51 protein-coding genes (2 of these 51 only partly in view) are annotated in these 56,508 nt (G+C 61.0%); 26 read left to right on the top strand and 25 right to left on the bottom strand.

Annotated features, from left to right (window positions below; all coding sequences use genetic code 11):
• A protein-coding gene (iolE, locus tag FW800_RS16415) for a myo-inosose-2 dehydratase (protein ID WP_148853672.1) crosses the window boundary here: on the bottom strand, positions 1-678 show its 5' portion. Its footprint begins 210 nt before the window's first position; 678 of the gene's 888 nt are visible here — the first part of the coding sequence; it begins with the start codon at positions 676-678; its stop codon lies beyond the left edge, outside the window.
• A 107-nt stretch (positions 679-785) separates the two neighbouring features.
• Positions 786-2,723 (bottom strand): bifunctional 5-dehydro-2-deoxygluconokinase/5-dehydro-2-deoxyphosphogluconate aldolase, encoded by a 1,938-nt coding sequence (locus FW800_RS16410; protein ID WP_446437995.1) that lies wholly within the window; start codon positions 2,721-2,723, stop codon positions 786-788.
• Between the two features lie 284 nt (positions 2,724-3,007).
• On the opposite strand from FW800_RS16410, the gene FW800_RS16405 reads away from it, so the two are divergent.
• Positions 3,008-3,916 (top strand): MurR/RpiR family transcriptional regulator, encoded by a 909-nt coding sequence (locus FW800_RS16405; RefSeq protein ID WP_446437994.1) that lies wholly within the window; start codon positions 3,008-3,010, stop codon positions 3,914-3,916.
• Positions 3,917-3,923: 7 nt separating this feature from the next.
• On the opposite strand, the gene pdxR is transcribed toward FW800_RS16405, so the two are convergent.
• On the bottom strand, positions 3,924-5,336 hold the full coding sequence (pdxR, locus tag FW800_RS16400) for a MocR-like pyridoxine biosynthesis transcription factor PdxR (protein ID WP_446437993.1): 1,413 nt from the start codon (positions 5,334-5,336) through the stop codon (positions 3,924-3,926).
• Between the two features lie 92 nt (positions 5,337-5,428).
• On the opposite strand from pdxR, the gene FW800_RS16395 reads away from it, so the two are divergent.
• Entirely contained in the window at positions 5,429-6,664 is a 1,236-nt protein-coding gene (locus tag FW800_RS16395) for a multidrug effflux MFS transporter (RefSeq protein ID WP_446437992.1), read from the top strand.
• Between the two features lie 101 nt (positions 6,665-6,765).
• Here the strand turns inward: FW800_RS16395 and FW800_RS16390 are convergent, their stop codons facing one another.
• Positions 6,766-7,671, bottom strand: a complete 906-nt coding sequence (locus tag FW800_RS16390; RefSeq protein WP_446437991.1) for a hypothetical protein — start codon at positions 7,669-7,671, stop codon at positions 6,766-6,768.
• Positions 7,672-8,063: 392 nt separating this feature from the next.
• Between FW800_RS16390 and FW800_RS16385 the strand changes: the two genes are divergently transcribed.
• Together FW800_RS16385 and FW800_RS16380 are read left to right on the top strand one after the other, a co-directional pair.
• Positions 8,064-8,747, top strand: a complete 684-nt coding sequence (locus FW800_RS16385) for a response regulator transcription factor (RefSeq protein ID WP_005787712.1) — start codon at positions 8,064-8,066, stop codon at positions 8,745-8,747.
• Complete coding sequence (locus FW800_RS16380) at positions 8,725-10,116, top strand: sensor histidine kinase (protein WP_446437990.1); 1,392 nt, start codon at positions 8,725-8,727, stop codon at positions 10,114-10,116. The genes FW800_RS16385 and FW800_RS16380 overlap by 23 nt, the downstream gene beginning before the upstream one ends.
• 37 nt (positions 10,117-10,153) lie before the next feature.
• Here the strand turns inward: FW800_RS16380 and FW800_RS16375 are convergent, their stop codons facing one another.
• Positions 10,154-11,749 (bottom strand): L,D-transpeptidase family protein, encoded by a 1,596-nt coding sequence (locus FW800_RS16375; protein ID WP_446437989.1) that lies wholly within the window; start codon positions 11,747-11,749, stop codon positions 10,154-10,156.
• A gap of 40 nt (positions 11,750-11,789) precedes the next feature.
• Between FW800_RS16375 and FW800_RS16370 the strand changes: the two genes are divergently transcribed.
• Positions 11,790-12,503: a murein L,D-transpeptidase catalytic domain family protein gene (locus FW800_RS16370; protein ID WP_446437988.1), complete on the top strand. Its 714-nt coding sequence runs from the start codon at positions 11,790-11,792 to the stop codon at positions 12,501-12,503.
• Between the two features lie 30 nt (positions 12,504-12,533).
• On the top strand, positions 12,534-13,280 hold the full coding sequence (locus FW800_RS16365) for a creatininase family protein (RefSeq protein ID WP_032876212.1): 747 nt from the start codon (positions 12,534-12,536) through the stop codon (positions 13,278-13,280).
• Between the two features lie 137 nt (positions 13,281-13,417).
• Here the strand turns inward: FW800_RS16365 and FW800_RS16360 are convergent, their stop codons facing one another.
• A complete protein-coding gene (locus FW800_RS16360; RefSeq protein WP_032876214.1) occupies positions 13,418-13,759 on the bottom strand; it encodes a hypothetical protein in 342 nt (113 codons plus the stop codon).
• A gap of 45 nt (positions 13,760-13,804) precedes the next feature.
• Positions 13,805-14,449: an ATPase gene (locus FW800_RS16355; protein ID WP_446437987.1), complete on the bottom strand. Its 645-nt coding sequence runs from the start codon at positions 14,447-14,449 to the stop codon at positions 13,805-13,807.
• Positions 14,450-14,586: 137 nt separating this feature from the next.
• Between FW800_RS16355 and FW800_RS16350 the strand changes: the two genes are divergently transcribed.
• Positions 14,587-14,871, top strand: a complete 285-nt coding sequence (locus FW800_RS16350) for a hypothetical protein (RefSeq protein WP_032876218.1) — start codon at positions 14,587-14,589, stop codon at positions 14,869-14,871.
• Here FW800_RS16350 and yfcF read toward each other — a convergent pair.
• Positions 14,830-15,462, bottom strand: a complete 633-nt coding sequence (gene yfcF, locus FW800_RS16345) for a glutathione transferase (RefSeq protein ID WP_446437986.1) — start codon at positions 15,460-15,462, stop codon at positions 14,830-14,832. The genes FW800_RS16350 and yfcF overlap by 42 nt on opposite strands.
• Before the next feature lie 94 nt (positions 15,463-15,556).
• The gene (locus FW800_RS16340; protein ID WP_446437985.1) at positions 15,557-16,099 is read right to left on the bottom strand and encodes a DUF924 family protein; all 543 of its coding nucleotides are present in this window, start codon (positions 16,097-16,099) and stop codon (positions 15,557-15,559) included.
• A gap of 71 nt (positions 16,100-16,170) precedes the next feature.
• Here FW800_RS16340 and FW800_RS16335 point away from each other — a divergent pair, with 71 nt between their 5' ends.
• Complete coding sequence (locus tag FW800_RS16335; protein WP_446437984.1) at positions 16,171-17,325, top strand: DUF1624 domain-containing protein; 1,155 nt, start codon at positions 16,171-16,173, stop codon at positions 17,323-17,325.
• A gap of 471 nt (positions 17,326-17,796) precedes the next feature.
• Here the strand turns inward: FW800_RS16335 and metE are convergent, their stop codons facing one another.
• Positions 17,797-20,085 carry a 5-methyltetrahydropteroyltriglutamate--homocysteine S-methyltransferase gene (gene metE, locus FW800_RS16330; protein WP_446437983.1) on the bottom strand — a complete coding sequence of 763 codons (2,289 nt, stop codon included), beginning with the start codon at positions 20,083-20,085 and terminating at the stop codon, positions 17,797-17,799.
• Positions 20,086-20,373: 288 nt separating this feature from the next.
• Between metE and FW800_RS16325 the strand changes: the two genes are divergently transcribed.
• The 4 genes from FW800_RS16325 (at position 20,374) to FW800_RS16310 (ending at position 24,369) form a co-directional block, all read left to right on the top strand.
• Entirely contained in the window at positions 20,374-21,471 is a 1,098-nt protein-coding gene (locus FW800_RS16325) for a carboxynorspermidine decarboxylase (RefSeq protein WP_103734394.1), read from the top strand.
• Between the two features lie 28 nt (positions 21,472-21,499).
• Positions 21,500-22,744, top strand: a complete 1,245-nt coding sequence (locus FW800_RS16320; protein WP_032876231.1) for a saccharopine dehydrogenase family protein — start codon at positions 21,500-21,502, stop codon at positions 22,742-22,744.
• 189 nt (positions 22,745-22,933) lie between these two features.
• Positions 22,934-23,701 (top strand): methanethiol S-methyltransferase, encoded by a 768-nt coding sequence (gene mddA / locus FW800_RS16315; RefSeq protein WP_446437982.1) that lies wholly within the window; start codon positions 22,934-22,936, stop codon positions 23,699-23,701.
• A 428-nt stretch (positions 23,702-24,129) separates the two neighbouring features.
• The gene (locus FW800_RS16310; protein WP_446437981.1) at positions 24,130-24,369 is read left to right on the top strand and encodes a DUF6124 family protein; all 240 of its coding nucleotides are present in this window, start codon (positions 24,130-24,132) and stop codon (positions 24,367-24,369) included.
• A gap of 173 nt (positions 24,370-24,542) precedes the next feature.
• Here FW800_RS16310 and glsB read toward each other — a convergent pair whose 3' ends face one another.
• Both glsB and FW800_RS16300 read right to left on the bottom strand, forming a co-directional pair.
• The gene (gene glsB / locus FW800_RS16305; RefSeq protein WP_446437980.1) at positions 24,543-25,451 is read right to left on the bottom strand and encodes a glutaminase B; all 909 of its coding nucleotides are present in this window, start codon (positions 25,449-25,451) and stop codon (positions 24,543-24,545) included.
• A 55-nt stretch (positions 25,452-25,506) separates the two neighbouring features.
• Positions 25,507-25,851: a hypothetical protein gene (locus FW800_RS16300; protein ID WP_078821121.1), complete on the bottom strand. Its 345-nt coding sequence runs from the start codon at positions 25,849-25,851 to the stop codon at positions 25,507-25,509.
• 314 nt (positions 25,852-26,165) lie between these two features.
• On the opposite strand from FW800_RS16300, the gene FW800_RS16295 reads away from it, so the two are divergent.
• Positions 26,166-27,248, top strand: a complete 1,083-nt coding sequence (locus FW800_RS16295; RefSeq protein WP_446438001.1) for an LLM class flavin-dependent oxidoreductase — start codon at positions 26,166-26,168, stop codon at positions 27,246-27,248.
• A 57-nt stretch (positions 27,249-27,305) separates the two neighbouring features.
• On the opposite strand, the gene FW800_RS16290 is transcribed toward FW800_RS16295, so the two are convergent.
• Positions 27,306-28,100 carry a class II aldolase/adducin family protein gene (locus FW800_RS16290; RefSeq protein WP_005787679.1) on the bottom strand — a complete coding sequence of 265 codons (795 nt, stop codon included), beginning with the start codon at positions 28,098-28,100 and terminating at the stop codon, positions 27,306-27,308.
• A 91-nt stretch (positions 28,101-28,191) separates the two neighbouring features.
• Entirely contained in the window at positions 28,192-29,112 is a 921-nt protein-coding gene (locus FW800_RS16285) for a LysR family transcriptional regulator (RefSeq protein ID WP_446437979.1), read from the bottom strand.
• Positions 29,113-29,325: 213 nt separating this feature from the next.
• Here FW800_RS16285 and FW800_RS16280 point away from each other — a divergent pair, with 213 nt between their 5' ends.
• The 5 genes from FW800_RS16280 (at position 29,326) to FW800_RS16260 (ending at position 34,751) form a co-directional block, all read left to right on the top strand.
• Positions 29,326-29,937, top strand: a complete 612-nt coding sequence (locus FW800_RS16280; RefSeq protein ID WP_446437978.1) for a cysteine dioxygenase — start codon at positions 29,326-29,328, stop codon at positions 29,935-29,937.
• The gene (locus tag FW800_RS16275; RefSeq protein WP_446437977.1) at positions 29,934-31,517 is read left to right on the top strand and encodes a rhodanese-related sulfurtransferase; all 1,584 of its coding nucleotides are present in this window, start codon (positions 29,934-29,936) and stop codon (positions 31,515-31,517) included. The genes FW800_RS16280 and FW800_RS16275 overlap by 4 nt, the downstream gene beginning before the upstream one ends.
• 82 nt (positions 31,518-31,599) lie before the next feature.
• Positions 31,600-32,574: an ABC transporter substrate-binding protein gene (locus FW800_RS16270; RefSeq protein ID WP_248131519.1), complete on the top strand. Its 975-nt coding sequence runs from the start codon at positions 31,600-31,602 to the stop codon at positions 32,572-32,574.
• Positions 32,575-32,640: 66 nt separating this feature from the next.
• Positions 32,641-33,810, top strand: a complete 1,170-nt coding sequence (locus tag FW800_RS16265; protein WP_446437976.1) for an acyl-CoA dehydrogenase family protein — start codon at positions 32,641-32,643, stop codon at positions 33,808-33,810.
• On the top strand, positions 33,807-34,751 hold the full coding sequence (locus FW800_RS16260) for a D-isomer specific 2-hydroxyacid dehydrogenase family protein (protein ID WP_032876254.1): 945 nt from the start codon (positions 33,807-33,809) through the stop codon (positions 34,749-34,751). Before FW800_RS16265 ends, FW800_RS16260 begins: the two co-directional genes overlap by 4 nt.
• Positions 34,752-34,795: 44 nt before the next feature.
• Here FW800_RS16260 and FW800_RS16255 read toward each other — a convergent pair whose 3' ends face one another.
• The 5 genes from FW800_RS16255 to FW800_RS16235 all read right to left on the bottom strand — a co-directional run bounded on the left by FW800_RS16255 (position 34,796) and on the right by FW800_RS16235 (position 39,974).
• Positions 34,796-35,677, bottom strand: coding sequence for a LysR family transcriptional regulator (locus FW800_RS16255; RefSeq protein ID WP_446437975.1), 882 nt, complete (start codon positions 35,675-35,677; stop codon positions 34,796-34,798).
• 199 nt (positions 35,678-35,876) lie between these two features.
• The gene (gene ycaC / locus FW800_RS16250) at positions 35,877-36,494 is read right to left on the bottom strand and encodes an isochorismate family cysteine hydrolase YcaC (RefSeq protein ID WP_005787666.1); all 618 of its coding nucleotides are present in this window, start codon (positions 36,492-36,494) and stop codon (positions 35,877-35,879) included.
• Between the two features lie 24 nt (positions 36,495-36,518).
• A complete protein-coding gene (locus FW800_RS16245) occupies positions 36,519-38,357 on the bottom strand; it encodes an amidohydrolase (RefSeq protein WP_005787664.1) in 1,839 nt (612 codons plus the stop codon).
• Positions 38,354-38,944: an antibiotic biosynthesis monooxygenase gene (locus FW800_RS16240; RefSeq protein ID WP_078821115.1), complete on the bottom strand. Its 591-nt coding sequence runs from the start codon at positions 38,942-38,944 to the stop codon at positions 38,354-38,356. The genes FW800_RS16245 and FW800_RS16240 overlap by 4 nt, the downstream gene beginning before the upstream one ends.
• 124 nt (positions 38,945-39,068) lie before the next feature.
• Positions 39,069-39,974, bottom strand: a complete 906-nt coding sequence (locus FW800_RS16235) for a LysR family transcriptional regulator (protein ID WP_005787661.1) — start codon at positions 39,972-39,974, stop codon at positions 39,069-39,071.
• A gap of 203 nt (positions 39,975-40,177) precedes the next feature.
• Between FW800_RS16235 and FW800_RS16230 the strand changes: the two genes are divergently transcribed.
• Both FW800_RS16230 and FW800_RS16225 read left to right on the top strand, forming a co-directional pair.
• A complete protein-coding gene (locus FW800_RS16230; protein WP_103734404.1) occupies positions 40,178-40,576 on the top strand; it encodes a helix-turn-helix domain-containing protein in 399 nt (132 codons plus the stop codon).
• A gap of 58 nt (positions 40,577-40,634) precedes the next feature.
• Positions 40,635-43,406: an ATP-binding protein gene (locus FW800_RS16225; RefSeq protein ID WP_446437974.1), complete on the top strand. Its 2,772-nt coding sequence runs from the start codon at positions 40,635-40,637 to the stop codon at positions 43,404-43,406.
• On the opposite strand, the gene FW800_RS16220 is transcribed toward FW800_RS16225, so the two are convergent.
• Positions 43,353-44,858: a winged helix-turn-helix domain-containing protein gene (locus FW800_RS16220; RefSeq protein ID WP_446437973.1), complete on the bottom strand. Its 1,506-nt coding sequence runs from the start codon at positions 44,856-44,858 to the stop codon at positions 43,353-43,355. The two genes, FW800_RS16225 and FW800_RS16220, sit on opposite strands and share 54 nt — an antisense overlap.
• A 95-nt stretch (positions 44,859-44,953) precedes the next feature.
• Positions 44,954-45,904 (bottom strand): GlxA family transcriptional regulator, encoded by a 951-nt coding sequence (locus tag FW800_RS16215; protein ID WP_446437972.1) that lies wholly within the window; start codon positions 45,902-45,904, stop codon positions 44,954-44,956.
• Between the two features lie 181 nt (positions 45,905-46,085).
• Here FW800_RS16215 and FW800_RS16210 point away from each other — a divergent pair, with 181 nt between their 5' ends.
• Together FW800_RS16210 and FW800_RS16205 are read left to right on the top strand one after the other, a co-directional pair.
• Complete coding sequence (locus FW800_RS16210) at positions 46,086-46,808, top strand: pirin family protein (protein WP_446437971.1); 723 nt, start codon at positions 46,086-46,088, stop codon at positions 46,806-46,808.
• A gap of 145 nt (positions 46,809-46,953) precedes the next feature.
• Complete coding sequence (locus tag FW800_RS16205) at positions 46,954-47,301, top strand: hypothetical protein (RefSeq protein ID WP_446437970.1); 348 nt, start codon at positions 46,954-46,956, stop codon at positions 47,299-47,301.
• Between the two features lie 128 nt (positions 47,302-47,429).
• On the opposite strand, the gene FW800_RS16200 is transcribed toward FW800_RS16205, so the two are convergent.
• Positions 47,430-48,389, bottom strand: coding sequence for a GlxA family transcriptional regulator (locus FW800_RS16200; protein ID WP_223018671.1), 960 nt, complete (start codon positions 48,387-48,389; stop codon positions 47,430-47,432).
• A gap of 109 nt (positions 48,390-48,498) precedes the next feature.
• Between FW800_RS16200 and FW800_RS16195 the strand changes: the two genes are divergently transcribed.
• A complete protein-coding gene (locus FW800_RS16195; RefSeq protein ID WP_223018670.1) occupies positions 48,499-49,041 on the top strand; it encodes an acyl-CoA thioesterase in 543 nt (180 codons plus the stop codon).
• A gap of 6 nt (positions 49,042-49,047) precedes the next feature.
• Here FW800_RS16195 and FW800_RS16190 read toward each other — a convergent pair whose 3' ends face one another.
• Positions 49,048-50,400 (bottom strand): Fic family protein, encoded by a 1,353-nt coding sequence (locus FW800_RS16190; RefSeq protein ID WP_446437969.1) that lies wholly within the window; start codon positions 50,398-50,400, stop codon positions 49,048-49,050.
• Positions 50,401-50,474: 74 nt separating this feature from the next.
• Positions 50,475-52,103 (bottom strand): pyoverdine maturation tyrosinase PvdP, encoded by a 1,629-nt coding sequence (gene pvdP, locus FW800_RS16185; protein WP_446437968.1) that lies wholly within the window; start codon positions 52,101-52,103, stop codon positions 50,475-50,477.
• A 142-nt stretch (positions 52,104-52,245) separates the two neighbouring features.
• On the opposite strand from pvdP, the gene pvdM reads away from it, so the two are divergent.
• Genes pvdM through pvdO form a run of 3 tightly spaced genes read left to right on the top strand, consistent with a single transcriptional unit; the run spans position 52,246 to position 55,783 of the window.
• Positions 52,246-53,595, top strand: coding sequence for a pyoverdine-tailoring dipeptidase-like protein PvdM (gene pvdM, locus FW800_RS16180; protein WP_122733535.1), 1,350 nt, complete (start codon positions 52,246-52,248; stop codon positions 53,593-53,595).
• An 18-nt stretch (positions 53,596-53,613) separates the two neighbouring features.
• Complete coding sequence (gene pvdN / locus FW800_RS16175) at positions 53,614-54,882, top strand: pyoverdine-tailoring periplasmic protein PvdN (RefSeq protein WP_446437967.1); 1,269 nt, start codon at positions 53,614-53,616, stop codon at positions 54,880-54,882.
• A gap of 28 nt (positions 54,883-54,910) precedes the next feature.
• A complete protein-coding gene (gene pvdO, locus FW800_RS16170) occupies positions 54,911-55,783 on the top strand; it encodes a dihydropyoverdine dehydrogenase (protein ID WP_248089686.1) in 873 nt (290 codons plus the stop codon).
• 121 nt (positions 55,784-55,904) lie between these two features.
• Here the strand turns inward: pvdO and FW800_RS16165 are convergent, their stop codons facing one another.
• Positions 55,905-56,508, bottom strand: the 3' portion of a protein-coding gene (locus tag FW800_RS16165; RefSeq protein ID WP_446437966.1) for a N(5)-hydroxyornithine transformylase PvdF. It continues 224 nt past the right edge of the window; the window shows 604 of its 828 coding nt (coding positions 225-828); its start codon lies beyond the right edge, outside the window; its stop codon occupies positions 55,905-55,907.

Below are 56,508 nucleotides of genomic sequence, written 5' to 3'. Positions count from 1 at the left end.
CCACATCTGATTGCGCGCCAATTGCACCACGGGTTTGCGCACGTCCTTGAAATGCACATGGCAAACGCGGTCGATGTGCTTGCGCAACACCTCGATGGGTTCGCCGCCGCCCATGTAGCAGTGGCCCGAATCGAACAACAGGCCGACTTCCGGGCCCGTGCGCTTCATCAACTGGTCAATGTCTTCGGGAGACTCGACGTAGGCACCCATATGGTGGTGATAGGCCAGGCGCACGCCTTGAGACAAGGTGAAACGCGCCAGCTCGGTGAGCTTGTCGGCGTACGCCTGCCAGGCCTGTTCGCTATGAAAACGCGGACGTTCTATCAGGCGAATGCGTGAACCCTGGATCGAATCGGCGACTTCGCCGTACACCAGGACGTTGGCACCGTTTTGTTTGAGCAGTTCGACATGGCCGGCAATGGCCTCGATCTCCTCGGCCACCGAACGACGGGCCAGGCGGCTGGAGTACCAGCCCGAGACCAGCGCCAGGTCATAGGGACGCAGCACGTCGCCGACGCCCTTGGCATCCTTGGGAAACTTGCCATTGAGTTCAAAACCTTCGTAGCCGATGTCCTTGCCTTCACTCAGGGCCGTGCTCAGCGGGGTTTCACCGCCAAGGGCCGGGAGGTCGTCGTTGCTCCAGGAGATCGGGTTGATGCCAATTCGGATTGCGGGCATGGCTGCACCTTTTATTGTTTTCTCTAGAGATCACTGAGATCTGCTTTATGTGGGAGGGGGCTTGCTCCCTCCCACATTGGATTGCATTGCACATTTGGAATGTGTGACTAAGTTCGAGCACTGCGCCAGGCGTTGATGAGTTGTTCGAAGGTAGCCTGTACCTGCTGGATCAAGGTCTCATCATCGATCTCCCCCGCCATCCACGCCCGGCTCGGCTCCTGGAAGATCGTGCGGCCGACGGCAAATCCGCGGCAGGTGGTGCTCAGGCGGGCTTGTTGAAAACCGTCGGCAAGACATTCAGCCGACGCGTTCAGGCCAAGCAACACCACGCCACGGCAGTACGGGTCACGCTCCTGGATCAGTTCGTCGAGCTTTTTCCAGTCGGCGGCCGACTGCGCTTCGATCTTCCACCAGGCCGGGTAGATGCCCAGGTTGTACAGGCGCTTGAGGCTGCGATACAAAACGTCGGGATAAGTGGAGGGGTGATCCTTGGGCGGGATGACTTCCAGCAGCAGTTCATGGCCGCTGACGATGGACGCCTCATACACCGCCTTGAGTTGCGCTTCCTGTTCCAGGCGCAGCATCGGCTCGTCATCGGGGTGAAATTGCACCAGGCATTTGATGATCTGTTCCTGGGGCCAGGCAATCAGGTTGCTGCCCACCGAGCGACCGTGTTCGAACGCCAGGGGCCGTGAGTTCTGCACTTCGACCGGGCGGGCAATCCACCAGCCTCGGCCACTGGCGGCATTGAGGGCATCCTGGCCAAAACGCTGATCGGCAAGCAGGCCCACGTCGGCCTCGATGCCCTGCTCGGCGAGCTTGGTCTCCACACGTTCGATGGCCTGGATAAACAGCTGCTTGATGGCGCTGATTCGCGTCAAGTCCTGGCCGCCTTTTTGCGCCAGGTCCACCAGCTGCCAGCGGTGGTCGAAGGCAAACACGAACAGTTGCTTCCAAGCCTTGCGCGGCACCGTGACGCGGTGCAGGCGCTGCAGGGTCGCATCCTGGTCGGGACGGGTGATCGGCGCCGGGCTGTTGAACAGGTAATCGAGTTCGGCGGGCGTGGGCATGGCCGGCGCACAGGCGTGCCGCGAGACCACCAGGCCGCCACAGGCATTGGCCAACTGGCTGCAACGCTCGTCGCTGGCGTCGTTGAGCCAGCCACTGAGAAAGCCTGACATGAAGGCATCGCCAGCACCCAGCACATTAAGCACTTCAACGCGCACACCGGGATAGATCGCCCCGTCCTCCAACCGCGCAGGGATCTCGCCGTGGATTACCGTGCAGCCTTGCGGGCCGAGCTTGACCACCAGGGTGGCGGCCGTCAGTTCGCGCACCGTGCGCAGGGCGGTGAGCAGGTCTTCACTACCACCGGCGATGAGGAATTCTTCTTCAGTGCCGACGATCAGGTCGAAACGCGCCAGGATTTTCTGCACATGCTGGCTGACATTCTGGTCGGCAACAAAACGGGTTTCGCCATCGGCCTTGCCCGCCAGGCCCCACAGCACCGGGCGGTAGTCGATATCCAGCACCCGTTTGACGTTGTGTTTGGCTGCGTAATCCAGCGCCTGAATGCTGGCCTTGTACACACCGCCGGTGGAGAAATGCGTGCCGGTGATCAGCAGCGCCTTGCTCGATGCAACAAAGGCTTCGCTGATGTCTTCGGCGCGCAGGGCCATGTCGGCGCAGTTTTCGCGGTAGAACACCAGGGGAAAGGTTTCACGGTCTTTGAGACCCAGCAGCACCAGAGCGGTGAGGCGTTCGGGGTCGACCTTGATGCCGCTGACATCGCAACCTTCGCGGGCCAGGGATTCGATCAGAAAACGGCCCATATGGTCGTCGCCCACCCGGCTCAGCATCGCCGACTTGAGCCCCAGCCGGGCAGTGCCGAAGGCGATGTTGGCGGAGGAACCGCCGAGGTATTTGGCAAAGCTGGACACATCCTCAAGCCGCGCACCCACTTGCTGCGCGTAGAGGTCGACGCCCAGGCGCCCCAGGCAAATCAGATCCAATTGACGCCCACTGGCAAAACGAGTCTGGCCCATGCTGGCTCCTGTTATTTTTATCAGCCTGCGTTGTGCCGCCGTAGTGGCGGCAAACGCTCTTGGTGGGAGCAGACTAGAACGTCCGACGGCGGCAATCAATATTTATTCCATAATTATTTTTAGTGGAATATATTTTCCAATACGTCAGAATAGCGGCACGCCAGCGCCCGTGCATCGTTTCAGCAGGCCACGCGGGCCGTGATGCCGAGGTATTTTTTTGCGCCTACCCTGTAGACTTGCGCCACCCATCAGCGCATCAGACGAACACGCCAGAAGGATTGCCCATGTCCCGCACCGATCCCGAGACCACCCTGGAAGCAACTGTCGCCAGCCCTCCGATCAATGCCGAACGCCTGTTGCAGCTGATCACCGACGAATACGAAAGCCTGCCGCGCCAGCTCAAGCGCATCGCCAGTTACATGAGCCAGCAGAGCGACCGGATCATGGTCGATCGCATCAGTGACATCGCCCGTGAATGCGAAGTGCACCCCTCGGCCATCGTGCGGTTTTCCCAGCGTTTCGGCTTCAGCGGTTTCAGCGAAATGCAGGCGCTGTTTCGCGAGGCCTATACCCACAAGACCACGCCGGTCCAGAACTACCAGCAGCGCATTCGCAGCATGATCGCCAACAAATCGCAGAAAGCCAGCGGCGGCGACCTGGCGCGTGAGTGTGTCAACGCCACCCTGTCCGGGATCGAGCGCCTGGGCCTGGAGCTGGACGATACCGCCTTCGAAAAAGCCGTGGACCTGGTGGTCAATGCCGACAACATCTACGTGGTCGGTGTGCGCCGTTCCTTTGCCGTGGCCGACTACCTGGTCTACAACCTGCAGCACACCAACAAGCGCATCCACCTGATCTCGGGGCTAGGCGGCAGTTATCGCGAGCAGATGCGCAGCGTGCGCGCCAATGACCTGGTGATCGCCATCAGTTTTACGCCCTACGGCAAAGAGACCCAGCACTGCCTGCGCATTGCCCAGCATCACCAGGCCAAGACCTTGATCATCACCGACAGCAACCTGTCGCCGCTGGCAAAGCGCGCGAATGCGGTGCTGTTGGTCAATGAAGGCTCATCGTTTGCCTTTCGCTCGCTGAGCGCCACCTTGTGCCTGTGCCAGGCGTTGTTTATTGCGGTGGCCTATCGGTTGGAATTGAAGGTGGATGAAATTCATGAGCAGGTCGGGTTCGACGACTGACGCGCTCCTACAGCAATTGCGCCAGAGCCCGGCCGTGGAAGCGGATCTGCGCGAGGGTCAATGCGGTGTAGCCGACAATCACGGCGGGCGGCAACGTTACATCGACACAAAACTTGCCCAGTGGCTGCAAACTCAGCCCGGCGTCGGCGGCGCGGGCGCAGAAATCCGCCTCTGGCCCCCCTGCCGGTAACCACAGCACAAAATGCAGCCCGGCCTGCTCGCCAGTGACCGTGACGTCCGTCGGGAGGCAGGCAAGCAAGGCATCACGCCGCGCCTGATAGGCCTGACGCGAAGCGCGCAAATGCCGCACAAACGCACCGCTGCCAAGAAAGTCCACCAGGCCCGACTGATCGCTGGCGCCCACCGAATGCCCGGTCAGTTGCAAGGTGCGCAGCAGTGACGGACGCAGGGTTTTGGGCACCACCATGAAACCGACTCGCAACCCTGGAAACAGGTTCTTGTTGAAGCTGCCGCAGTAGAGCACGCGGTCGTTCGCATCCAGGGACTTGAGCGCGGCCAAAGGTGCGCTGTTGTAGTTGTACTCGCTGTCGTAGTCGTCTTCGACCACCCAGGCATCGGCTCGACTTGCCCAGTCCAGCAGCGCCAGACGGTGCGACACCGACAGGGTCACGCCCAGCGGGGCCTGGTGCGCGGGGGTGACATACACCAGTCGTGCGTGGGCAGGCAACTGAGCGGTATCGAGCCCTTCGGCGGTGACCGGGATCGACTGCACCTGTGCGCCGGCCAGCTTGAACAGACGCCGCGCCGGGGTGTAGCCGGGGTCCTCGACGCAGGCCAGGTCACCCGGTTGGAGCAGCGTGCGGGCGATCAGGTCAAGGCCATGACGAATACCCGTGGTGACAATCACTTCATCCGCCTCGCAGTGCATGCCGCGATAACTGCGCAAGTAATCCGCAATGTGCTCACGCAGGGCCGGCAGCCCACCAGGATGCGCGGCCTCCAGTACACCAGGGCCTGCGGCCAACAACCCACGGGCGACGCAACGCGCCCAGGCTTTCAGGTCGAACAGGCCGGCATCCGGGCGCCGTGCGACAAAGGGCACATGGCTCTGTACCCCGGCGTGGGGTGGGTCGGGGTCAACCGGGCGGCGCAGCATTTGTTTTGACGCCGGGGCCGCAATGAACTGCTCGGGAATCACCGCGCGCACCCGCGTGCCAGAGCCCGCCACGCGCTGCACATAGCCTTCGCTGTGCAAGCGGTCGAACACGGCCTCAAGGGTGCCGCGCGAAACCTGCCAGCGCTCGGCCAGGCTACGGGTCGATGGCAAACGGCTGTCGGCCGGCAACTGCCGAGTCAGGATCGCCCCCCGCAAAGCCTCATAGGCGCCCTGCTGTTTACCCTCGCCCAAGTTGTCCGGGCGCGGCAAGTCAAGGTTGGAGGCGGCTTTTCCTCGGCTCATAGTGGTCCAGTCCTTCCATGCACAAGTGGTTCTGCGGATTAAACCACAACGCCGCTAGAGTCCGGGCTCTACCCCTCGCGAAGTAACCACCCATGACGCAACGCATTCTCGCTCCCTGGTTCTGGCTAACGCTGCTGACGGTCCTGGTGGGCTTGCCGCGCCTCACCCTGGACCTGCACTTGCCCGCCCTGCCCGCTATGGCCGACTACTTCCAGACCTCCGATAGCCAACTGCAGCTGGTACTGACGCTCTACACCCTCGGATCGGCGATTTCCTTGCTGGTCAGCGGCCCGCTTACCGACCGCTTCGGCCGGCGTCCGGTGTTGCTGGCCGGGTTGACGATGTATGTACTGGCAACCCTCACCTGCGCACTGGCCGACAGCCTGAGGGTATTGATCATTGCGCGGCTGTTCCAGGCCCTCGGCGGGTGTTGCACCACGGTAATAGGCCGGGTGATCGTGCGCGACTATTTTGCCCCACAGGAGCAGGCGCGCTTGCTGGGGTTGATCTCCATGGCAATGGCGGTCTCGCCCATGGCCGCGCCGGTGCTTGGCAGCGTGCTGTTGCCCCTCTTGGGTTGGCGGGGTTTGTTTGTTTTGCTGGCGGTGATTGGCAGCCTGTTGTGCCTGGTGGTCCAGCGCCGCCTGCCGGAAACCCGTCCGCCACAAGTGGCCGCCGCGCCACCCACCCACTTGCTGAGCATCTACGGCCAGCTGCTGCGCGACCGCTATTTCCTGCGTTATGCCTTGGCGATCGGCTGCGTGTACAGCACCTATTTTCCGTTTATCAGCGAGTCTTCGGCGTTGCTGCAACGCGGCTTTGATTTATCGCCGAGCGCCTACGCCCTGGTATTTGCCGCAACGATCAGTGGCTATATGTTCGGCGCCAACCTGTTCCGCCGCCTGGTAGCGCGGTTCGAGGCAGACCGCTTGATCAGCTTCGCCATCGGCCTGAATGTGCTGGGCAGCGTACTGCTTGCGACGGCCACGACACTGCTGGCGCAGGATTGGCTGGCGATTGTGTTGCCGATGGTGGTGATCATGGTGTCGGTGGGGCTGACGATGCCCGCCTGCCAGTTGTCGGTGTTGCAGCCCTACGGCGCGATTGCCGGTACGGCGTCGGGGTTGTTCTTTTTTATTCAGATGTTTGTGACGGCTGTGAGCAGTTGGGCCACCGGGCTGCTATCGGATGGCACTGCACAACCGTTGGTAATCATGACATCGCTGGCCAGCACCTTGCTGGTCATCAGTTGGCTGACGTTGCGCAAAGCGAAAAGTGGGAAGGAGCAAAGCCCTTCCCACCCTTTACCGAGCCAGGCCCGGGTTTAGTGCATGAAGATCGCGATCAGAATGATCACCGGAATCGGCACGCCGAGGAACCACAGCAGTAATGAGCGCATGATGCTTTCCTTAAATGAATGGGCCTTGAATTAACGAACGTAGTTTTCGGTTTCGACGTACACCACGGCATCCCGGCGGCGACCGCCGAAGGTGGCAGCGAAGCTGGCGAAGAATGCACCGATCAACAGCGCCACGAAGGTCCACAGCGAGGTATAGGCAGCCACTTTCGCGGCGGTCTCGGCGGCCTGCTTGGCTTTGAGCTTGGCGTCTTCGATGGCTTTACGGGCATCGCCGTACACTTTATCGATACGCGCTTCGGCATCCGCCTGGCTGAGGTTGGTACGCTGGGTGATCAACTGGGCCAGGTAGGCACGGTCTTCGGCGGCCAGTTGACCGTCATTGCTCAGGGTCCGGGCGAAGATACGGCCGACCACGGCATGGGCCGCATCGTCGCTGACCGCGGCTGGGCGGTCATCGCGGAACAGGCTGTCGACGTAGTAGCCGAAGTCGCCGCTGTCGGCACCTTTGGCTGCGCTGCCGGCTGCTTGGGTCAAGCCACTGGCGGCGCCCGACGCAACGCTGGCACCGGCTTTCACACCACCACTGACGACACTGCTGACCGAACCGACCACCAGCATTGCCGTGATCAATGTGGCCACGGCCCACGCCAGGAAACCATGGGCGGTATCGCGAAAGTACACTTCATCGCCATGCATGTTGGCCCACTTCACCCGCAAGCGGCCGGCGATGTAGCCACCCAGGCCCGAAGCGACGATCTGGGTAAAGGCCAGCCAGACAATCGTGGTAATGCCAAGGCCCTTGGCACTGATACCGCTATCGGCCCACGGCGACACCGCCGAAAAGCCCAGGCCGAAGCCCAGCAGCACCAGAATCAGTGACAGCGCAGCCGCCGCAGCGGCCCCGGCGAAGATCGCCCCCCAGGAAACCCCGGAGAGCGTGCTTGACTCTTGCAGCGCGGATGAGGATGTGATCATTGTTGTTTTGCTCCAGGCATGAAAAATAGTGTTACAAGTCTCAAAAGGGACAGTGCAGGCACCATGCCAGTCGGCAAATAATTTAAATTCCTTGTATTTCAATAAGTTAATTAAATTGAACTTACTAAAGTCATGCAAGTTGCAAGAAACGGCCGTTAAGGGCGGGCGATATGCATTCATGTGGGAGGGGGCTTGCTCCCGATAGCACTGTGTCAGTCAACAAACTCTTGCCTGAGACACCGCTATCGGGAGCAAGCCCCCTCCCACATCGATTCGTGCCAGTCATGAACAGGTGGCAGTTTTGCCAAGATGAAGTTTTATTTAGGAAACATTCAGCAACTTCTTGGCAAAATGACGTCCACTTCTAGTGTGAACGCTCACCAGGTAATCCTATGACCCGCATTTTGACCATCGAGGATGACGCCGTAACGGCCCGCGAGATCGTCGCCGAGCTGAGTAGCCATGGACTGGACGTAGACTGGGTAGACAACGGCCGCGAGGGCCTGGTCCGCGCCGTAAGCGGCGATTACGACCTGATCACCCTCGACCGCATGTTGCCCGAACTGGATGGCCTGGCCATCGTTACCACCTTGCGCACGATTGGCGTATCGACGCCGATCCTGATGATCAGCGCCCTCTCCGATGTCGACGAGCGTGTACGTGGCCTGCGTGCCGGCGGTGATGACTATCTGACCAAGCCGTTCGCCTCCGACGAAATGGCCGCCCGTGTCGAAGTGCTGCTGCGGCGCAAAAGCACGGTCAAGGAGTTCGAAACCGCCCTGCGCGTGGCAGACCTGGAATTGAACCTGATCAGCCGCGAAGCCAGCCGCGCCGAGCAGCCGCTGACCCTGTTGCCCACCGAATACAAACTGCTGGAATTCCTGATGCGCAACACCGGGCAGATCCTGTCGCGGATGATGATTTTCGAGGAAGTCTGGGGTTATCACTTTGACCCGGGCACCAACCTGATCGATGTGCACATCGGTCGCCTGCGCAAGAAAATCGATCCCCCGGGCCTCACGCCGCTGATCCGCACGGTACGAGGTTCCGGGTATGTCATTGCTGAACCCCTCTAAGGGCTGGCGCTCTTCCAGCAGCCGCCTGCTGGCGCTGTACAGCTCGTTGTTCGTGGCGTGGAGTTGCATCCTCATGGGGGTGCTGTATTACGAGGTGTCGGGCTACCTCAGCGACCTCTCGCGCCATTCTCTTCTGCAACGCCAGCACTTGTTCCAGCGCTTCGACGGCGAAGCCCTGGTGGAAGCGCTGACCACCAGCATGACCTTCGACATGAAGGGCGTCGATGCTTATGGCTTGTTCGATGAGCAGTTTCGGCCCTTGAGCGGGCCGATCCGCACGGTACCGGCGGACCTGCCCCTGGATGGCAAGATCCACACCCTGGCCAATTGCGTCGAATCCGATGACCCCAAGCTGCCCAAGGACAGCTGCGACGCCGTGGCCACCCACACCGACGACGGGCGCTGGCTGGTGCTGGTGCGCGCCAACGGTTCGTTGTTCGGTGTGACGCGGATCATCTGGCATGCCCTGCTGTGGGCGCTGTCGTTGACCATCATCCCCGGCGCTGCGGGCTGGCACCTGCTGCGCCGGCGTCCGTTGCGGCGCATCCGCGGGATCCAGGCCAGCGCCGAAGCCATCGTCGCCGGCGACCTGACGCACCGCTTGCCGCTGTCCAATCGGCGCGACGAACTGGACATGCTCGCAGCCATCGTCAACGCCATGCTCGAACGCATCGAGAAACTGATGAACGAGGTCAAGGGCGTGTGCGACGCCATCGCCCATGACCTGCGTACCCCCCTCACCCGCCTGCGCGCACAGCTTTACCGCATCAAGCAGCAAGCCGAGGAAGACTCCGCCCACGCAGTGAAACTCGATGACGCCATTGCCGAAACCGACACGCTGATGGCGCGCTTTCGCGGGCTGCTGCGCATTTCCGAACTGGAAGATCACCAGCGCAGGTCAGGCTTCCTGGTGCTGGACCCGCTGCCGTTGCTGCGCGAATTGCATGACTTTTATCTGCCCCTGGCGGAGGAAGGTGAAATGGAGTTGGTATTGCAGGCTCCCGAATCACTGCCGTGGGTAACGGGCGACCGCGCCCTGTTGTTTGAAGCCTTGGCCAACCTGTTGAGCAATTCGATCAAGTTCACTCCGCCCAATGGCAAGGTCATCCTGCGAGCGATCAATGATATGGGCAGTACGCGCATTGAAGTGCTCGACTCGGGGCCCGGAATTCCGGCGGCTGAACGCGCATCGGTGTTCCAGCGCTTTTATCGGGTGGATGAAAACGATCAGCAAGGTGGCTTTGGTCTGGGGCTGTCGATTGTGGCGGCGATCATCAACCTGCATGGCTTCAAGCTCGACGTCGGTACCAGTGAGCTGGGCGGCGCCCGACTGGTGCTGGAATGTCGCCAGCAGTTGATACCTGAATAGGTCAGATGGGGTCATGAAGACCCCTGCCACATTGTGCCTAGAGCACACTTCCCATGGCTTTGATCAACACCGGATCAAGCGCATAGATATCCGGCGCATAGACCAGGCTCCCCTGGCGATCCACTTCCACCGTCCAATACCCCAACAGCACCGGCACCGGGGTGGCCAGTCTGAATTCATGGGTCAAGCCGGTGGCCAACAGTTCATCGGTACGGGTGCGTTCGGCCGGGGTCACCAGCAGGTCACGCAGCAGCAGCGGTTGCTCGACCCTCACACACCCCGAACTGAACGCCCTTGGCCCCTTGGTAAACAGCGGCTGGCTGGGCGTGTCGTGCAGGTACACCGAGAACGGGTTGGGGAAGCGCATCACGATCTTGCCCAGCGGGTTGCGCGGGCCAGCCTGTTGGCGCAGCAGGATATTACCAGGGCGCGCCCAATCAACCTGCTCGGGGGTCAGCGGATGACCTTCGGCGTCGAGTACTTGCAGGTTTTGCTGGCGCAGGTACTCGGGGTTGAGGCGGATAGCCGGGAGTTTGTCCTCGCGCATGATGGTCGGCGGGATGGTCCAGGTGGGGTTGAGGGTCAGCCGCGTGATGCGCGACTTGAGCAGCGGTGTCTGGCGTTCGGCGCGGCCCACTTGCAGGCGGGTTTGCCACACCGGGATGCCGCTCTGGTACACGCTCAATTGCGCGGCGGCCACATTGACCACTACGCCTTCAGGCTCAAGGTCCTGGGCCAGCCAGCGGAAACGCTCCAGGTTGATGCGCAGTTGCTCGCGGCGTACCGCCGGGCTGATATTGAGTTCGGCCACGGTGCCGGCGCCGATCACGCCATCGGCTTGCAACGAGTGGCTGAGCTGGAACGCCTTCGCCGCCTTGACCAGGTCGCCCTGATATTGCTTGCCGTTGGGCAACTTGGCCAGATAGCCGCCACTGTGCAGGCGTCGCGCCAGCTCCGGCACGCGCGGGTCTTCCATGCCCGGGCGTAACAACGGGCCACTGCCCACCGCGTCCCAGTGCGGTAAAGGCTGCTGGCGCAGGCTGGAATAGACGTTGCGCAGGCTGCGGTACAAGTCTGCACTTGGGCGTGCCTGGTCAAACGCTTTGGCCATGTCCTGCAAGCCGGTGGCGGCAAATGCCAATACTACGGTGTTCGGGTCCGTCGCAGGCGGTTGCGAATGCCAGAGCGGCTCATAGCGCGATTGCAGCAGGCGCCCGTAATGCAAATCGTGCAGGGCTTGCAGGTATTGCTGGCTGGTCGCGATATCGCTGCACAGCACGTTGGCCGTGGCATCTACCGCAGGCAAGCTATAGTGGGTGGGGTCCAGGCCGTCGTCGGCCAGCATCAGTAACTGAGTTTGCAAGGCTTGCCGGGGCTCGTCGGCCGACCATAACGGTGCATTGCCTTGCTGCTGGTAAAAGGCTTGCAGGCGCACTTGGGCGGTGGCATCGACCCGCGAGACCAGGTGGGGGCAGACGCTGGGCAGTTGCGCCAGCGCCTGCTGTACCGGCGCCAGGTCGACGGGCGCAGGCGTGGTCACAGGCAGCGGCTCAGGCGCCAGCGCATCGGCTGTCGCGACCAATGGTGCAACGAGCAGGCAAATGCTCAAGTAACATGCGTGTTTTTTGAACAATTGACTTAGCTCCACTCCACAGCGGGGGAATCGACTGTAGATGCTGACTTTTATGCGCCACCTCGGCTTGATCATCGGGGGCCTGGCTTTACTGAGCAATTTTGCGCTCGCGGCCACTGGCACCCCACCTTCCTTGTATAGCAGCCTGGCGCGCTCGGCTCCAGAACTCAATCCCACTGTACTCAAAAGCGCCCTGAGCGCGGTGCAGTGCGCTGTCAATAACGGCGAAGAACGTTCCGATCGCCTAGCGGTTATTGACTACTCCCAGCCCTCGACCGCCCGTCGGCTGTGGATCTTCGATTTGCGCAAACAGACCCTGCTGCTGCGTGACCTGGTGGCGCATGGCGCCAAGTCCGGGGAAAACTTCGCCACCCAGTTCTCCAATCTCGAAGGCAGCCATCAATCCAGCCTGGGCTTGTTCCGCACCCAGGAAAGCTACCTCGGCGCTCATGGCTACTCGCTGCGCATGGATGGCCTGGAGCCCGGCTTCAATGACCTGGCGCGCGACCGCGCCATCGTGATCCATGCCGCCGACTACGTCAGCCCGTTGTGGAGCAAGCGCGAAGGCCGCATCGGCCGCAGCCAGGGCTGCCCGGCAGTACGCCCGCAGGTCGCCCGTCAAGTGGTAGACAAGCTCAAGGATGGGCAGTTCATGTTTTCCTGGTACCCCGACCAGCGCTGGTTGAAGTCCTCGACGTACCTCAATTGCAAGCCCCAACAGGTAGCGAGTAGTCGTACAATCCGTGGCGGATAGCCTGTCCCCACAGATAAAAGAGAGCCTCGCATGCTTCTACACACCAGCACCTGGATCGAAATCGGGCAGTTCCTGGAACGCAGCCGCACGGTCGTGATCCCCATCGGCTCCAACGAACAACACGGCCCCACGGGCCTGCTGGGCACCGACTGGATGTGCCCGGAGATCATCGCCCATGAGGCGCAAAAAAACGCCGACATTCTGATCGGCCCTACTTTCAATATCGGCATGGCCCAGCACCACCTGGGGTTTCCCGGCACCATCTCGTTGCGCCCTTCCACCTTTATCGCCGCGATTGGCGATTGGGTGCGTTCGCTGGCCGGGCATGGCTTCGAGAAAATCCTGTTCCTGAACGGCCACGGCGGCAATATCGCCACGATCGAAGCGGCGTTTTCCGAGCTGTACGCCGAAGCCAGCTTCGCCCGCCGCCCGGCCGGGTTTGCGCTGAAGCTGGTGAACTGGTGGGACCTGGAAGGCGTCACCGACCTGGCCCAGCGCCAGTTCCCGGTCGGCCACGGCAGCCACGCCACACCGTCGGAGATTGCGGTGACGCAGTGGGCTTACCCGCAGTCGATCAAGTCTGCCGATTACTCACCGCAAATTGCCAACACCGGGCCGATCCGCGAGGCGCTGGACTTTCGCGCGCGCTTCCCCGATGGCCGCATGGGTTCGGACCCTGCGCTGGCGACGGTGGAGAAAGGCGGTGAGTTGGTGGCGTTGGCGGCGCTGGGGCTGATCAAGACCGTGAGCAGTTTCAGCAACGAAGCCAAACCCTGAGCCGAGTGTTGGTCCAAATGTGGGAGGGGGCTTGCTCCCGATAGCAGTGTGTCAGTCAGCTCATCTGTAGCTGACCCACCGCCATCGGGAGCAAGCCCCCTCCCACATTTTGAAATGCATTGCCTTTCAGAACGGGCTTACTTGCAGTCCTGGGCCGCCTGCTCAAGCCGCGACGGTTTGATCGCCGAGGCCAGCGGTTTGCGCTCATACAGGAACACCTTGGTGCCGTCCTGGGACTTATAGGCTTCCAGCACATCATCAGCAGCAATCTTGCTGGTCAACAGCACCTTGGCGTGACGCGAATTCTGCGTCACGGTCGAGGTGATGCCGTGTTTTTCCAGCTTGGGCAATACGCATTGCACATAGCCTTCTGGGGTCTTGTCGGTTTGCAGGGTCAGCGATGGGGCATTGGGAGCCGTGATACAACCGGTTAGCAACGAGGCTGCAAAAGCCAGGGCCGGAGCGAAAAAAGAGCGCATACAGATTCCTGAAAATAACCAATAGGGTTCACATCCACTCGCGAATCAACCTGCGCGAACCAGGGCCTTGAGCGACACATCGAACTGCTTCAGGGCATCTTGCTGTACATCTCGCTGTTGCTCGATCAGCGCGGCAATCTGCGGCGCCGCCTTGCCGTGCACCCACACTGACGGCACTTGCCTGTCCACCGAACCTTCGGCCTTGGCGATGTATTGCAGGTTCGCGTCATAGAAGCGTGCTGCAAAGCGTGCCTCGACCCGGTCGTTACGCTGGGTCAGCAATTGGTTATGGGTATCGAGCACCACCACCACATCCGGATGCGCCTGCACCATGTCATCCAGGCTGCCATAGACCGTCACCGAGAAAAAAGCGCCCTGCAGCGAGTTCATCAACCAGTCGATGGCCAGCTCGGGATCGGAGCTGTTGACGAACGCCTGGCGAATCCGCCCATCCAGAGCATCCTTGGCGCCGTTAAGTGCCATGGCATGGTAGCGCTCAAGGTAGATGAGGTTGTCGCGGGTATTTTCGCTGAACAACACCCCTACCCTCTGGGTGCGTTGCAGGGATTCTACGCTAGCGGCCAGCGGCAGCAAATGGCCTGTACGCAGCTCATCGGCAATCGCCGGGGTGGTCATGAGGGTGGTGCCCAACATCAGGGCCATTAAAGCAAGCTGGATAATCGTCCTCATCGCGCATTTCCTTGAGCTGCGTCTGGATGAGCAGATTCTGCGCGCTTGGCGAAAAAACAGAACTTGTGATCCTTGATGGTGACTATCATTTGAACCGATAGTGTCAGGCAGCCCATAAAACCTATAAGGACCCCGCCATGAAGCCCTACCAGAAAACCTTCGACCGTATCCGCGATGCCGTACTGCCGGAATTTCGCGAGCGGGTCGCCGATTACCTGGTCGAGTATGAAGAAGTGCTGCTGGACCCAAGCGCCGACGCCAAACAACGCTCGGCCAGCGCCCAGCAACTGCGTGGTTACCTGCGGGGCTTGAACACCATGCGGGTGCTGGGCATGGCCCACTGGGAGGACCTGGACCGACGTGTCGAGGAAGAGTGGCAGCTAGAGCACAGGCCGTCGCAGGTTGACCCACTCCCGCACTGACGGCCGTTGCCACTGGCGTTGCGCGTACATCACCAGCTCGGCCGGCACGGGGTCGCCGTTGAGGATCAGGCGATTGAGCATCACCGCCAGGTCTACATCGGCGATCGACCACTCGCCAAACAAATGCTCAGGGTTGCCTGCCAGGAGAACCTGCGCCGCGCCGATCAACTTACGCGCAGCAGCCTGAGCCACCGGCGATAGAGGCGGCATCTTCTGCCCGCAAAACACCACCAGCGTCGAGCGTTCCTGGCGAATCGGCAGCAAGTCGCTGCGCAACCATGCCTGAACCTGCCGCGCCCTCGCCCGCTGCTGCAGATCAGCCGGGTAAACGCTGATCTGGGGGTACGCCTGGTCCAGGTACTCAGTGATTGCCGAAGATTCCGACAGCGTAAAATCACCGTGCTCCAGAGTCGGTACCCGTTGGGTCAGGGAGCGCTGGGCGTAATCTGCCGACTGGTTTTGCCCAGCATCCAGGTCAAGGGGGACCGTGGCGAACGTCAGGCCTTTTTCCCGCAGGGCAACGAACACCGACATGGCGTAGGGGCTGGTGAACAGCGAATCAACGTAGAGGCGCAGCGGGGGTTGGCTCATGGGCTATCTCCGAAAATGAAACGCCACGCTACGAGATTCAGGTCGATAAGGACAATGCAGGGTTTTTATGGGGGCATTCCTGGTGGGAATAGCATCAACCAGCGAAACCACCCGCTTTGAGGAACAGGTGCTCCTGCTCGGTGGTGACCCTGCCCAACACCGCATTGCGATGGGGAAAGCGCCCAAACCGCTGGATAATATCGGCATGTTCCCTGGCCCAGTGATAGGTGCTGGCGTCCAACTGCTGGTTAAGCACCAACGAGCGCTGCTGGTCTTGCGGGTCTTCCGAATGCTCAAACGGTAAATAACAGAACGCGCGTAACTGGGGATCGATCTGTTGATCCAACCCGGCATCCACCATCTGCTGCGCATACAGACGCGCCAGCGGGTCGGTGGCGAACATATGCGCAGTGCCGCGAAAGGCGTTGCGCGGGTATTGGTCCAGCAGGATCAATAACGCCAGCGCGCCGTCGGCGCAGGCCAGCCAATCTTCCAGTTCGCGTCGTGCGGCCTGCATATGGGTGGCGTAGAAGGTGTCGCGAAAAACTGTGTCGAAGCCATCGTCCTTGGCGAACCAACGCTTGGGCCCCGCCTGTTTCCAGAATTCGATCACGGCCTCGGCTGATTGCGTCTTCATGCTGATCATCATGCGCCTCGATAAATGTTATAGGATAACGTCAATTATTTGCCCGCTTGTGATTCCCACTTATGACTGACGCTACTACCTTACGCCAACGCCTGCAGTCCATCGATGCCCTGCGCGGCCTGGTGATCCTGTTCATGCTACTGGACCACGTGCGTGAAACCTTCCTGCTGCACCGTCAAGTCAGCGACCCCATGAGCATCGACAGCACCGAGCCTGCGCTGTTTGTCAGCCGCACCCTCGCCCATCTCTGTGCGCCGGTATTTGTGTTGCTCACCGGATTGTCGGCGTGGCTGTACGGCCAGAAGTATCAGGGACGACGCGATGTGTCGGCCTTTCTGTTCAAGCGTGGGCTGTTTCTGGTGGTGCTGGAATTCACCTTGGTCAATTTTGCGTGGACCTTCCAGTTGCCGCCCAGTGTGATCTATATGCAAGTGATCTGGGCCATCGGCGTGAGCATGATCGCCCTCGCAGTACTGGTGTGGTTGCCGCGCCCGCTGCTGATCAGCTTGGCGCTGGTGATCATCGCCGGGCATAACCTGCTCGACGGAGTGCACGTTGCCCAGGATTCGGCGTTGCAGATTGGCTGGTCAATCCTGCATGAGCGCAGCTGGATCGAGGCGTCGGAAGACCTGCGTCTGCGCGTGACTTATCCGGTGCTGCCGTGGATCGGTGTGATCGCCCTGGGTTATGGATTCGGGCCATGGTTTGCCGCTACCGCACTACCGGCTGTGCGTCAGCGTCATTTGCTGATCGCGGGTGTGGCGGCATTAATGGGTTTTGTGCTGCTGCGGGCAGTCAATGGCTACGGCGAGCAGCCTTGGTACGTGTATGACAATGGCGTGCAGACCCTGATGAGCTTCTTCAACATCACCAAGTACCCGCCGTCGCTGTTGTTCCTGGCGTTGACGTTGGGGGTTGGATTGTTGCTCTTGCTGGCATTCGAGCGCGCCGGGCATAAGCGCTGGATTGGCGTGCTGGCGGTGTTTGGCGCAGCGCCGATGTTCTTTTATCTACTGCATCTGTATGTGTTGAAGGTGCTGTATGTCGCCTGTGTGGCGTGGTTTGGGCTCAACCACGGCAACTATTTCGGCTTCGACAGCATCGGGGCGGTGTGGCTGACAGCTTTGGTGTTGCCGCTGGTGCTATACCCGCCGGTACGTTGGTTTGCCGGGCTCAAAGCGCGCCGGCGCGATATCGCCTGGCTCAAGTACCTCTGACCTGACGCGGCTCAAAATGTGGGAGGAGGCTTGCTCCCGACAGCGGTGGATCAGTTCCAATTCCTTGGCTGAACTACCGCTATCGGGGCATAGGTATCTACACAACTTTGTAGCTGTCGACCGTAACCACGATGCGAAGCGAGCCGCTCTTGATCTGCTTTTGATCTTGATCTTAGGCGGCCCCCCAAATCAGTGTCGGATTACGGGCACACCGAGCCTAGGCGAGGTGCCGAGTGGTGGGGCAAGAGCGTTTTTGCTTTTGCGCTTTTCAAAAGTGAGCCGCTGTAAAAGCGGAACCAATATCAGCCGTTACCGCAGGAATGGATATGTACTCGGTATAACTGTGTCGGCTGTCAGGCCGCCATCGGGAGCAAGCCCCCTCCCACATTTAGATCCTGGGGTGTCGGGTAGAGATGCTTCGGCTGTCAGGCCGCCACGGGGGCAAGCCCCCTCCCACACTTGCAGAAAATATCAGGCCAATTCGGCGCGCAGTTGGCGGGCGGCGGTGACCATGTGAATGAGCGCCGCCTCCGTCTCCGGCCAACCGCGGGTCTTCAAGCCGCAATCGGGGTTGACCCACAAACGCTCTGCCGGAATCCGCTTGGCGGCCTTGCGCAGCAAGTTAGCCATCTGCGATACATCCGGCACCCGTGGCGAGTGGATGTCATACACACCAGGGCCGATGTCGTTCGGGTAGTCAAAGGCTTCAAAGGCATCAAGCAACTCCATGTCCGAACGCGACGTTTCGATGGTAATCACGTCGGCATCCATCGCCGCGATCGACTCGATCACATCGTTGAACTCGCTGTAGCACATGTGAGTGTGGATCTGGGTTTCGTCGCGCACACCGCAGGCGCACAGGCGGAACACTTCAGTAGCCCAGTCCAGGTAGTGTTGCCACTGCGCCTGGCGTAACGGCAACCCTTCGCGGAACGCGGCTTCGTCAATCTGCACGATCTTGATGCCGGCGGCTTCCAGGTCCACCACTTCGTCACGAATCGCCAGGGCCAGTTGCCGGGCCTGCACTTCGCGGCTCACATCTTCCCGCGGGAACGACCACATCAGCATCGTTACCGGGCCGGTCAACATGCCCTTCAATACCTTGTCGGTCAGCCCCTGGGCGTAGCGGATCCACTCCACGGTCATGGCTTTCGGTCGGCTCAGGTCACCGAAGATCACTGCCGGCTTCACGCAACGAGAACCGTAGCTCTGCACCCAGCCGAAACGAGTGAACGCGTAGCCATCCAGTTGTTCGGCGAAGTACTCGACCATGTCGTTACGCTCGGCCTCACCGTGCACCAGCACATCCAGGCCGAGGTTTTCCTGCACCTGGACAGCGTGCTTGATCTCGCTGTGCATGGCTTCGACGTATTCAGCTTCGCTCAACTTGCCAGCCTTGTACGACTGGCGCGCCAGGCGGATCGACGCGGTCTGCGGGAACGAACCGATGGTGGTGGTCGGCAACAGTGGCAGGTTCAGGCCGGCGCGCTGCTTCTCGATACGCTGGGCAAACGGCGATTGGCGCTGGCTGTCCTGCTCGGTGATGGCGGCGACGCGGGCTCGTACGGCAGGCTTGTGGATCCGTGTCGATGCCTGGCGAGCAACCTGTACGGCACGGCTTTCAGCCAGGGCGGCAAGTACAGCGGGTGCCTCGGGCTGGTCGACAGCCTGGGCCAGCAGCGCCACTTCTTCACACTTTTGCACGGCAAAGGCCAGCCAGCTTTTCAACTCGGCATCCAACTTGTCTTCACGGCCCAGGTCGACCGGGCTGTGCAGTAACGAGCAGGACGGCGCGACCCACAGGCGATCGCCGAGCTTCTCATGGGCATGCTGCAACGTGGCCAGGGCCTTCTCCAGGTCGCAACGCCACACGTTGCGGCCATTGACCACGCCCAGGGACAACACCTTATAGGCCGGCAAACGATCCAGGATGGTCGGGTACTGTTCCGGTGCTCGCACCAGATCGATGTGCAGGCCATCCACCGGCAAGTTGGCCGCCAGGCCGAGATTTTCTTCCAGGCCACCGAAGTAGGTAGCCACCAGTTTTTTCAGCGGGTCCCGCTGGATCAGGTTATAGGCACGCTCAAACGCGTTCTTCCAGTCCTGCGGTAAGTCGAGCACCAGGATCGGCTCATCAATCTGCACCCACTCAACGCCCAGGTCCGCCAGGCGCTGGAAGATCTGCCCGTACAGCGGCAGCAAGCGCTCAAGCAGATCAAGCTTGTCAAAAGCGTCGCCCTTGGCCTTGCCCAGCCACAGGTAGGTCAGTGGGCCAATGACGACAGGCTTGACGGTGTGGCCCAGGTCACGGGCTTCCTTGACCTCTTCGAACAGTTGATCCCAACCCAGATGGAACTGCTGATCGGCGCTGAACTCCGGCACCAAATAGTGATAGTTGGTATCGAACCACTTGGTCATCTCCTGGGCGTGAGCACCGCCGCAGCAGTTGTCACTGACGCCGCGAGCCATGGCGAACAAGGTGTGCAACGTGGCGTGGCCATCGGCCGGGCGGAAACGCTCGGGGATCACGCCAAACATCAGCGAGTGAGTCAGCACCTGGTCGTACCAGGCGAAATCACCAGCAGGCAGCAGTTCAATACCAGCCTGTTTTTGCAGCGCCCAGTGGGTCTTGCGCAGGTCACGGCCAACGGCGCGCAGGCCGGCTTCGTCGAGCTCGCCTTTCCAGAACGCTTCCTGCGCTTTTTTCAGTTCACGATCGCGTCCAATGCGCGGAAATCCGAGGGAATGAGCGACTGCCATGACGTAAAGCTCCAATGTCGATGTTTATGGCGCTCATTGTCGGCAGTCGGCAATAGTGAGACAAACTCATTTAATTCTAGATCATCACAAGATCCATTCATGTTCGTACGACTGCGCATTGCCCATAACCGCACTGGCAGTTATTACCGTCATCCTAACGAACGGTCACACTCGTTCCGTATGCTTAAACGCGAGCGCGCAATTTCCGCCCGCTAACCTTTCGATCTGCCCCAAGTGCGGGCACAATGCGTGTCCTTTTTTGGCAGGCACCGCCGCAGGCTCTCAAAAATGATCAAAACGCCGTACTACCTCATCGATAAACAGAAGCTTCTGGTCAACATGCAGAAGATTGCCTACGTGCGCGAGCAGTCCGGCGCCAAGGCTCTGCTGGCGCTCAAGTGTTTTGCCACTTGGTCGGTGTTCGACTTGATGCAGCAATACATGGACGGCACCACCTCGTCGTCGCTGTACGAGTTGAAGCTCGGTCGCCAGAAGTTCGAAGGTGAAGCGCACGCCTACAGCGTGGCCTGGGCCGACGATGAAATCGAAGAGATGCTCGAGAACTGCGACAAGATCATCTTCAACTCCATCAGCCAGCTGCAGCGCTTTGCCGAGCGCAGCGAAGGCAAGACCCGTGGCCTGCGCGTAAACCCGCAGGTGAGCAGCTCCGATTACCTGCTGGCCGACCCTGCGCGCCCGTTCAGCCGCCTGGGCGAGTGGGACCCGGTGAAGATCGATGCCGTGATCGATCAGATCTCCGGCTTCATGTTCCACAACAACTGCGAGAACGGCGACTTCAGCCTGTTCGACAAGATGCTCGGCACCATCGAGGAACGCTTCGGTGAGCTGCTGCACAAGGTCAAGTGGGTCAGCCTCGGCGGCGGCATCCATTTCACCGGTGAAGGCTATGCGCTGGACGCGTTCTGCGCGCGCTTGAAGGCGTTTTCCGAGAAGTACGGCGTGCAGGTGTACCTGGAACCCGGCGAAGCAGCGATCACTAATAGCGCCTCCCTGGAAGTCACCGTGCTCGACACCCTCTACAACGGCAAGAACCTCGCCGTGGTAGACAGCTCCATCGAAGCCCACCTGCTGGACCTGCTGATCTATCGCCTCAACGCCAAGCTGGCGCCGAGCGAGGGTGAACATACCTACATGGTGTGCGGCAAATCCTGCCTGGCCGGGGACATCTTCGGCGAGTATCAATTTGATCGTCCGCTGGCCATCGGCGATCGGCTGTCGTTCATCGACACCGCGGGCTACACCATGGTCAAGAAAAATTGGTTCAACGGCCTGAAAATGCCGTCCATCGTAGTGAAACAACTCGACGGTACAGTCGAGGTGGTTCGTGAATTTGGTTACGACGACTACCTGTCCAGCCTTTCCTAAGCTGGCGGATATAGGAGAAATAAAGCAATTGAAAAAGAACGTTCTTATCATTGGTGCAGGAGGTGTCGCCAAGGTGGTGGCCCACAAGTGCGCGCAGCACAACGACGAACTCGGTCGTATTGCTATCGCGTCGCGCAACATCTCCAAATGCCAGGCCATCATCGACAGCGTCAAGGCCAAGGGTAGCCTCAAGGTACCCGCCGATATCCAGGCCTTTGCGCTGAACGCCCTGGACGTGGAAGCGACCAAGGCCCTGATCCGCGAGACCGAGTCGCAGATCGTCATCAACGTAGGTTCCGCGTTCCTCAACATGTCGGTGCTGCGTGCCTGCATCGACACGGGCGTTGCCTACCTCGACACCGCCATCCACGAAGAGCCGGGCAAGGTCTGCGAGACCCCGCCGTGGTACGGCAACTACGAATGGAATCACCTGGAAGAATGCAAACAGAAGAACATCACCGCCATCCTTGGCGTGGGCTTCGACCCGGGTGTCGTCAACGCGTACGCCGCGCTGGCGCAGCAACAGCATTTCGACCGCATTGATTCGATCGACATTCTCGACGTCAATGCCGGCTCCCATGGCAAATACTTCGCCACCAATTTCGATCCGGAAATCAACTTCCGCGAATTCACCGGGCAGGTGTGGAGCTGGCAGAACAGCCAGTGGACCAGCAACACCATGTTCGAAGTCAAACGTACCGACGACCTGCCGGTAGTCGGCTCGCAAAACCTCTACCTCACCGGCCACGATGAAGTGCACTCGCTGTCGAAAAACCTCGACGTGCCCAACGTGCGGTTCTGGATGAGCTTTGGCGAGCACTACATCAACGTGTTCACCGTGCTGAAAAACCTCGGCCTGCTCTCTGAAAAACCGGTCAAGACCGCCGAAGGCCTGGAAGTGGTGCCGTTGAAAGTGGTCAAGGCCGTGCTGCCCGACCCGTCATCCCTTGCCCCGGGCTACACCGGCAAGACCTGCATCGGCGACCTGGTCAAAGGCACCAAAGGCGGCCAACCACGCGAGATGTTCATCTACAACGTGGCCTGCCATGAAGAAGCCTTTGCCGAGACCGACAGCCAGGGCATCTCCTACACCGCAGGCGTACCACCGGTAGCCGCAGCGCTGCTGGTTGCGCGTGGTGAATGGGATGTGAAGCACATGGCCAACGTCGAGGAACTGCCGGCTGAGCCGTTCCTGAAAGCGCTGGACGTGATGGGCTTACCGACTCGGATCAAGGACGAGAACGGTGATCGCGCTTGGGATGCGATTGCCTGAATAGGTGATTGCTGACTGACAAAAAATGCGCCCCCAGGGGCGCATTTTTTGTTTAGGCAAGCACACCACAATCCACGTAAGATAATCGCCAATCCATCTAAGCAACTGTCAATTCTCACAGGTTAAGGGCCGCACAAATTCCACTAGTCTGACTCACTTATCCCCTCACCATGTGCGAAAGGAATCGTCATGAGTCCGCAAAAACAAACCAACGACCTCACGGTACAGCTGGCCTGGCTGCTCTACAGCATTGCCTGCTATCTGATTTTCCTGACCGCGTTTTTATACCTTATAGGCTTCACTGGTAGCGTGCTGGTGCCCAAAGCCATTAACGATGGGCAACCTGTCAACTGGCAGCTCGCAGCGCTGAGTAACGGCCTGCTGATGATTCTGTTCGGTGCCCAGCATAGCTTCATGGCACGTAGAAGCTTCAAGAACACAATGACCACACTCATTCCCCCCGTGGCTGAACGTTCCACCTATGTGCTGCTCAGCAGCCTGGTGCTTGGGTTGATGTTCTGGCTGTGGCACCCCATTCCATACACCGTCTGGGAGGTTGAAGCGGCTTGGGCCAAGGCACTGTTGTCAGGTGTGTTCTGGCTGGGCTGGGGCATGGTGTTGCTGGCAACCTTCCTGATCAGTCACTTCGAGCTGTTCGGGTTAAAACAGGCCGTTGATCATTGGCGAAACACTCGGCAGAAAACGCTGAAATTCAGAACGCCGCTGCTCTACCGGATCGTGCGTCACCCGCTGTACCTGGGATTTTTGATCGCGTTCTGGGCAACGCCGCATATGACAGCAGGCCATCTATTGTTCGCGCTGGGGATGTCGGTTTATGTGTTCATCGGTGCCCGTTTCGAAGAAAGGGATCTGGTGGGGCAGTTTGGTGAGCCCTATCAACGCTATCAGCGTGAGGTGGGCATGATTGTGCCGCAACTCAAAAAGCGGCGCCGCTAGCCTCCTGTGGAGCGAGCTTGCTCGCGAAGATCGCCAACGATAACGCGGGTAGCCCGGATGAGCGCTGGGCCTGTGAGTTTTTCGCGAGCACGCTCGCTCCTACAGTGTGGATGCCGGTTTGGGGGGCTCGGACGTTTCCCACAACTGTTTCAGGTTGTCGCTCGGAACAGCGCTGACTAATCTCTGGACCGTCGCTGCCAATTCAGTGACCGGATTTGACCGTCCGATTAATTGAAGTACTGTCACCCCGAAACCTATTTCAGGCGTTTTTTTTGTGTCTGAGGTATCGTGTCGCGGCGGCTGTACGCGGGATACCTTCGGGTATGCCGGATTTCCTTTGATTGCCGGTCGGTCAACCCGCGTACAGCTGCCACCCTCTTTGCTTGACCGCGAATGTTGGCAGCTCCACTAATCTTAGGACCGTCAACATGATCAAAGACACTCCCAATCCCCCAGAAAAACTCTTTACAGTACGCCCCAACCTCGGCACGGAAACTTTGCTGATCAACGCCTCCCAAGACCTGGCCTCGATCACCGACATCGCCACCCAACTCGCTTTCGAAATCGACGGCCCCCAACGCAATGTTGCGCTGGCAATCTGCCGAATGCTCGAAGGTGTGCAGTTGCTGGTAGACAAAGTCCTGGATGAAGCCTGCCCCGCCACATAAAGCCAGGCCGTACACCACTCCCCAAAACACTGAAGATGCAAATGTGGGAGGGGGCTTGCTCCCGATAGCGGTGCGTCAGTCAATTAATTTATATCTGACACACGGCTATCGGGAGCAAGCCCCCTCCCACATTGTGTTTTTATAGCGCCTGTTGATCAGCGTTCCACTCGCCCCTAGAACACCGACCACCCAATCCGCTCACTCAACAATTCCAACGCCTTCATCCCCGCCAGCGAATTCCCCGCTACGTTCAACTCCGGCGACCACACGCACACCGTAAACTGCCCAGGCACCACCGCGACGATCCCACCACCTACCCCACTCTTGCCCGGCAACCCGACGCGGTAGGCAAAATTGCCCGCTTCGTCATACAGCCCGCTGGTGGCCATGATCGAGTTCACCTGCTTGGTCTGGCGCGCTGTCAAAATCTGCTCGCCACTGTGGGCACTCACGCCTTCGTTGGCGAGGAAGCTGAACGCCCGGGCCAGGTCCAGGCAGCTCATCTGCAAGGCGCAGTAGTTGAAGTAGCTGTGCAGCACCGCGTCTACGTCGTTATGGAAATTACCGAAGGATTTCATCAGGTAGGCCATGGCCGCATTGCGCGCACCGTGCTGGGCTTCGGACTCGGCGACCACGCTGTTGACCAGGATCTGCGGGTTACCCGACAGGCGCCGTACAAAGTCGCGCATCGACAAGATCGGCACCGCAAAGCGCGATTGGTTGATGTCGCAGATCACCAGAGCGCCGGCATTGATAAACGGATTGCGCGGGCGGCCGCGTTCGAATTCCAGTTGCACCATGGAGTTGAACGGTTGTCCTGAGGGCTCATGGCCCAGGCGTTCCCAGATGCTTTCGCCGCCGTGATCGATGGCCTGCACCAGGCTGAAGACCTTGGAGATGCTTTGCACCGAGAACAGTGTGTCGGCATCACCGGCGCTGTAAGCCGTGCCATCGTTGCCGTAGACCGCAATGCCCAGTTGGTCGGCGGGCACGTCGGCCAGCGCAGGGATGTAGTCGGCCACTTTGCCGAGGCCGATCAGGGGGCGCACTTCGTCGAGAATCGACTCGAGCAGCGCCTGCATATCTTGTCCTGTCATCTTTGTTTGAATCAGTGAAAAACCAGGCGCGCAGGATACGTCAATGGGCGCGGAAGCCCCACACAATCTCTACCACCCGCTCGGCAACCACCACGTACACCAGGATCAACAACAGTTGTAGCGCCAGGTGATAGCGCAACTTGGCCAGCCTTCGAATGCCGTCACTGACGTTCAGCAACATCAACAGCGTCGAGAGGATAATCAGCCCCCCACCGGCGACGTTGGAGGCGAACACCCCGATAAACAACTCCTGTTGCCCCACCAGCGTATTGGTCCCCGCTGCGAACAACAGCGCGCACACCAGCAGGTTCTTTACGTTGTCGAAGATCTGTGTGCTCAGGTCGTTGTCCAGCAACGCCAGATACCGCGTCCATAACGTGCGCATACTTGAGTACCGATTGGGAGGGCTCGTCACTCAAGGTAGTTCATTTGCAGGCGCTGTCGAGCCAAGGCGAGGCATTAGAAATGCGCCACGTCCGAGAACAGTTTTTTAGAGGCCTTATCTATAAACGCTCTCCATTTGAGATCGAAGCCAAAAAACAGCTTCTATAATAATCAATCATAATTATTCTTTAATTTTATAATTAGGTTAGAACCAATCGGCATTTTACAGATTCGCCCGTGAGCCCTACTTTCATGCGACGGACCGACCCCCTGCCCGGTGGAGGCTTGTTTACCGACCTCGACAAGGACCTGACCATGAGCATCGAATTCATCGGCTATATCGGCGGCCATCACGCCTCGGAAATCCACCCGCGCAGCGGCCCGACTCTGCAACCGGACTACGTTGAAAGCGTCGCCCGTGCCCACGAAACGGCGGGGTTCGACCGCGCCCTGGTGGCATTCCATTCCAACAGCCCGGACAGCACGTTGATCGCGGCCCATGCGGCCAGCGTCACCACCCGACTGCAATTTCTTATCGCCCACCGCCCGGGCTTTGCCCAGCCCACCCTGGCTGCCCGCCAGTTCGCCACGCTGGATGTGTTCAACGGTGGTCGTACCGCCGTGCATATCATCACCGGCGGCGATGACCGCGAATTACGCGCCGACGGCAGCCATATCGGCAAGGACGAACGCTATGCGCGTACCGATGAATACCTGAGTGTGGTGCGCCAGGAATGGACTCGTGATCAACCCTTTGACTTCACCGGCACCTACTACCAGGTCGAAGGCGCGCACTCTACGGTGAAGTCGCCGCAACAACCGCATATTCCACTGTACTTTGGCGGTTCCTCAGCTGCTGCGATCGCAGTGGCCGGCAAGCACGCGGATGTGTATGCGCTGTGGGGTGAAACCTATGAGCAGGTGCGCGACGTGGTGACCCAAGTGCGGGCAGAAGCGGCCAAGCATGGGCGCACGATTCGCTTCAGCCTGTCATTGCGCCCGATACTCGCCGAGACCGAGGAGTTGGCCTGGCAGCGCGCCGAGCAGATTTTGCAGCAGGCCACGGCGCTGGCCGAGAAGAATGGCTTTGTGCGCCGTGAACCGCCGAATGAAGGCTCGCGGCGGTTGCTGGCGGCGGCGGCACAGGGGTCGCGGCTGGATAAGCGCTTGTGGACGGGAATTGCCGGATTGCTCGGAGCACAGGGTAATTCCACCTCGTTGGTGGGCACGGCTGAGCAAGTGGCCGAGGCGCTGCTGGATTATTACGACCTAGGGATTACCACTTTCCTGATTCGCGGGTTTGATCCGCTCAATGATGCGATCGACTATGGCAAGAAGTTGATTCCCCTCACCCGCCAGTTGGTCGCAGAGAGGGAACAGGCCCAGCAAGTGGCTTAAGAACAATGCGGGAGGGGGCTTGCTCCCTCCCACATTTGATTTGCTGCGCACTCAGGATCAGTTCTTGTAGTCGGTATCGGTGCGCTCCAACTGGCGTACCAGCGCATTCCAATGCCGTGCCACGCCCGGCCCTTCCCCATTGCTGAACACCTTGGCCTGCTGCTCGACCTTGGCTACCACCTCTGCGGGCGGGAAAACCAACTCGGCATTCCCCGCCGCCTGCGCAGCAATCTGGATATTGCACGCGCGCTCCAGGCCTTGCAGTTGCTGAAAGGCGTGCTCAACGCTGACACCCGCCGTCAACAAGCCATGGTTACGCAGGATCATCACGCTCTTGTCGCCCAAATCCGCGACCAGCCGCTCGCGCTCGTCCAGGTCCAGGGCCACGCCTTCATAGCCGTGGTAGGCCACACGCCCCGAGAACGCAATGGCGTGCTGGGAGATCGGCAGCAAGCCGCCTTTCTGCGCCGACACGGCAATACCGTCGCGGGTATGGGTGTGCAGCACCGCTTGCAAATCGTGGCGCGCGCCATGAATGGCACTGTGGATCACATAACCGGCGTAGTTGATGCCGAGGCCCGTAGGGTCATCGACGAGAGTGCCGTCCAGATCGACCTTAACCAGGTTGGACGCAGTGATTTCATCGAACAACAGCCCAAAGGCGTTAATCAGGAAATGCTCATCGGGCCCCGGCACCCGGGCCGAGAAATGGGTATAGATATGGTCGGTCCACTTGTACAGGGCCGCCAGGCGATAGGCGGCGGCCAGTTTGACACGCACCTCCCATTCCTCTGGCGTAACACGTTGGCGGACAGTATTGGAAACACTCGATAGCGAGGTGACGCTGCTCATGACAAAACTTCCTGGATGGCCTTAAGGACGTCAGGCCAGCCTAGGGGAAGCAAAAAAATAATAAAAAGCACATTTTAATCTAAGCTAATTATTATTTTTTTTCATATAACGCCACTTGCCGAACCTTGTGCAAAGAAGCCGCCACCCATTGCCCGAACGCATCCACCGGCCCTTGCAGGTTGCCGAGAAAGTGCGGATAGATCAGCCACAAATCCATCACCGGTTTGAAATCCTTGAGCGGCATCACTGCCAGGTGCTCGCGCTGAGCGCTGCGTTCCAGCAACGGACGTGGCACCAGGCCAAGGCCCAGCCCATCCGCCACCAGACCCAGTTGCAACTCGGTGCCGAAGGTTTCCAGGTTGACCCGCAACGCCAGGCCCTGGTCCGACAAGGTGCGTTGCAACCCGGCACGGAAGCCGCAACCATCCGGGTTGAGGATCCAGCCGTTCTGGTACACGTCCGCCAGTTTGCACGGCTTCTTCGGCAGCTGCGCCTTGGCACAGACCACCACCAGCTCCATCTTGCCGATGGACTCGCCGACAACGTTGTCCGGGAAAATCTTGCCCGCCGGGAACAACGCCACCGCCGCATCCAGTTCGCCGCGTTCGATCTTGCCTACCAATTGGCTGCCCCAGCCGGTGGCAACCTGGGCGCGCAGGTCGGCGTATTCAGTGCGCAGGTGCTTGAGCGCATCCAGCAACACCACATCGCCAATGGTTTGCGGGACGCCCAGGCGTAACACGCCGGTGGGCGGTGCATCAGTGGCCACCAGTTCGCGCAGGGCATCCATTTCGCGCAGGATCAGCCGGCATTGTTCATAGACGCGGGTGCCGATCAGCGTCGGCTTGAGGGGTTTGGTGTTGCGGTCGAACAGCTCCACCCCCAGCGCCTGCTCGAAGTTCTGCACACGGCGGGTAATAGCCGGCTGGGTCAGTTGCAACGACTCGGCGGCATGGCTGATGGACTGGCAACGAATCACTTCGACAAAGGCATCGATATCGTCAATTTTCATTTGGGCCGCACATAGAGATCAGTCATTAAGATGTGCGTGAAGCATAGTTGTCGCGCACCGCTCTGGATAGCCCGCCTTGGGATCGATAACGTCTAACGCTATTCACGGCGGTTCTAAATTACCTGTGGCTATAAGCTAATCATTAAAAAATAGCATATTAACTATAAACATTATGCTTATATAAACCCATCACAACAGCACGATGGAATGGTCATGCCCCAGGCCCGACACCCCGAAAGACTCAGAGCCTTCATAGGCGCCCTGGCGGAATTGATCGACGCCAACCCACGTGAAGGCGACCTGCTGCACCGCGGCGGCAAGCTGCTGGCGCAACTGGTCAGCCATGATGACTGGCTCCCCGACGAGTTCGCCCAGCCCGATCCCGAGCGCTATCAGCAATTTTTGCTGCATGCCGATTCGCGCCAGCGTTTCAGCCTGGTCAGTTTTGTGTGGGGGCCAGGGCAAAGCACGCCGATTCATGACCATCAGGTGTGGGGGCTGATCGGCATGTTGCGGGGCGCTGAGTTTTCCCAGGGCTTTGCACGTGCGCCCGACGGCAGCCTGGTGGCGCAAGGCTCACCCGTCCAGCTGCTGCCGGGCCAGGTCGAGGCGGTATCGCCCAAGATCGGCGATATCCATCAGGTCAGCAATGCCCACCGCGATCAGGTGTCCATCAGCATCCATGTATACGGCGCTAATATCGGTGCGGTACGCCGTGCTGTGTACCAGCCCGACGGCAGCGAAAAATTGTTTATCTCCGGTTATTCCAACGCCACGCTCCCGAACATCTGGGACCTGTCCAAAGAAAAGAGCCCTGCCCTATGACCACCGTATCGACCCGCAGCTTTGCCCAGATTCGTCAGGCCCTGTTGGACCGTGAGGAGCTGGCGTTGATCGACGTGCGTGAAGAAGCGCCGTTTGCCGAGTCCCACCCGTTGTTCGCCGCCAATATCCCGCTGTCCAAGCTGGAACTGGAGGTGTACGCACGCATTCCACGCCGCGATACCCAGGTCACCCTGTATGACAACGGTGAAGGGCTGGCCAGCCGCGCAGCCAAACGTCTACTTGAGCTGGGCTACACCCAGGTCAGCCTGCTTGAGGGGGGACTGGACGGGTGGCGCCGCGCGGGTGGCGAGCTGTTTATCGACGTCAACGTGCCGAGCAAAGCCTTTGGCGAGCTGGTGGAAAGCCAGCGCCACACGCCGTCCCTGGCCGCCGAAGAAGTCCAGGCCCTGCTCGACAGCCAGGCCGATGTGGTGGTGCTCGATGCCCGCCGTTTCGACGAATACCAGACCATGAGCATCCCCACCGGTATCAGCGTGCCGGGTGCGGAGCTGGTCTTGCGCGCCCGCGAACTGGCGCCAGACCCGGCCACGCGCATTATCGTCAACTGCGCCGGGCGCACCCGCAGCATTATCGGTACCCAGTCGTTGATCAATGCCGGCCTTCCCAACCCGGTCGCGGCGCTACGCAACGGCACCATCGGCTGGACCCTGGCCGGGCAAACACTTGCCCACAGCCAAGCCCGCCGCTTCGCGCCAACGCCAGAGGAACACCGCCAACTCGCCGCCGAGGCTGCACGCCGCGTTGCCGACAAGGCCCGCGTCGGCCGCGCCACCCTCAACGATCTACACCACTGGCAGCAGGACACGACGCGCACCACCTACCTGTTCGATGTGCGCACCCCGGAAGAATTCGAAGCCGGGCACCTGCCCGGTGCACGCGCCACACCCGGCGGGCAACTGGTGCAGGAAACAGACCACGTCGCCAGCGTACGCGGTGCGCGCCTGGTGCTGGTCGATGATGACGGCGTGCGTGCCAATATGTCCGCCTCCTGGCTGGCTCAGTTGGGTTGGCAAGTGCATGTGCTGGATGATCTGCAAGCCGAGCACTTCAGCGAACGCGGCGGGTGGGTCGCGCCAGTGCCTGCGCCACCCCAGGCCGAACTGATCAGCCCGCACACCCTCGCCGACTGGCTGGGCCATGGTGACACCGTGGTGCTGGACTTCACCGCGAGCGCCAATTACGTCAAACGCCATATACCCGGTGCCTGGTGGGTGCTGCGTGCGCAACTGCCCCAGGCCCTGGCCAAGGTGCCGCGTGCCCAGCGCTACGTATTGACCTGCGGCAGCAGCCAATTGGCGCGCCTGGCGGTGGCCGAGGTGCAAGCGCTGACCGGCCGGCAGGTGTTCGTGTTGCAGGACGGCACTGCCGCCTGGATCGCCGCGCAACTGCCCCTGGAGGAAGGCGAAACCCACCTCGCCTCACCGCGTATCGACCGCTACCGTCGCCCCTACGAAGGCACCGACAACCCACGGGAAGCCATTCAGGCTTACCTGGATTGGGAGTTCGGCCTGGTCGAGCAACTGGCCCGCGACGGCACCCACGGTTTCTACGTGATCTGACCTGCTGCTGCATCGTTTTCGCCTATCCGCCCCCTTCTCCAGGTGGAGGTATCCCCCTTATCCAACGCCTGGAGTGTGTCCCATGCTGTACGCCATCCCTTTCAAACACCTGCTGCTGGGCGCCGCCCTCGCCCTCGGCCTGCTGTCCAGCGTACAGGCTGCCGACCTGCAACCGCTGCGCGTGGCCAACCAGAAATCCACGATCAAGGCGCTGCTGGAAGCCTCTGGCGAAACCCGCAACGTGCCCTACGAAATCAAGTGGTCGGAATTCCCCTCGGCCTCGCCCTTGGGCGAAGCGCTGAATGCCGGCGCCGTTGATGTCGGCGCCCTCGGTGACGCTCCTTATGTGTTCGCCCTCGGCGCCGGCGCGTCGCTCAAAGTGATCAGCATCATCCATGCACAAGGGCGTAACACCACCGCGCTGCTGGTGCCCAAGGACTCGCCGATCAAGACCGCGGCCGATCTCAAAGGCAAGAAAATCGTCACCGGGCGCGGCTCCATCGGGCATTACCTGGCGATCAGGGCCCTGAACGATGCGGGCCTGAGCACTCAGGATGTGCAGTTCATATTCCTGCTGCCTGCCGAATCGCGGCTGGTGCTGGACAACGGCACTGCAGACGCCTGGGCCACCTGGGACCCGTACACCACCGTGGTCACCTCACAGAGCAACGCTCGCGTGCTCGTCAGCGGTAAACACCTGCTGAGCAATCACCTGTACTTCGCTGCGACCGGCCAGGCCATTGCCGACAAGCGCGCGCAGCTGGACGACTTTGTCGCACGGGTTGACCGCGCCTACGCTTGGGCCAACGCCCACCCCGATGAGTATGCCGCCGCCCAGGCCAGGATCACCGGCTTGCCGCTGGCCGTGCATATCGAAGTGGCCAAGGACACTCACCTGTCGCCGGTCGCGATTGACGACGCGGTGATCAGCGGCCTGCAAGCCACCGCCGACACGTATGTAAAAGAGGGGCTGCTGCCCAATCGCATCGATGTCTCCCAAGGCTTCGACCCAAGCTTTAACGCCAAGCGTGCCACCCTCGACCAGGCCTCGCGCTAAAGAGGGATGCAGTGCGAGCCCCGCTCAAGGCTAGACACCCTCCCACACTTGACCGAGTACATGCTGATGACTCACTCGTCTCTACGCGCTGTAGACGTCGTCGATTTCGACACCACGCTCACCCGCCTCAGCGCCGAACTGGCCGGGACCGCTCATGCCTATGACGAAAGCGGCGCCTTCCCCCACGCCAACTTCAACCTGTTGCACCAACACGGCCTGGTCGCCCTCACCGTCCCCAGCGCCCTCGGCGGCGGCGGTGCCAGCCTGGCACAGGCGCGCAAGGCCATCAGCGCCGTCGCCAAGGGCGAGCCCTCCACCGCGCTGATCCTGGTGATGCAGTACCTGCAACACGCCCGCCTGCAAGACAGCAAAACCTGGCCCCGGCACCTGCGCGTACGCATCGCCGAGGACGCGGTGCGCAACGGTGCGCTGATCAATGCCCTGCGCGTCGAGCCGGACCTGGGCACACCGGCCCGTGGCGGTTTACCCGCCACCACCGCCGTGCGCACCGTTGACGGCTGGCGTATCAGCGGGCGCAAACTCTACTCCACCGGCAGCCATGGCTTGAGCTGGTTCAGCGTATGGGCGCGCAGCGACGACGCAGACCCGCTGGTGGGCGCCTGGCTGGTGGCCAAGGACAGCCCCGGCGTAAGCATCATCGACACCTGGGATCACCTGGGTATGCGCGCCACTTGCAGCCACGAGGTGGTGCTCGACAACGTACTGGTGCCACTGGACCACGCCGTCAGCGTCAGCCCCTTTAGCGCGCCGCAGCCGGAGCTGGATGGCGAAGGCTTGCTGTGGATGTCGGTGCTGCTGTCGTCGGTTTACGACGCGGTAGCCCAGGCGGCGCGGGACTGGTTGGTGAACTGGTTGCAAGAGCGCAAGCCCTCCAACCTGGGGTCTGCGCTGTCCACTTTGCCGCGTTTTCAAGAGACCGTCGGCCATATCGACACCTTGCTGTTCGCCAATCGCAGCCTGCTTGAGGCTGCCGCTCAAGGCCACACGCCGACCGCCAACGCCGCACAATTGAAATACCTGGTGACCGGTAACGCGATCCGCGCCGTCGAGCTGGCCATCGAAGCCTCGGGCAACCCAGGCTTGTCACGCCATAGCCCACTGCAACGGCATTACCGCGATGTGCTGTGCAGCCGCGTGCATACCCCACAAAACGACGCAGTGCTGCAAGGTGTCGGCAGAGCCGTGTTTATCCAACACCAGAAGGAGCGCCCATGAGCCACGTGATAATTGCCAGCCAGTTGGACGAAGACTTCAACCAGGTCATTCGCGAACGACTGGCGCCGCTGCACCCCCAAGCTCAGGTGATCGGTGTGCCGGTGGGTGCGCCGAACGACCTGCCACCCCAGGCCAATATCCTGCTGTTGCGCCCGATCAATGTGCGCGGCTATATCGCCCCCGACACGCCCCCACCGGGCTGGCCCTACGGCGCGCAATGGGTGCACCTGGTGTCATCGGGCATCGACTTCTACCCGCAGTGGCTGTTCAACGGCCCGCCTGTGAGCACGTCCAGGGGCAGCGCGGCCGACAACCTGGCCGAATTCGCCCTGGCAGCAATCTTTGCCGCCGCCAAACACCTGCCGGACATCTGGGTGAAAGACTCGCAGTGGAATTTCACCGCCCTGCGCCCGCTCAAAGGTACCACCCTGGGTATCCTGGGCTTTGGGGCGATTGGCGAAAGCCTGGCGCAAAAAGCCCTGGGCCTTGGCCTCAAGGTGATCGCGCTGCGTCAGAGCCAGGCACCGTTCAGCGCCGGCGTGGAGGCCGCCACTGACATTCACGACCTGTTCGCCCGCGCCGACCACCTGGTGGTGGCGGCACCACTGACCGAGGCAACGCGGCACGTTATCAACCGTGACGTACTGGGCAGCGCCAAGCCGGGGCTGCACCTGATCAACATCGCACGCGGTGGCTTGCTGGATCAGGAGGCGCTGCTGGAGGCGCTGGATAACGGGCAGATCGGGCTGGCATCGCTCGACGTGACCGAGCCGGAGCCGTTGCCGGACGGGCATCCGCTGTATACCCATCCCAGGGTGCGGTTGTCGCCGCATACGTCGGCGATCTCTACCAACAGCAAGGAGGAGATTGCGGATACGTTCCTGGCGAATCTGGAGCGGTATGTGGCGGGCCTTGAATTAACCAACGTTGCAAACGCCTGACGCTATTCAAATTACAGGAGCTGGCTTGCCTGCTCCCACACGTATCAGCAACCGCCAGCCAGGCGTTCACGCAGGAACTCGACCAACGCCTGTACCGGCCGTGAACTCTGCCGGTGCTGGGGGTACACCGCCGACAACGTCAGGGCTTCGGGCGCGAACTCGTTCAATACGCTGACCAGGCGACCATCCTTCAATGCCTCGCCGACTATGAACGTCGGCAGGTAGGTAACCCCCAGCCCGGCAATGGCGGTGTCACGCAGCAAATCGCCGTTGTTGACCCGCATGCGCCCGCTCACATTCAGCGCTTGCAGCTTGCCCTTGAAACGCCATTGCACCTGGCGGCCGTGACCGTAGGGCAGGCAGTCGTGGTCGGCAACATCGTCAGGTTTTTGCGGCGTGCCGCGCAAAGCCAGGTAATCGGGGCTGGCGCAATACACCCTCGGGATGCTGGCGATACGGCGGGCGATCAAGGTGGAGTCTTCCAGGGTGCCGATCCGCAGCACCAAGTCGTAGCCTTCGCCGATCAGGTCTACCGGGCGGTCGCTGAGATCAACCTCCACCGACACGTCGGGATAGCGCTGCAGGAACAGCGGCAGCAGGCAACCCAAGTGCGCCATGGCAAACGAAAGCGGCGCACTGAGGCGAATCGTGCCGCGCGGTTCGCTGTTCTGCCCGGCAATGCCCTGCTCCACCTGCTCGACATCACTGAGCAGGCGCAAGGCGGATTCGTAGTAACTCTGGCCCAGTGGCGTGACATCCAGGCGCCGCGTAGAGCGATTGAGCAGGCGCACGCCCAGGCGTTCTTCCAGCTGGATCAGGCGGCGGCTGACGAATTGCTTGGACAGGCCCAGTTGCTCGGCGGCGGCGGTGAAACTGCCGGACTCCATGACCTGGCAGAACAGGCGCATGTCTTCGAAGGGGTTCATTGTCGCTTCTCGGTGGACGATGGGCTGATTTATAGCCTGTCGGTGGCCACACCACAAACCTAATATGGGAATACAATCAAAATGTGGGAGGGGGCTTGCTCCCGATGGCGGTGTGTCAGTCACAGCATTTTTGACTGACGCACCGCCATCGGGAGCAAGCCCCCTCCCACATGGGATTACCTACAGGTTTGAGAACCGGTTACTTGGCGGTGAACGCCGAGTAGCTGTTCATCAGGTTGCGGTAGTTGGGGATGCGCGGCGACAACAGGTTTGCCAGGCCTTCCATGTCGTTGCGCCAGTCAACCTGCAGCTCGCAGGCCACCGAGAACCAGTTCACCAGTTGCGCACCCGCGGCGGTCATACGTGCCCAGGCAGCTTGTTGCACGGTCTCGTTGAAGGTGCCGGAGGCGTCAGTGACCACAAACACCTCGAAGCCTTCGGCCAGGGCGCACAGGGTCGGGAAGGCAACGCACACATCCGTCACCACACCGGCAATGATGATCTGCTTACGGCCGGTGGCCTTGACGGCCTTGACGAACTCTTCATTGTCCCAGGCGTTGATCTGGCCAGGGCGAGCGATGTACGGCGCGTCCGGGAACAGTGCCTTGAGTTCCGGAACCAGTGGGCCGTTGGGGCCGCTTTCAAAGCTGGTGGTCAGGATGGTCGGCAGGTTGAAGAACTTGGCTACGTCGGCCAGGGCCAACACGTTGTTCTTGAACTCGTTGGGGGAAAAATCCTGCACCAGGGAGATCAGACCGGTTTGGTGATCGACCAGCAGGACAACGGCGTCATCTTTGTTCAAGCGCTTGTAAGTCATGGGTTAACTCCTTCGATTTGCTGATTAAAAGGCAAAGCACGAGCAGCCGAACGCGCCCCAGAAACCCTGGAAGTCGCTGACCGGCACGCTGGAAAGACGGGCTTTTTCATGGCTGTGGGCGTGTACGCCGCACGGGCCGCTGCACTGATGTACCTGCGCCTGCATCGGCGAAGTCGGGCGCCAGTGCCCTGGCACCTTGGCCACCGGCGACCAGTCCGGCAGCACCGGCACGCGCGGCGGGGCGTAATCTTCGAAGTCGCCAGTGCCGTAGACGACCTTGCCGCCGACCACGGTGAGTACCGACTCGATCCACTTGATGGCCTCTTCATCGACACTGAAAAAGTCCGCCGACAGCGCTGCGACATCGGCCAACTGACCGACCTTGATCTGGCCTTTCTTGCCCTGCTCGGACGAGAACCAGGCGCTGCCGTGGGTAAACAATTCCAGCGCGGTAAGGCGCGGCAAGCCCTCGGCGTGCAGCTCCAGACCGCCGACCGTGCGGCCGCTGACCATCCAGTACAACGAGGTCCAGGGGTTATAGCTGGAGACCCGCGTGGCATCGGTGCCCGCCCCTACCGGCACGCCTTCGGCCAACATGCGTTTGATCGGTGGCGTGGCTTCGGCGGCCTTGGCGCCATAGCGCTCGACAAAGTACTCACCCTGGAACGCCATGCGATCCTGGATCGCAATACCACCGCCGAGGGCGCGCACCCGTTCGATGTTTTTCGGGGTGATGGTTTCGGCGTGGTCGAAGAACCACGGCAGGCCATTGAACGGAATGTCACGGTTGACCTTCTCGAACACGTCGAGCATACGCGAGATGGATTCGTCGTAAGTGGCGTGCAGGCGGAACGGCCAGCGCTGTTCCACCAGGTGGCGCACCACCGGTTCCAGTTCCTGTTCCATGGTCAGCGGCAGGTCCGGACGTGGTTCGAGGAAGTCTTCGAAGTCCGCAGCGGAGAACACCAGCATCTCCCCGGCACCGTTGTGGCGCAGGTAGTCGTCGCCCTGATGCAGGGTGACGCTGCCGGTCCAGTTCTTGAAGTCGCTGAGTTCTTCCTTGGGCTTTTGGGTGAACAGGTTGTAGGCGATGCGCACCGTCAACTGCTGGTCCTTGGCCAGTTGCTCGATCACCGCGTAATCGTCCGGGTAGTTCTGGAAACCACCGCCAGCATCGATAGCGCTGGTCAGGCCCAGGCGATTGAGTTCGCGCATGAATTGGCGGGTGGAGTTGACCTGGTATTCCAGCGGCAGTTTCGGGCCTTTGGCCAAGGTCGAATACAAAATCATCGCGTTGGGCCGCGCCACCAGCATCCCGGTGGGGTTGCCGTTGCTGTCACGTACGATCTCGCCGCCCGGTGGGTTCGGCGTGTCCTTGGTGTAGCCGGCCACGCGCAGCGCCGCACGGTTGAGCAAGGCGCGGTCGTACAGGTGCAGCACGAACACCGGCGTATCCGGCGCGGCCTGGTTGAGTTCTTCCAGGGTGGGCATACGTTTTTCGGCGAACTGGAATTCGTTCCAGCCGCCGACCACGCGTACCCATTGCGGCGTGGGGGTACGGTCGGCCTGGTCCTTGAGCATGCGCAAGGCATCGGCCAGGGACGGCACACCCTCCCAGCGCAGTTCGAGGTTGTAGTTCAGCCCGCCACGGATCAGGTGCAGGTGCGAGTCGTTGAGGCCGGGGATGACGGTACGGCCCTTGAGGTCGATCACCTGGGTGCCACTGCCGCGCAGGGCCATGGCCTCACCGTCAGTGCCGACAGCGACGAAGCGCCCGTCGCGGATGGCGACGGCGCTGGCGCGTGGGTTTTCCCGGTCCACGGTGTGGAACTGGCCATTGAACAGAATCAGATCGGCGTTCATAGGGTTTCCTTTACAGAGGCTTCAAGCCAGGGAGCGAACAGGCGGGTGGCTGCCGGCATCAGCAGGTACACCACCAACAGCACGATGGTGAGGGTGACCAAAAAGGTCGAGACCACGTAGTTGGACAAAAACGGATGCAGCCGCAGGATCGGCCCCCAGATAAAGGGCAGCAGCAAGGTTTGCGGCAGGATCACAAACAGGCTGACCACCGCCTGCTTCCAGCGCGGCGGCTTGGCGGCGCCGTCGGCCTGAGGGGCGAACCAGAACTCATTGGCGCCGCCGATTTCAGTCTGATCGCCGTCAGCCAGCATCGGAGCGGCTTCGTCGATCAGGGCCTGGCGTTGTGGGGAGTCGAGCCACAGTTCCAGGGCATCGGTGGAGCTATAGCGCAATACGCAGGTGAACAGGGCCGTGCCGTTTTGCTGGCTGCGTACCACATCGACGCCCAGGTGGCCGGGGCGTTCGCCAGCGATACGCACGATGCGGCGTAGCCAGGCTTCGTACTCGGTTTCACGGCCGGGCTTGACCCGGTGCTTGACGACTAGCGTGACGACTTCGTCAGAGCTGGTTTTAGGTGTTGGGTCCATGATTGGGTGACTCCCCCGCAGGATTGAGCGATGGGAGGAGTTTGCCGGGCCGGGGGTACTGGGAATTGGATGTATGTGCTGTCTGGGTTTCTGTGGGAGGAGATCACCGACAGTCACTTGGCATTCAGTTCGCCGCCATATGCTCGGCAATCCGCCCGCGTAGCCAGCGCTCCGCCGGGTCATTGTCATGCACCCCGCTCCAGACCATCGACAGCTCCGCCGCATCAATCGCAAACGGCGGATCCTCGGCCCGCAAGCGGGTGCCTTCGGTCAACGCGCACGCTGCGTAGTCCGGCACGGTCGCGATGATCTGCGTTCCCGCCAGCAACGCGCGCAACCCGCTGAACTGCGGCACCGCCAGCACCACCCGCCGCGAGCGGCCGATGCGCGCCAGGTCCAGGTCGATATTGCCGCTCAGGTCACCCGAGAATGACACCATCGCATGGGGCCTGGCGCAGTAGTCATCCAGGCTCAGCGGCGCTTCACCGTCATCCCCGCGCAACACCTTGCAGGGAATATCCCGCAGTTTCTTGCGCTTGGCATTGGCCGGCAGTTCGGTGGTGTAGCTCACCCCGACCGAAATTTCGCCGCTGGCCAGCAGCGATGACATCAACAGGTAATTGGCCCGGCGCACCACCACGATGATGCCCGGGGCCTCTTCGCGCAATTGGCTGAGCAATGCGGGAAACAGCCCGAACTCGGCGTCATCGGACAGGCCAATGCGAAACACCGCGCAACTGGTGGAAGGGTCGAAATCCTTGGCGCGGCTGACGGCGCCGGAGATGGTGTCCATGGCCGGTTGCAGCTCCTTGAGTATTGCCACCGCACGTGGCGTGGGCTCCATGCCGCGACCGTTGCGCAGCAACAACGGGTCGTCGAACAAATCGCGCAGACGGCCCAGCGCCGCGCTGACCGCCGGTTGGCCCATGAAGAGCTTCTCGGCAACCCGGGTCAGGTTTTTTTCGAACATCAGGGCCTCGAAAATCACCAGCAGGTTCATATCGACGCGACGCAGGTCGTTGCGGTTCATGGCGGTATCCAGACAATTTGCAGAGGGCAAGCAAAGCATGCCCCGCACGCCTGCGATTGCATAGCCGTGCTGTCTTTTATGCGACGGCACCTGGCGAAATTAACAACGATTAACTCGTCAGCCAGGCGGCCCGGCAACAAGATAAGCCGCGTCTACACTGCATCCATTCACGGGAACGCTCCCATCGACTGCGGATATTTGTCATGGCCCGACTTGAGCAATATGCCCCTCGTTTGTCCGCCACCGGTGGCCTGTGCCCCCGGCGCGAGCGCATCGCCAAGCAATTGATCCTCGCCAATCTCGGCGAAAGCCTGGCCATCGCCGACCTGGCCCAGGCCTGCGCCTTGTCGCGCAGCCATTTCTCCCGCGCCTTCAAATGCACCACCGGGGTGTCGCCCCAGGAATGGATTCGCCAGCAGCGGATTCTGCGGGCCAAGGAATTGATCACCGGTTCGTCCTTGAGCCTCACGCAAATCAGCCTGGAATGCGGATTCTGCGACCAGGCGCACTTCTGCCATATGTTCACGCGCAGCGAAGGTGTGAACCCGATGACCTGGCGAAATCACCACTCGCGTCCCAAACCTGACGTGATCGCCGCCTAGTGGTCGTGACGCAGCTGGAATATGCTGGCCCAACCCCTACTCCATAACCTGGGCAACCATGACAGACCTGAGCGACCAGGCCGTGCACTTCGGCCCCTACTGCATCCACCCGCGCCAGCGCCTGGTGCTGGAGGCTGGTCGCCCGTTGCGCCTGGGGCGGCGGGCGGTGGATATCCTGCTGATCCTGCTGGAGCAAGCCGGCAATGTGGTGAGCAAGCAGGAGCTGATCGCGCGGGTCTGGCCCACAAGCGTGGTGGAAGACGGCAACCTGCGGGTACACATGGCGGCGTTGCGCAAGGCGCTGGGTGACGGCCAGGCCGGGCAGCGCTATATCGTCACAGTCGCCCAGCGCGGCTACAGCTTTGTTGCGCCACTGAGCATCGAACCGATGACGCTACCCACTGACGGCGCCCCCCAGCGCCCGCGCCATAACCTGCCGCTGCGACGCACGCGAATGATCGGCCGCCAGGCCCTGATCGACGCGCTGGTGCAGCAACTGCCGCAGCAACGCTTCATCACCCTGACCGGCGCCGGTGGCATCGGCAAGACCACCGTGGCCCTGCGTGTCGCCGAATTGCTGATCGGGCATTACCGCGATGGGATTCATCTGCTGGACCTGGCGCCGCTGAGCGCCGCATCGATGATCCTGCCCAATCTCGCCGCCCTGCTCGGCCTCACTCCCGGCGAAAATGCGCCACTGGTCAGCTTCGCCCGCAGCCTGCAGGCGCGCCAGATGCTGCTGGTGATCGATAATTGCGAACACCTGCTCGACGACATTGCCCTGATCAGCGAAACCCTGTTGCGCCATGCGCCGCACCTGCACATTCTCAGCACCAGCCGCGAAGCCCTGCGCGCCGAGGGTGAACATGTACAACGCCTCGAACCGCTGGCCTGCCCGCCCGCCACCGGCAACCGTGCCCAGGCCCTGGGTTACCCGGCCATGCAGCTGCTGATCGAGCGGGCGATGTCTCATCAGGACAGCTTTGCGCTCAGCGAAGCCGAACTGCCGTTGGCAATCGATATTTGTCAGCGCCTGGACGGCATTCCCCTGGCGATCGAACTGGTCGCCGCGCAGATCGAACGCTTTGGCTTGCAGGGGCTGCTGGTGCAGATGGAGGACAACTTCCGTCTGCTGACCCGCGGGCGACGCAGTGCCCTGCCCCGCCAGCAAACCCTGCGAGCTACGCTCGACTGGAGTTTTGACCTGCTCACCGAATGCGAAAAAATCTGCCTGCGCCGGCTCGCGGTGTTTCGCGGTGGTTTCAGCCTGGTCAGCGCGGCGGCGGTGATCGCCGGGGAAAACATCGCACCTGCCCAGGTGCTGGGCTCCATCACGCAACTGGTGGCCAAGTCGCTGTTGAACGTGGAAGCCAGTGATGACGAGATGGTTTATCGCCTGCTGGATATTACCCGTACCTATGCTCTGGAAAAGCTCAGCCAGGCCGGCGAGCTGCACGCCACTCGCGAACGCCACGCCGCCAGGTGCCTGACGCTGATGGAACAGGCGCAAGGCGACTGGGAACTGATCGCCACGCAGCCCTGGCTCGACCGTTACGCACCGCTGCGCGAGGACGTGCGCGCCGCACTCGACTGGAGCTTTACCGAGGAAAACGAGCACCTGTTGGCCATTCGCCTGACGGTCAGTGCGATGCCGCTGTGGCAGGAGCTGTCGTTACTGCGCGAGCATGGCGGTTATGTGCACAAGGCGCTGGCGCTGATTGATCAGGTCAAGGCCCCTTGCACCCAATTGACCCTGCAATTGCAGTTGGCTTTGGGCAGTCTTTCGTACCATGCCTTGGGCCCCGCGCCCCAGACCGTCGCAGCCTTCGTGGGTGCCGCACGCCTGGCCGAAATGAATCAGGACCTGGCCGGCCAGTTGCGTGCGGTCTCAGGCCATATGGCCGTGAACCTGTGTGCCGGACGCTATGCCGAGGCGCTGGAGCAAAGCGTACAGTTCGAGCGCCTCGACCCGCGCACCGAACCGCTGCTGGACCTCAGCGTCCAACGCTTGCGCGCGCTGGGCCAGCACTACATGGGCAATCAGCCGCTTGCTCGTCACCATGCCGAGCAGGTGCTGCAGCGCATGACCCACAGTGGCCACGTGAACCGCTTCGCCCATGGCGTGGGCGTGCAGTACGACCAAAACGTCGCGTCCCTGACCATCTTGGCGAGAATTCTGTGGCTACAAGGCTTTCCCGAGCGCGCCTGGCGCACCGCCAGCCAGGCGCTGGAGCTGGCGCTGCAGATCAATCACGGCACATCGATCTGCTACACCCTGGCGTTGGCCGGTGTGGTGATCGCCCGCTACAACGGCGCCGAAGACGACGCACACGCGTTGCAAACGCTGCTGCTGGAGCAATCCCACAAGCATTCAGTGCAACTGTTCCAGACCTGGGCCGGGCATTACGCCGGCATCCTGGGTGACAACCATTTGCAGGGTCTGGGACTGATCGAGGATACTTTGATCACACTCGGCTCCCGTGAAGCCGACGCGGCCGCCATCGAAAGGGCACACAGTGGCGCTGCCGGCTGGTGCGCCGCGGAAATCCTGCGGGTGCGCGCCGAACAGTTGGCGCGTCAAGGTGATATGCGCGTCGCTGAAGCCCTCTTGCTCCAGGCCCTTGGCCTGGCGCGCCAGCAAGGCGCGCTCGCCTGGGAGCTGCGATGTGCGCACTCCCTGGCGCAACTGTGGCAACAGCAAGGGCGCAGCCTGGCTGCCAGGAACCTGCTGAGCCCGATCCACGCGCAATTTACCGAAGGCTTCGCCACCCAGGACTTAATGCGCGTGCGCGGCCTGCTCGACCAGTTGCAAGACAAACGGCCGGCCTGAACACACATCCAGGCAGTCTCCATAACCTTGCTGCAACCGCTGCACCTGGTCCGGATCACGCAATTGCGCCAAAGCATAGCTGCGCACGCAGTTGAGCAACCGGTAGCGCCGCGGGCCAAGCCCAGGCTCGATGACCAGCAGCGAGGTATTGACCAGACGCGCCAACAGATAAGACAGGTCGGCGTGCTCAAGCTCGGTACCGCGTACCATCTCACTCAACGTGGGCAAGCTCACCGCCATCTTGAACAAGCCCAACTGCAAGAACAGCCAGCACTGCGGCAGGCTCAGACGCTCGTAGCTCCAATCCAGGGCCGCGGTCATTGAGCGATGGTGCTCTACCGCTGTGCGGCGACCGCGCGTCAGCCCCAGCAGGCCGCTGCGCAACTGCTGCTGCACTGCGCCGATGCCCAGCGCATCGACCTGGGCGGCCGCCAGTTCGAGGGCCAATGGGATACCGTCCAGGCGTCGACAAATATCGCGCAACGGCGCCAGGTCCTGCGGCCGCAACACAAAATCCTGCTGGCTGGCGCGGGCGCGGGCGACAAACAGCTGCACTGCGGGCCACGCCATGGCCTGCTCGACACTGCGGCACACCGACGGTGAAGGCAGTGCCAGCGCAGGTACACGCAACACCCACTCGCCGGGCGCCAGCAAGGGTTCGCGGCTGCTGATCAGGATACTCACCTCGGGCGCTCTTTCGCGCAGTGTGCGCACCAGCTTTCGACAGGCGCCGAGCAACAGGTCGGCACCGTCGAGCACCAGTAGCAGTTGGCGCGAGGCCAACTGGCGAGACACCTCATCGAGGCTGTCAGTGGGCTTGAACTGCATGACCGTGGCAACGCTGGCAAGCAGTTCGCCAAGGGTTTGCATCTGGGTCAGGTCGAGCCACCACACCCCGTCGCGATAGCGCGACAACACGCGTTCGGCCAGGACCAGGGCCAGCGTACTTTTGCCGACGCCGGCCACACCGGTGAGGGTCAGCAAGCGTTGCCCGGACAAACGCCGCGCCAGCAGGCTCACCAGCTCTTCGCGACCGAACACCGGGCTGAGCCGGGCAGCCAGGTTATGCGCGGCCGGCAGCGTCGGCACAGTGGCTTGCACGGGGCCAATGAAGCAATAACCACGCTGGGGGTGATTGAGGATCAGGCGTCGTCCGTCCAGCGCCCGGCGCAACGCGGCAATATGCACGCGCAGGTTATTGTCTTCGACGACGCTGTTGGGCCAGACCCGTTCGATCAAGGTGGCCTTGCTGATGAACTGCCCCGGCGCTTCCAGCAGTACCGTAAGAATATCCAACGCCCGCCCGCCCAACGGCACCGGCCAGCCAGACTTGCTGACCAGGCGCTGTTGCCGATGAAAGGTGTAGGGGCCGAAGCTCAGCGTCGCAGAATCTTGCATGTCCGTCACAGCGCTGAAACACCCGTGCTTGAGTGCCTGCGCATCCTTTTCCATGGGCTCGGCCCTATCTTGCCAGCTAGCGATGACAGGACAATGCTGGCACGGGGAGCGATACGGACAATCGAGTGCCTCAGACGGACATTGTGTCGTTAACTGAACTGTTGTCGGTATTGGGTCGGGTTCAAGCCCAGTTTTTCACTGAACAGAAAGCGCATATGCCGCACGCTACCGAAGCCTGCGTGGAACGCCACCGTCTTGAGCGGCAGGTCGGTGGTTTCCAGCAGTTGCCGGGCACGGTCGATGCGCGCGCCCTGCAAGAACGCCATGGGCGTCATCTGCACGTCCTTGGCGAACAGTCGCGCAAAATGGCGTGCACTCATGCCGGCCAGTTCGGCCATGGACTCGATGGTAAACGGCTGATCAAGATGCGCCAGCACGTGGTTCTGCACGCGGGTGATCGCGGTTTCCTGGGGCGCTACCGCAGCGGTCATCGGGCTGAACTGGGCCTGGCCACCCTGGCGCTTCATGACCACCAGCAATACCTTGGCCACGTCCACCGCCACTTGCTTGCCATGGTCCTGGGCGACAATCGACAGGGCCAGGTCGATACCGGCGGTGACGCCTCCTGAGGTAATCAGGCGCCCGTCCTGCAAGTAAATGCGATCGGTCTCGACGATGGCGTTGGGAAAGGCCTTGATCAAGCGCTCGGTGTAGTGCCAGTGGGTGGTCACGCGGCGCGCGTCAAGCAGGCCTGCATGGCCGAGCACAAAGGCCCCGGTGCAGATCGAGCCGAAACGCCGGGCACGCGGCGCGGCGGCCTTCAGCCAAGGCAGCAACGCGGGATGGCATTCGTTATAGGCACCTGGGCCACCCGGCACCAGCAGCAGGTCATAAGCCGCCTGAGCCTGTTCCAACAGTAGATCGGTCTGGACCACCACACCATTGGATGCCCGCAACGGACCAGGCTCCGTGCCAATGGTCAGGATCTGGTAGTGATCGGCCGCCGGCAGGTAGCGGTTGGCAATCGAAAACACTTCAAGCGGCCCGGCCATGTCGAGCAGCAGGAAGTCCGGGAACAGCGCCATGGCCACGGTTTTCATAAGCGGGAAATGTCCATCGAGAAGGAGTGCGACGGGCATTATGGCACGACTTTTACTGTCAACCTGAAGTTGACAGTAATTCTATTTCCACCTTATTAATCAATCTTTTGTTAACCATTAACCTTCTTCTCAACGCAAGCGCCCTGCATCTCGCAGCCTGCGCTCACTTGAGGACTGGACCATGCTGACCCTTCGCAAAGCTTCCGAACGCGGCGCCGCCAATCACGGTTGGTTGAAGTCGTTCCACACCTTCTCTTTCGCCAACTACTGGAACCCTAAGGAGCAGGGGTTTTCCGACCTGCTGGTGATCAATGATGACCGTGTCGCCGCGGGTAAAGGCTTCGGCCAGCACCCGCACCGCGACATGGAGATCTTCTCCTATGTGCTTGAAGGCGCACTGGAGCACAAGGACACCCTGGGCACCGGTTCGGTGATTCGCCCCGGCGATGTGCAATTGATGAGCGCCGGCAGTGGCGTGGCCCACAGCGAGTTCAACCACAGCCAGCGCCTTGGTGTGCATTTCCTGCAAATCTGGATCGTGCCCAACGAAGCCGGCGCCAAGCCACGCTATCAGCAGGAGCACTTCAGTGAAGCGCAAAAACGTGGGCGCTTGCAGTTGATCATCTCGCCGGACGGCGCCAACGGTTCGCTGAAAGTGCGCCAGGACGCGCGGGTGTATGCCGGGCTGTTCGACACTGACGAAAATACCCGCCTGGAGCTGGCACCGGATCGCTACGCCTACGTCCATGTGGCACGCGGCAGCGTTGAACTCAATGGTCAGCGTTTGCAGGAAGGCGACGGTGTGCGAGTGCGCGACGAGCGCCAGATCCGCCTGAGCCATGGCGAGGACGCCGAAGTGCTGGTGTTTGACCTGCGCCCCAACGAACTGCCGCAGATGCCATGACGGTCACGGTGATGGCCCCGTAAGCGGGACCATCGCTGGCATCGATAGTCACCATCAGCGCAATGAAGTTCTCTTAAAACATGCAGCGCGTAACATCAAACCCATGCCAAACGGCACCCAACTAAAGCACTCGGAGCACACCATCATGAAACGCCAAATCCTGCTTAGCCTCGCTTTCTCGGTACTCGCTGCAAACGCTTTTGCCCACCCGGTAGTCGCTGAAGGCGGTGCCGACCGGCTGATGGAAACTCGTGTCGCCGAAGGTGGCGCGGATCGCTTGCAGCAACGCGGTCTGGCCGAAGGCGGTGCTGACCGCTTGCAGGAACGTGGTCTGGCCGAAGGCGGTGCTGACCGCTTGCAGGAACGCGGCCTGGCCGAAGGCGGTACCGATCGCTTGCAGGAACGTGGCCTGGCCGAAGGTGGTGCTGACCGCTTGCAGGAACGTGGCTTGGCCGAAGGTGGTGCCGAGCGTCTGCTGAGCTCCCACGTATAACCCCGCGCTGTTTGCGGGAGCCCCCAAACCGGCCTGATCAGCCGGTTTTTTTTCGTCTGCGATTTGCTCGGCTGCCAGGTCGCCTCCGGGGGAAGTCGAATCGTCGCAGCGCCCCTTCCACATTTGAGTCAGCCCTGGATGATCAGGAATTTCTTGCGATACGCCGCCGGCAACATACCCACCCGCTGCTGAAACAGGCGCCGAAACGAATTGCTGTCTTCATAGCCAACGGCATAGGTAATGCTGTCGAGCGTCATGCGCGTTGACTCAAGCATCTGCTTGGCCCGTTCCAGACGCAGGGTTTGCAGGTAGCCGATTGGCGTATGACCGGTGGCGTCCTTGAAGCGGCGCTTGAAATTACGCACGCCAAAGCCGAAGCGCCGGGCCACCTCGTCGATCACCAATGACTCAGTAAAGTGCTGCTCCAACCAGTGCTGTACGCGCAGAATCTCGCTATCCCCGTGGCTTTTGGGCAACGACCACATGGCATATACCGACTGCTCGGTGCGCCCGGTATCGATCAGCAAATATTTGCCGCAGGTATAAGCCAGTTCCGCAGAGCCGAAGCGGCGGATCAGGTGCAGCATCAAATCCATCGCCGCCGTGGCGCCACCGCAGGTAATCAAGCGGTTTTCTTCGCAGAGGATCTGCCCCTCATCCAGGCAGACCTGGGCATAGCGACGACGGAAGAACTCGGTAAACGCCCAATGGGTGGTGGCGCGCAAGCCCTGCAACAGGCCCGTTTCGGCCAAGAGAAACGCGGCCGTGCACATCGAGGCCAGCACTGCGCCACGACCATGCTGCTCACGCAACCAAGGGCCGTAAGCGGCAAACGTCGGCAAGACTTCCTTGAGGGTAAACAGAAAGCCTGGGATCAATACCAGGTCGGTCCGGGCCACCTGCGCCACGCTGCAATCCACCTCCAGGCGCTGGCCGCCCCATGTCACCACCGCCTGCCCATCCAGGGAAGCCAGCACCACCTCAAAGCACGGGCTATCCGCAAACAGGTTGGCCGCACTGAGTACTTCCATGGCAAGGGTGGCATTGGCAGCGGAACATCGGTCAGCCAGAAGCAAGGTAATGTGCATTTAAAAACCAGTTTGCGCTTTTCGCATGAAATAAGTCATTTGCGCACCTACCTTATCCGATTCCTCGCCTTTACAGTGCGGTCATTGTTCAACTGTCTGGCGTCTTTTCATGAATCTCTGGTTTCGATTACTGCACATGCTGTTGCGTCGCCCCTGGCGCAAACCGGTCCACGGCCTGGCCACTACGGTGGTGCGCATGAGGGTTTGGCCGTTGGACCTGGATCTGAACCGGCATGTCACCAATGGTCGTTATTTCACCCTGGCAGATGTGGCGCGCATGGATTTTGTGTTGCGCACGGGTGCCTTTCGCGTGGCGCTGCGCCACAAGGCAGTGCCGATCGTAGGCGATACCTGGGGCAAGTTTCGCCGCGAGTTGAAGCTGTTCGAGGTATTTGAAGTGCACACCCGAATGCTCGGCTGGGACCACAAGTGGAGCCTGATGGAGCACCGCTTCGTCAGCCATGGCCGAGTGATCGGCGTGGTGGTGATCCGTGGAGTGTTCCGCGGCGCCAAGGGCAACGTGCCGCCGTCGGATTTCGTGCGCGAACTGGGTCTGGAAGAGACTTCGCCGCCTATGCCCCAATGGCTGAGTGACTGGGCGCGCAGTTGCGATCAGATGAGTGCGCAACTGCGGGCAGAGGAGCAAGATTGAAAAACCCTAGCTTTTCGGCTTCAGCTTCTTCAAGTTGGCTTGACCATCCTCTCTGGTAACGTACAAGAAACTCTTGCCTTCCTGCACTTTGAACAGCACCTTCATGCCGGCCAGCCTCTCCAGGTCCTTGCGTGCGGTGTTTTCCGAAATGTCATAGTCGTGCGTGAGTTCCTTGGGCGTAAAGATGCGCCCAGGGTGGTGGAGCACTTTTTTCAAGAAATGCCCTTGTCGGTAATTCAGCTCAGCCTGCAATCCAAGCGTACCCAGCCAGCCCATCAGTTCCACGGCTTCTTTACGTTTGCTTTCAAAGTACGCCATGAATTCGTTAATGGCGCGCTCGATAACCCTTAATTGATAAATGACGAAATAGGTCAAATCAAAAGCGTCGGTTTCCGTATGAACATATGAACGCCCATATTGCATGGGTGCCTCCTTGAGCAGTGTGCTGATGGAGATGTACTCAAAGGGCCAGTAACCGCTTTTGAGCATGAACCAGTAAAATAAACACCGCGCAGTGCGCCCGTTGCCGTCCCTGAATGGGTGCTCATAACCGAGCATGAAGTGCAGGATGATCGCCTTCACCACGGGATGGATAAAATGCCTGCCGGCTTGGCCGTCATGTCGGTCATTTGCAAACCGGCAAAGCGCTTCGAGCCTGTCCGGCAGCAGCGCTGCCTGAGGAGGTTGGTGAACGACTTCTCCCGCAGCCCCGCCCACAAAAATATCGTCAGCGATTCTAAGCTGCCCAGGATGAACGTCGTCCTCTTCAATCCCCGCCGTAGCGATGCCGTGAAACTCGCAGATCAGCGCGATAGAGAGGTTTGCATCCTTGCTGTATTTGGCCCGCTTCATCAGATGATAGTTGTTCAGGATCATCCGCTCATCGTCATTCTGCGGCGTGCGCTCCTTGGCCAACATGTCCTTGGCGATCTTGCGAGTGGTAGCAGCGCCTTCCAACTGGGCACTGGAGATTGCCTCCTCCATCATCAATGAATCGACCAGATACTGAGTGTTGTCGCGGTATTGAGGAGAGGAAGCAGTCGCCCCTCCTAGCCTGGACGTGACTGACTCCACGGCATGAATCACCGCGTCGCAAAAATCAGTGGTGTACAGGAAAAAAGGCCTGCCGCATTCACTGCGCAGCTCCAAGGTTTTGCTCGCACACGCACGGGACATTTTGATAGCGGCCCACGCTGCCTCTTTGTTGAGGCCCGGTGCGGGATAACGGCGAAACTCATCCCAGTGCAAATACCCACCTTTGTCGTCGATCGCCTTGAAAGTGCGAGCCAGCTCGAAAATTTCCAGGCCGTGGCGTTTTAATAACACCTCGAAATCAACCGGTTTCTGGATCTTAGCCATGGCCGAAACTCAATTTATTAAAATTGAGTTGATCGTTGCGTACGGACCTGAAGGTGTCAAGGTCTACCGCGCAGTCATGTCTCGCGCTTGACCTTCAAATGCCGCGCATACCAAGGCCGCCGCGGTACGCGTTTGAACAACCCCTTGAGCAGGTCCTCATCGGCGCCGAAGGTAATACGCAGAGCCAGTTTCATGATTTCCGGGTCCATTTCCATCGAGCGACCCTGCTGCAAGCCCGGCGTGGTGCTGCAACCGTGGGTGTCCGGGCCCAGCCAGGGGTCGCCCACTTCAACCCAACGGCCCGGCGCAAACCAGGCCACACCGTTGACTTCAAGGCGACGCACTTCGCCCGGGTTGAAACGCTCGTGGGCGCGGAACCAGTCTTCGATACGGTCATCGATCCAGCCGTGGAAGTGCCAGAACACCGGATTGACGTGGGATGAAAACGGATCGCCAAGGAAGTCATTCTCCGGCGCATACCAGCGTGCCGAGAAGTCTGCTGGGTCACGGGCGAACGGCACAGGTGCGCCGTTGGACGGGTCGCGGGGCACCGAGGCCCAGCGCATGTGCAGCCAGTCGTGCAGGCCCAGCTCCATCTCCGAGCCCAACTGGCCCAGGGTCATCTTGGCCAGGTAGCGCGGGTCGCGGTATTGGGATTCCCAGACCTGGAAATTGCTGTGGTAGGTCTCGGCCGCCTTGATATCACTGACCCACTGGGTGTAGTCGGCGTCGTCCGGCGCCGACCAACAGGGCGGCAGCGCGAAGCCGTCGTGGTTGTCGAAGTAGCGCACAAAGCCCAGGCGATCACGCTCCAGCGCCGGTTGCGGCGCGGGGAATTGCGGCCACGACGGCAGGTCTTGCATGGAGCGCGCAGTACCGAGCATATGCCGGTGCATGAAGAAGAAGTCGATGCCCGAGCCATTGCGATCCTTGCGTTTGCCGCGGGCATCGCGCTCCTGGCCACGGGGCCCCGGTTGCCAGCCGATGCCACGCAGGGCCTCGCGTTTTTCTTCGGAGAGCTTGTGCCACTGGTCACGCGTGGCGTGCCACAGTTGGTGAAACAGGCGATGTTCGGGAGAAACCAGCCAGGCCAGCAAGGTGGGATTCAGACCGATGCGTTGTCGTGCCTCGGGGAACAGCTGTTTGTGCGCGATGAAACGATTGTCGCGCTCGATCAACGCCAGGGGGCGATCGAGGTCGAGGATTTGCCCGCTGAGCGTGGCGCTGCCGGCATTGCCGAAGGCAGCCCAGACTTCATCCAGGGTCATCTTGAACTCATAGGCCGGCACACCGCCGACTGAGTCGCGGTCGATCAACCGCCAATAGAGCACGGCGCCCTCGCCCGTCAGCAGGTCGCCCAAGACTCGATAGCGTGGCTCGCCGTCGGCACGCAGGTTTTCGGCTGTATCCAGGTAACCCCGCAGCCCACGGCCACGAGGGGCGATGTCGAGCAGCAGCTCCAGGCCGTGCAACGGCAAACCCGCAAGGCCGGCATCGCGCCCTGCCAGGCGCAGGCTCCAGACGCCGCGCAGGGTGTTCGCCAGGTGCTGGCCCTGGGTGTCGGCCAGGTCCACCGTGGCTTCGCCGGGGGTGATGGGGAATTCTTCTTCCCGCGTCAGCTCGCGATGGGCATAAAAGGCCGCCGGCACGGCCGCGCCGGTCAGCGCCAGGCCTGCGATGAACCCACGTCGAGAGATTGTCATTGGCTACCTTAGGAAACGGCTTGATCAGAGCTAGAACGTTTGCAGCCCGCTGAAATTTACCGTCGCGCCAGCGCCGCCTAAATTTCCCCCGCCAGCGCTCGTTCCTCCCTGATAGCAAAGGCCGCAACTGACTGAGATGGCAATGACAAAATCACGTTCGAAAAAGGCGTTGTATATCGGCCTGCCGTTGGCCCTGGCTATCGGCGCCGGGGTCGGTTTTCTGGTCTGGGACCAATGGTTCAAGGGCAACGCCGGCTACCCGCTGGAGGTGATCAAGCAGGCCAATGAAATGCAGGATCGCCTGTTGTCGTTCGACAGCCACATCACCCTGCCCCTGGATTTCGGTACGGCAGGCAATGAAGCCGACAAGGATGGCAGCGGCCAGTTCGACCTGGCCAAGGCGGCGCGGGGCCGATTGTCGGGTGCCGCACTGACGATCTTCGGCTGGCCGGAGATCTGGAACGGCGACAACGCCCCGCACAAGCCCACCGACGGTTTTGTCGAAGAGGCCCGCCACGAGCAGGAGGTGCGCTACAAGATCATCTCCGGCATGGTGCGCGACTTTCCCAACCAGGTGGGCATCGCCTACACCCCGGACGATATGCGGCGCCTGCACGGCGAAGGCAAGTTCGCGATCTTTATCAGCATGCTCAACGCCTACCCGCTGGGCAACGACCTCAACCAGCTGGACCTGTGGGCTGCACGCGGCATGCGCATGTTCGGGTTCAGCTACATCGGCAATAACGCCTGGTCCGACTCTTCGCGCCCGCTGCCGTTTTTCAATGACTCCCCCGACGCCCTTGAAGGCCTGTCGCCGATCGGCCGGCAGGCGGTGCATCGCCTGAATGACCTGGGCGTGATCATCGATGTATCGCAAATGTCGACCAAGGCCCTGGAGCAAGTCGCGCAGTTGAGCCGCACGCCGATGGTGGCATCCCACTCGGCGCCTCGGGCGTCGGTGGATATCCCGCGCAACCTCAGCGACAAAGAACTGCAACTGATCAAGAACAGCGGCGGCGTGGTGCAGGTGGTGGGCTTCCCCGCGTACCTGCGCCCCTTGAGCCAGCCGACCCAGGACAAGCTCAACACCCTGCGCGCACGCTTCGACCTGCCACCACTGCCCAACCTGGCCATGGCCTTGATGCCCGGCGATGCAATCATTGCCGCCTGGCCCGAGCAACGCTTCGGCGAGTATGCCGGCGCGCTGTACGCCATCCTTGAAGAAGAACCCAAGGCCACCCTCAAGGACCTGGGAGACGCCATCGACTACACCGTGCGCAAGATCGGCATTGATCACGTCGGCATCGCCTCGGACTTCAACGACGGCGGCGGTTTGCAGGGCTGGGAGAACGTTGGCGAAGTGCGCAACGTCACCGCCGAATTGATCCAGCGCGGCTACTCCGAAGCCGATATTGCCAAACTGTGGGGCGGCAACTTCCTGCGGGTGTGGGACCAGGTACAAAAAGCCGCCAAACCATTGGCCAATCGCTAACCAGCACGAAGTAAGTCCATGACCGACCGCCGTACATTTCTCAAGCAGGCCGGCGTCTTTGCCGCGAGCCTGCCACTGGGCGCCGCACTGCTGCCCGAGGCACTGGCAGCCTCTACAAACGACCCATGGACGGGACTCAAACAGCTGTTCAACCAGGATCCGGACTACCTGCACTTTTCCAACTTCCTGGTGGCCTCGCACCCCAAGCCGGTGCGCGAAGCCATTGAACGCTACCGCCAGCAGATCGATCGCAACCCCGGGCTGGCCATGGACTGGGACCTGCAGGAGACCTGGAAGCGCGAAGGCCAGGTACGCGAGTGGGCCGGCCGCTATTTGAAGGCCAAACCTGCACAGATCGCCCTCACCGGTAGCACGTCCGAAGGGCTGGCGATGATTTACGGCGGGATCAAGGTGCGCGCCGACCAGGAAATCCTCACCACCGTGCACGAGCACTATGCCACCGAGTTCAGCCTGGATTTCAGAGTGCGCAAGGAGCAGACCCAGGTTCGTAAAATACGCCTGTTCGAAAACGCCAATCAGGTATCGGTCGATGAGGTGCTGAGCAATATCCAGCGCAATATCCGCCCCAACACTCGCGTATTGGGCATGACGTGGGTGCAGTCGGGCAGCGGCGTGAAATTGCCCATCGGCGAGATCGGCAAGCTGGTGGACGAACACAACCGCAACCGCGACGAGCCGGACCGCATTCTCTATGTGGTCGACGGCGTGCACGGCTTCGGCGTCGAGAACCTCGACTTCCCGGACATGCACTGCGACTTCTTTATATCAGGCACCCACAAGTGGATGTTCGGCCCGCGCGGCACCGGCCTGGTGTGCGCCCGCGAGACCGAAAACAAATACGTCACACCGATGATACCGACCTTCTCGGAAGACAAGGACTTCGCCACGACCATGACACCCGGTGGCTACCACGCCTTCGAACATCGCTGGGCCGCCGACGAAGCCTTCAAGTTGCACCTGCAGTTGGGCAAGGCGCCGGTACAGGCACGCATCCATGCGCTCAATACCGAACTGAAAGACCAGTTGCTGGCTCACTCGCAGATCGAACTGGTCACACCACGCAGCCCCGAACTGTCGGCGGGCTTTACCTTCTTTCGGGTCAAGGGCCAGGACAGCGATGCAGTTGCGGCCCACCTGATGAAAAACCGCGTGGTGGTGGACGCGGTAGACCGTGACGTTGGCCCGGTCATTCGTACCTCGCCCGGCCTGCTCAACAACTCGGCCGAGATCCAGCGCTTCATGACCTTGCTGAGCCAGCGGTTATGACCTTTTCCCCTTTGAACGAGATGCCCACATGACTCCATCCCGACTCAAACCCCTGACCGCCTTGGCGCTCACCGCCCTGTGTGGGGCCCTGCTGCCCAACCTGGCCCAGGCTGCCGCCCCGCAGCCGGGCAAGGTCTTCAAGGACTGCAAGGACTGCCCCGAGATGGTGGTGCTGCCCGCCGGCACCTTCACCATGGGCACCCCGGACGATGAAGTGGGGCGCGAGCCTGATGAAGGCCCGATGCATGAAGTGACCTTCGCCAAGCCGTTCGCCATGAGCCGTTTCCACATCACCGCCGGCGAATGGGACAGTTACGTGCGCCAGACCGGTGTGAAGATCGCCAACGGCGACGACCGCCCCGGCCGCGAATGTATCGCCAGCAAGCCACGCTACCCCCAGGGCCCACGCCAGCCGGCAGTGTGCATGGACATGGACGACATCAAGCAATACGTGAGTTGGTTGTCGAAGAAGACCGGACACACGTACCACATGGTCAGCGAAGCCCAGCGTGAATACGCCGCGCGCGCCGGTACCACCGGACCGTTCCCCTTTCCGTTCGACGAGGGCAAGGGCTACAGCATCGCCAAGCACGCCAACACCTACGGCCCGGCGGACGGCTATAGCTATTCGTCGCCGGTAGGCAGCTACCCGCCGAATGCGTTCGGGATGTATGACATGCACGGCAATGTGTATGAGCGGGTAGCCGATTGCGAGCACCCGAACTACGTCGGCGCACCGACTGATGGCAGTGCTTGGGTGGAGCCGAACTGTGAGGCTTACCAGATTCGCGGCAATGACTGGGGCGAGGCGCCGGTGTTTTCACGTTCGGGCAATCGCAACAACATCTATCCGCAGACACGCGGGGATTGGATTGGGTTTCGGGTAGTGCGCGAGCTCTAAATTGTGGGAGGGGGCTTGCTCCCGATAGCGGTGTGTCAGCCACCCATGCATTGACTGACATGCCCTCATCGGGAGCAAGCCCCCTCCCACATTTAGACCCCATGGATCAGCAAGATTGTGCTCAGCCTTGCTTGGCCAACAGCTCCAAGCCTTCGTGCAGCGCCGGGAACAGGCTGTTATTGAAGTTGTTCCAGCGCAGTTCGAGGATAGTGTCCTCAGGCGAAATCTCTGTCTTGAGCACGTCGTGGAACACTTCACCGGAGTCGATACCGTTATCCACGTAATGGAACGATGCCCCGGTCAGGTACAGCGGCTCGCACGGCTGGGTCTGCCTGGTCGCCCAATCTACAACCACTTGCCCACGCGCACCGTACAACGCATTCCAGGTGGCATAGGCCCCACGGCGCTCGTAAGGCGATTCGATGCGGGTGATTCCCGGGTGGATATTCATGATGCGACGGGCAAACGGCGCGCCCGGACGCACCAGTTCATCGAGGATAACCAGCAAACCGTCAAGCACCACGATGTCGGCCTTCAACTCCACCAGGGTGTCATGCAAGCGCCGCTCGAAATCCTGCTTGCCGGCGATATGTTCGGCGCTGCCCCGTGGCAGCCGGCGATAGGTGGATGGCACGCTCAGCAGCAGGTCATTGACCAACTTGCCCTGCACGCGCAAATCCGCCGGGTACAACCACTGGCGGCCCGGCTTGTAGGCGAAGCCATAG

Source organism: Pseudomonas sp. 910_23, assembly GCF_052850795.1.
This window is presented reverse-complemented; position numbering and strand designations above follow the sequence as displayed.

What these genes read in the sequence shown, in the direction of transcription:
- FW800_RS16340 (WP_446437985.1), bottom strand. Translation starts at nt 16,099, where the DNA reads ATGAAGACGCAATCAGCCGAGGCCGTGATCGAATTCTGGAAACAGGCG.
- pvdN (WP_446437967.1), top strand. Translation starts at nt 53,614, where the DNA reads ATGACCGACCGCCGTACATTTCTCAAGCAGGCCGGCGTCTTTGCCGCG.
- FW800_RS16210 (WP_446437971.1), top strand. Translation starts at nt 46,086, where the DNA reads ATGCTGACCCTTCGCAAAGCTTCCGAACGCGGCGCCGCCAATCACGGT.
- FW800_RS16285 (WP_446437979.1), bottom strand. Translation starts at nt 29,112, where the DNA reads ATGAAAATTGACGATATCGATGCCTTTGTCGAAGTGATTCGTTGCCAG.
- FW800_RS16265 (WP_446437976.1), top strand. Translation starts at nt 32,641, where the DNA reads ATGACTCACTCGTCTCTACGCGCTGTAGACGTCGTCGATTTCGACACC.
- FW800_RS16215 (WP_446437972.1), bottom strand. Translation starts at nt 45,904, where the DNA reads ATGAAAACCGTGGCCATGGCGCTGTTCCCGGACTTCCTGCTGCTCGAC.
- FW800_RS16195 (WP_223018670.1), top strand. Translation starts at nt 48,499, where the DNA reads ATGAATCTCTGGTTTCGATTACTGCACATGCTGTTGCGTCGCCCCTGG.
- FW800_RS16405 (WP_446437994.1), top strand. Translation starts at nt 3,008, where the DNA reads ATGTCCCGCACCGATCCCGAGACCACCCTGGAAGCAACTGTCGCCAGC.
- FW800_RS16350 (WP_032876218.1), top strand. Translation starts at nt 14,587, where the DNA reads ATGAAGCCCTACCAGAAAACCTTCGACCGTATCCGCGATGCCGTACTG.
- glsB (WP_446437980.1), bottom strand. Translation starts at nt 25,451, where the DNA reads ATGCAGGCGCTGCTCGAGTCGATTCTCGACGAAGTGCGCCCCCTGATC.
- FW800_RS16200 (WP_223018671.1), bottom strand. Translation starts at nt 48,389, where the DNA reads ATGCACATTACCTTGCTTCTGGCTGACCGATGTTCCGCTGCCAATGCC.
- pdxR (WP_446437993.1), bottom strand. Translation starts at nt 5,336, where the DNA reads ATGAGCCGAGGAAAAGCCGCCTCCAACCTTGACTTGCCGCGCCCGGAC.
- FW800_RS16335 (WP_446437984.1), top strand. Translation starts at nt 16,171, where the DNA reads ATGACTGACGCTACTACCTTACGCCAACGCCTGCAGTCCATCGATGCC.
- FW800_RS16235 (WP_005787661.1), bottom strand. Translation starts at nt 39,974, where the DNA reads ATGAACCGCAACGACCTGCGTCGCGTCGATATGAACCTGCTGGTGATT.
- FW800_RS16280 (WP_446437978.1), top strand. Translation starts at nt 29,326, where the DNA reads ATGCCCCAGGCCCGACACCCCGAAAGACTCAGAGCCTTCATAGGCGCC.
- metE (WP_446437983.1), bottom strand. Translation starts at nt 20,085, where the DNA reads ATGGCAGTCGCTCATTCCCTCGGATTTCCGCGCATTGGACGCGATCGT.
- FW800_RS16365 (WP_032876212.1), top strand. Translation starts at nt 12,534, where the DNA reads ATGCTTCTACACACCAGCACCTGGATCGAAATCGGGCAGTTCCTGGAA.
- FW800_RS16395 (WP_446437992.1), top strand. Translation starts at nt 5,429, where the DNA reads ATGACGCAACGCATTCTCGCTCCCTGGTTCTGGCTAACGCTGCTGACG.
- FW800_RS16325 (WP_103734394.1), top strand. Translation starts at nt 20,374, where the DNA reads ATGATCAAAACGCCGTACTACCTCATCGATAAACAGAAGCTTCTGGTC.
- FW800_RS16295 (WP_446438001.1), top strand. Translation starts at nt 26,166, where the DNA reads ATGAGCATCGAATTCATCGGCTATATCGGCGGCCATCACGCCTCGGAA.
- FW800_RS16390 (WP_446437991.1), bottom strand. Translation starts at nt 7,671, where the DNA reads ATGATCACATCCTCATCCGCGCTGCAAGAGTCAAGCACGCTCTCCGGG.
- pvdM (WP_122733535.1), top strand. Translation starts at nt 52,246, where the DNA reads ATGACAAAATCACGTTCGAAAAAGGCGTTGTATATCGGCCTGCCGTTG.
- FW800_RS16300 (WP_078821121.1), bottom strand. Translation starts at nt 25,851, where the DNA reads ATGCGCACGTTATGGACGCGGTATCTGGCGTTGCTGGACAACGACCTG.
- FW800_RS16205 (WP_446437970.1), top strand. Translation starts at nt 46,954, where the DNA reads ATGAAACGCCAAATCCTGCTTAGCCTCGCTTTCTCGGTACTCGCTGCA.
- FW800_RS16410 (WP_446437995.1), bottom strand. Translation starts at nt 2,723, where the DNA reads ATGGGCCAGACTCGTTTTGCCAGTGGGCGTCAATTGGATCTGATTTGC.
- yfcF (WP_446437986.1), bottom strand. Translation starts at nt 15,462, where the DNA reads ATGAGCCAACCCCCGCTGCGCCTCTACGTTGATTCGCTGTTCACCAGC.
- ycaC (WP_005787666.1), bottom strand. Translation starts at nt 36,494, where the DNA reads ATGACTTACAAGCGCTTGAACAAAGATGACGCCGTTGTCCTGCTGGTC.
- FW800_RS16230 (WP_103734404.1), top strand. Translation starts at nt 40,178, where the DNA reads ATGGCCCGACTTGAGCAATATGCCCCTCGTTTGTCCGCCACCGGTGGC.
- FW800_RS16290 (WP_005787679.1), bottom strand. Translation starts at nt 28,100, where the DNA reads ATGAGCAGCGTCACCTCGCTATCGAGTGTTTCCAATACTGTCCGCCAA.
- pvdP (WP_446437968.1), bottom strand. Translation starts at nt 52,103, where the DNA reads ATGACAATCTCTCGACGTGGGTTCATCGCAGGCCTGGCGCTGACCGGC.
- mddA (WP_446437982.1), top strand. Translation starts at nt 22,934, where the DNA reads ATGAGTCCGCAAAAACAAACCAACGACCTCACGGTACAGCTGGCCTGG.
- FW800_RS16370 (WP_446437988.1), top strand. Translation starts at nt 11,790, where the DNA reads ATGCTGACTTTTATGCGCCACCTCGGCTTGATCATCGGGGGCCTGGCT.
- FW800_RS16310 (WP_446437981.1), top strand. Translation starts at nt 24,130, where the DNA reads ATGATCAAAGACACTCCCAATCCCCCAGAAAAACTCTTTACAGTACGC.
- FW800_RS16360 (WP_032876214.1), bottom strand. Translation starts at nt 13,759, where the DNA reads ATGCGCTCTTTTTTCGCTCCGGCCCTGGCTTTTGCAGCCTCGTTGCTA.
- FW800_RS16275 (WP_446437977.1), top strand. Translation starts at nt 29,934, where the DNA reads ATGACCACCGTATCGACCCGCAGCTTTGCCCAGATTCGTCAGGCCCTG.
- FW800_RS16190 (WP_446437969.1), bottom strand. Translation starts at nt 50,400, where the DNA reads ATGGCTAAGATCCAGAAACCGGTTGATTTCGAGGTGTTATTAAAACGC.
- FW800_RS16380 (WP_446437990.1), top strand. Translation starts at nt 8,725, where the DNA reads ATGTCATTGCTGAACCCCTCTAAGGGCTGGCGCTCTTCCAGCAGCCGC.
- FW800_RS16225 (WP_446437974.1), top strand. Translation starts at nt 40,635, where the DNA reads ATGACAGACCTGAGCGACCAGGCCGTGCACTTCGGCCCCTACTGCATC.
- FW800_RS16260 (WP_032876254.1), top strand. Translation starts at nt 33,807, where the DNA reads ATGAGCCACGTGATAATTGCCAGCCAGTTGGACGAAGACTTCAACCAG.
- FW800_RS16385 (WP_005787712.1), top strand. Translation starts at nt 8,064, where the DNA reads ATGACCCGCATTTTGACCATCGAGGATGACGCCGTAACGGCCCGCGAG.
- FW800_RS16240 (WP_078821115.1), bottom strand. Translation starts at nt 38,944, where the DNA reads ATGGACCCAACACCTAAAACCAGCTCTGACGAAGTCGTCACGCTAGTC.
- FW800_RS16355 (WP_446437987.1), bottom strand. Translation starts at nt 14,449, where the DNA reads ATGAGGACGATTATCCAGCTTGCTTTAATGGCCCTGATGTTGGGCACC.
- FW800_RS16255 (WP_446437975.1), bottom strand. Translation starts at nt 35,677, where the DNA reads ATGAACCCCTTCGAAGACATGCGCCTGTTCTGCCAGGTCATGGAGTCC.
- FW800_RS16245 (WP_005787664.1), bottom strand. Translation starts at nt 38,357, where the DNA reads ATGAACGCCGATCTGATTCTGTTCAATGGCCAGTTCCACACCGTGGAC.
- FW800_RS16220 (WP_446437973.1), bottom strand. Translation starts at nt 44,858, where the DNA reads ATGGAAAAGGATGCGCAGGCACTCAAGCACGGGTGTTTCAGCGCTGTG.
- pvdO (WP_248089686.1), top strand. Translation starts at nt 54,911, where the DNA reads ATGACTCCATCCCGACTCAAACCCCTGACCGCCTTGGCGCTCACCGCC.
- FW800_RS16270 (WP_248131519.1), top strand. Translation starts at nt 31,600, where the DNA reads ATGCTGTACGCCATCCCTTTCAAACACCTGCTGCTGGGCGCCGCCCTC.